We start from the raw sequence: 57,671 nt of genomic DNA, 5'->3' as shown, positions 1-57,671 counted from the left end.
TCTAAACAACTAGCCAACGGTTTTTCAGTAAAGGCTTGCTGAGTGACAGACACTTGCGCCGATTCGAACAATTGATTATTCAACTGAACCAGCACGCGACAAGTCACTGTGCTATTTAATTTGGCCTCAGTAAAGCTAAGCTTAACTTTATTGGCACGATTAATCAGTTGTTTGTAGGGGTAGCCTTGATGACTATAAACCTTCTCCAATTTACTATTGTGACTTGCAGCTAGAAGGCTAGTAGCGATAGATAACAGTATTAGTAGTGTAAAATATTTCATATTTAGCCCCAAATATTGTTGCTTATGTGAATGAATTTAAGTGAGTTAGCACTTCTCTCTTTTATTCACTGAAAAGCGTCAACTTTGTGAATTTAATGCTAGCGCTAACTAATTTGCGACGGTCAAAGTTTGGCCTGTCGAGTCTGGTAAAACAAACGATAATAAGTTAACTTGAGTTAAGTAATTCTTAAGTGCTGGCTGTTGAGTGCTGTAACTGGCAGAAAGAGTTTTTGAACGAATAGTCGCACGACAAGTCGGCTGAAAAGCCAGATTAAAAGTTGGATGAAAAGCTAGCTCAAAAGCTTGATGACGAGCAGGTTAGGAAAAAACAAAAGAGGATAAGCATGCATATTCCGCTTAAGGCACTTCGTTTTTTTATGTTGGCTGCACAGCAAGGCAGCTTTAAAGCAGCGGCAGAGTCTTTATTCGTGACGCAAGCGGCGGTAAGTCAGCAAATTAGGATTTTGGAGGGTAGTATTGGTTGTCAGTTATTTGATCGCCACGGAGGTAAAACCGTATTAACCACGCAAGGTGAGTTATTACTTCCTTATATTGTGCAGGGGTTCAATCAATTCGAGCAGGGCCTTGCAAGCCTTAGCCAATCGAGCAACCCAAATGAACTGAGATTGACAACCTTTCATTCACTGACTTCGCTTATCTTAATCCCTAATATTGATCAATTTAATGCTGCTCACCCGGATATTCATATTCAGTTTTCACCCAATAATAAATTGGATGATCTTGCGAGTCAGAATTTAGATATTGCGATCAGGCGAGGTAAAGGTAACTACGTTGGCTTAGAAAGTAGAAAGCTCGTTGATGATGATATTGTGCTTGTTGCAAGCAGCACGCTAATTGGTGAGGAACCACCAAAGGTCGAGCAGTTATTATCGATTCCACTGCTAGAAGACACCAGTGATGAATATCAAAAGGCAATCGTACAGTTTTTGGCTAAGTGCAAAATAAACCGTGAGCAACTTAACATAAGCTTACGAACAAGTGATTCCTTGCCTTTAGTACAATACGCGCTAGCGGGCAAAGGAATGGCTTTTGTAAGCCGCGCTTTAGTCAGCAACTTTTTAGCCGATGGCACATTAATTGAATTGCTAGATTATCGTTTTGAAACGGAGCACGCTTTGTATTTAGTCGCTCCTAGTCATCATTTTTCTTTTGCTAAAGTGCAACACTTTGAACGGTGGATTACTAAGCTTGTTGCTCAATAACATCAACATTTAGAAAGTAAACATGAGTATAGATCTAGCACGGCTAGCGAAATATAACATCAACCTCGCCAATTTAGGCGTAAATCTAAGGTTCAAAATTAACAAGGCAGTTCGATGTGTTTTGATTTAAAGATTTAAAAGGCATTAATAAACAAGGTCTTATAAAATTTACATCAAGAATTAATAAATTAACTTTCACTGTAATATAGTTGTCATAAAAATATGCTAGGTGGTTTTATGGTCTGTTTGATAATATAACTCCATAGATGGTTAACGGAGGTCGATTATGATCAAACATATTCTTGCAGTAGTTGCCACAGTCGCAGTGAGTCAGTCAGCAATTGCTGGTAACGACAAAATTTGGAATTGTGTTGATAATGAAACGTTAGCAGCAGACCAAGCTTGTGTTGCTGCAACAATTGCTCAAAACAGTGATAACGCTGAATTTTTTAATCAGCTAGCTAATCAAACATTCGAAACTAAACGTGATGCATTGGCAACGGTCACACATTTTCCGAAACGACAACTTATTGAAGTAAAGTCACTAGAAGACAAAGCGAGTGACGTCATCTTGGTAAGTCGCCGCTAGTATGTCGTCAGCACAGTGATGAATTCTACATAACGCCATATAAACGCTGAAAACACATAAAGCACCTGTCATTGATTTGGCTGGTGCTTTTCTTTTTCATGCGCTTGTTTACTTCCCTCAGGTGAATATAACAAACAAAAATAACGATAAAATAATCATTTATGTGCTTTGTGCCGAGTAGGTGCGTTAGGTAAGTATGCCGATAAAGCCATTAGCACACGTAAATCACCGTGAAATGGCTAGGAAATTGAAAAGCAATTACGTTATAATCGCGCCCCTGATTATTCACCTAGTTTACGCTTCATGAAGTTTCCCGGTCGCCGACAGCACAAGCATTATTTTCCTGTCGACAATAAAAACCCATTAACCAACCAAGTTAATCGTGCCTCGCAATTAGTCAGAAATTACATTGTCGGTATTGATCAAACCCTAGTCGATATTGAAGCAAAAGTAGATCAAGCGTTTTTAGATGAATTTGGTCTGCAGCGCGGTATGTCACAAGTGATATCTGATGATGTAACCGAGCGCTTATATAATCGCTTAAAAGATGAAGCCTTAGTGAATTATGAATTTGCTGGCGGTACAATTGCCAACACTATCCATAATTACTCTGTACTAGCAGATGATCGCTCTGTGTTATTGGGCGTGATGTCAAACAATATTAAAGTAGGTGATTACGCTTACCGCTTTTTAAGTAACACATCTTCTCGTGTTGATTTGAATCATTTGCAACCAGTTGATGGGCCAATCGGTCGTTGTTTCACACTCATTGATGACTCAGGCGAGCGTACATTTGGTATTAATGCCGGTCTAATTAACCATTTGCGTCCAGAATCAATTAATGAAGAGTTGATCGCTAATGCATCAGCTTTAGTGATTAGTTCATATTTAATGCGCACCCAGCCTGGCGATACAATGACCGAGGCGGCAATTAAAGCGGTAGAGTGCGCTAATGCAGCTAATGTTCCTGTGGTACTAACACTAGGCACTAAACACCTGATCGAGAAAGAGCCAGAATTCTGGCGAGAATTTGTGCAAAAGCACGTTAATGTGCTTACCATGAATGAAGAAGAAGCGCTCGCGATTACGGGGTATAGCGATCCACTGCAAGCGGCTGATTGTTGTTTAGATTGGGTTGATTTAGTTATCTGTACTGCTGGCCCTGAAGGTTTATACATGGCAGGCTATGTAGATGATAAATTCAAACGCGAAACTGAATACCCGCTAATGCCGGGTCATGTGCCAGATTTCAATCGCTATGAATATTCTCGACCAATGCGCTTAAGCGATTGCGAACAACCAATTCGCATTTACACGCATACTGCGCCTTACATGGGTGGTCCAGACTCGATTAAGAATACCAATGGCGCTGGCGATGCCGCCTTAGCGGCAATTTTGCATGATCTAAGTGCGAATGTTTATCACAAACGCAATGTTGAAAATTCAAGCAAGCATATTCAATCAGCGTTAACATATTCGTCATTATCGCAAATGAGTAAATATGCTAACCGCGCAAGTTACGAAGTACTTGTTCAGCACTCGCCACGTTTATCTCGTGGATTACCAGAGCGAGAAGATAGCCTAGAGCAAGCTTACTGGGCTAAATAAAACGTATTTTGCCACTCTAGGTTCACGCATAAATTACCGAATAGAAAACGGCAGCTAAAAAGCTGCCGTTTTTTTGTGTGCTGCGAGCGTTATTTCGTAGCGAGCAAAACGTTAGTGAAACACCTCATGGCTAAAGGTTAAGTGCATACAGCGACTTACCAATTTTTCAAAGTCACCGTGTGATATTTGAAGTAGGTGTTCGTGGTCGCCTGCCTCTAAGTAAACAAAGTCGAGCAGATCAAGCTCGTTATCACACACACTGGTCATATTAAATGCTTCAGCAACTGGCGGTATTGCGCCGTGTTCACAATCACTGAATAGTTGATAAACCTCCTGTTCTTTTAACAGTCGATAACTGCCCATTAGCTGATCATTAATCGCCGAAATACTAATTTTGCGATTGGCTGGTAACACTGCCATCACAATACGATCTTCATGATTTTTTAATAGCACGGCCTTGGCTAAATTTTGCAGCGGTATTTGTGCGCTCATAGCGCTGCCAAGCGAACTATTTGAATGGCTATGTTTGATGGTTTGGTAGTCAATTCTCTGATCTGCCATATAATCCATTAATTTTGTAGAAATAGTCATAATCACCTCCACAAGTGAACGCGGTAACCTTATTTCAAGTTATGGTCGTTTGCCACAAATGTATATCGTCAAGCTCTATCACTATGTTTTAACTTGAAAGCTAACGTGATGTTTTATGCAACATCACGTAATTGTTGTGAAGGTAAGCTTATCGATAAGCAGCAACAATACGCGATACCATACTGGCATAACTTGCTGGCATAATTTGGTTACCTAAACCGATTATAATTATAGTCCTAAATTGCTGAGTTGGGGGTATTGCGAAGGCGCAGTTATTAATCTCTTTTGAAAATGGTTTATTCATTTAGAACTAGCCTAGATAAAGGGTAGAGCACAAAAATAAGGTGCTCTATACTCGCTATGCAGTCACTGAAAATAATGGCGCTTATTTTATGAAGTTGGCTTGATGAAGTGAGCTTGATGCAAATAACGTAAAGCACAGTAAAGCAAATAAAAGGAATCGAGATGTCAGAACCCAACAGCTTAGTTATTCATTTACTGAATGGTGATGCGTTACAGCAGCGCTTTCCTGCCACTATTAATGGCGAGCAATTGGTGATGCGAGAGTGTTTGATTGATGGGCCTTCAACAGCTAAGGTTGGCGAAAAGCTCTATCAGCAACGAGCCGAATATTTGAAGCAATATGCGGTAGATAATACCTTTCCTGATTATTTTAGCTATGTGGTACCAATGTTTACAAAACTAGCAAGTGTGACTTCTGGCGATAAAATTTATTGCTGGTTTGAACATGATCTTTTTTGCCAATGCAACTTATGGTTTTGTCTGAATTTTCTCGCCACAACATCGGCTAAAGACATTTATTTGGTGACGCCTAATCAAGGGAATGAATACAGTTTTGCCAACATGTCTGATAATGAACTAACGGATGCCTTGGATAAGGCTGTTAAGTTGACGGTTGATGAAGTTCAATGTTTTGCTCAATTATGGCTTGCCTATGCGGTAAAAAATTATGCAGAAATGACTCAATTTGCCAATGCACTTGGCGAGCGTTTTTCATTCGTGCAAGCTGCCGTTAACGCTGAACTAGCACGAACACCTGATAGTCAAGGATTGGGCAAGCCAGAACGCGTTTTACGAGAGATTATCAGTGAACTGTCGGCGTCGAGCGATCATCAAACTGCAGAATTTGGCGCAGTTTTTAGAAAATTTTCTCAGCAAATGGGCATCTATGGCTTCGGCGACCTGCAAGTAAAAGCGATGTACGAAAAACTTATCGCGTAAAAGTTAGCACGTAAAAGTCAGCTGGAGCCAACTTTGTAGGTGAATTTGTAGATGAAACGGCGTGTTAATTAATGCTTGCTACAGAATGTACCCACATACGTTTAGGCACTTTATTTTTCTCCATTGCTGCTTGGTAGTAACCTTTGGCAATACTATGGGCAATGGCTTTGTTAAGTATATTTAATACTTGCGTTTTGTTCGGGTGACGTTTTGACACGGCAATATGCAAGCTTCGGGTTTCACTCTCGCTAGGATTAAACTTGATATTCGATTTAAAATCTTTGAGCTCAGTCTTTAGCAAGTACTCGCCATAGCCATACGACATCGCAAAGCGATCTACTTTACCCTGGTTTAGCAATTCTAGGCCGCGTTGGGCGGTTGGCACATAAAAGAGTTTTTCAGGTGGAATATAAGATAACACTCGGTCTTCGCCGCCTAAACGAATACCCGCATAGATTTGGGCGGGTGGCACAAAGTTTTGCCGTTCAAAAAAACCGTAAATTTCATAACCAATTGTATCGGTAAATTCTGCCCACTTATCGCGCTTTGGCAGTCGAGCAGCAATAAATAAACCGTCTAATTTGCCTGATTGAACATAAGCTTTTGCTCGCGCCCAAGGAGCGGCACTTGCTTTTAGCTCGTGTCCCATATCTTTCAAGCCCATCTTCAATGCGTCCCAATTGGCTTTGTAGATATCATAACGGTTTTCAAGCATGTTTTGATGGTCGTGGCCGACGGCAAGTGTGATGGTTTGTGCCTTGGTTTGTGTATTAGTTTGTGCCTTGGTTTCGGCGTTCTTTTGTGCGTAGCTGCGATGTGAAAATATGAGCGTAATCAATACGCATAAAACACTCGCCAATATGGTTAAGCGAGTGTTCTTAAATTTTAGGGTAAAGCCATTTTGCTGCATAGGCTGAATTATAATTTATCAACTACAATAATACTCGTTAAAAAACGTTATCAGGAGCGAATATGTCTGTTTCTGCAATTCCAGATGGTTATCACGCCATTACGCCTTACCTAGTGGCAAAGAATGCCAAAGCAGCAATAGCTTTCTACCAACAAGCCTTTAGCGCTGAGCATGTGTTGGAGCTTAATACCCCAGACGGTGGTATTGCTCATGCTGAACTTAAAATAGGCGATTCTCACTTTATGTTAGCAGATGAACACCCTGAAATGGGGTTTATTAGCCCTGAAACGTTGGGTGGAGCAGGGGTCAGTCTAATGATTTATCACCAAGATGTGGACGGATTATTTGCCCAAGCTCTGGCGGCTGGCGCTAAAGAACTGCGCCCAGTTGTCGATCAGTTTTATGGTGATAGAGCGGGCACCCTGCAAGACCCCTATGGTCACGTTTGGACAATTGCTACACATATTGAAGATGTTGACGAACAAGAGCTTAACGAGCGGATGAAAGCGCTTTTTGAATAATCGCTTTTGTGCTCATTGAAAAGTAAATATTGTTAATCCTGATTCTTCCGATTTTCTGCCATTGGAAACTCGCATCTTAGCTCGGCTTAGGTATATAATGCCGAGCTATTATCTTGTTATTTTCTTTTAGTTTAGAGGCCCTTTGGATGTCGGATACTGAACACCGTCCAACTAACTTTATTCGTCAAATTATTGATGCTGATTTAAGTGCTGGTAAGCACGATCATGTGCAAACTCGTTTTCCGCCTGAGCCAAATGGCTACTTGCATATTGGTCATGCCAAGTCTATTTGTTTGAACTTTGGTATTGCTCAGGACTATCAAGGCCTTTGTAACCTGCGTTTTGATGATACTAACCCAGAAAAAGAAGACATCGACTACGTTAATTCTATCCAAGAAGATGTGAAGTGGTTAGGATTTGAATGGGCTGGCGATATTCGTTACTCGTCAGACTATTTTGATCGCTTACATGGCTATGCAGTTGAACTAATTGAAAAAGGCTTAGCTTATGTGTGTTTCTTAAATGGTGAAGAAATGCGCGAATATCGCGGTACGTTAAAAGCGCCGGGTAAAAATAGCCCTTACCGCGACACTTCAATTGAAGAGAATTTAGCCTTATTCGATAAAATGAAAAACGGTGAATTCAAAGAAGGTGAATGTTCACTGCGTGCAAAAATCGACATGAGCTCAAGCTTTATGTGTATGCGCGATCCTGTGATTTACCGTGTTAAATTTGCTCATCACCACCAAACGGGTGATAAGTGGTGCATTTACCCAATGTACGACTTTACTCATTGTTTATCGGATGCTATCGAAGGTATTACGCACTCACTTTGTACACTTGAATTCCAAGATAACCGACGTCTATACGACTGGGTTATTGATAATGTTTCGATTGAAACACAGCCTCGTCAATATGAATTCTCGCGCTTAAACCTTGAATACACGGTAATGAGTAAGCGTAAACTCAATACGCTGGTCGAAGAAAACTTGGTGTCTGGTTGGGACGACCCACGTATGCCAACGATTGCAGGTTTCCGTCGTCGTGGTTATACGCCAGCGTCAATTCGCGAGTTTGCCAAGCGCATCGGTGTGACCAAAATGGATAACACTGTTGAAATGGGTGTGCTAGAAGCTTGTATTCGTGAAGACTTAAACGACAACGCACCTCGTGCGATGGCGGTACTTGACCCAATTAAATTGGTGATTGAGAACTACGAAGAAGGCAAGGTTGAAGAGCTGACGGTGAAAAACCACCCAAGCGATGAAAGCCAAGGCGATCGCATTGTACCGTTTTCAAAAGAAATCCTTATTGAAGCGGAAGATTTCCGTGAAGAAGCGAATAAAAAGTACAAGCGTTTAGTACTAGGCAAAGCTGTGCGTTTACGCGGTGCTTACGTGGTAACCGCAACTCGTTGTGATAAGGATGATGAAGGCAACATTACCACGGTTTACTGTACTTACGATCCAAATACCCTAGGTAAAAACCCTGAAGATGGCACTAAGCCAAAAGGTGTTATTCACTGGGTGAGCGCTGCACAAGCACTTGATGCTGAAGTTCGTTTATACGATCGATTGTTTACTGTGCCAAACCCTGGTGCCGCTGATGATTTTCATACGGTATTAAATGCCGAGTCGTTGGTGACAATCAACACAGCTAAAGTTGAACCTTCACTCGCACAGGCGCAGCCAGAAAAAGCGTTTCAATTTGAACGTCAAGGCTATTTCTGCCTAGACAACAAGGAAGCTAAGGAAGGTAAATTGGTGTTTAACCGCACTGTTGGCCTAAGAGATACTTGGGCTAAAATTGGCGACTAATAACACACCAATTGTGGGTAGCTAGTACACATCAATAATGTGCTGAATCAGCTTAAAGAAAAGAGGAACATAGTTCCTCTTTTTTTATGCCAGTTAATTGATAATTAACGACCTTTATAGTTGATATGCCGATTAAGTATTGTTAGCTTAAAGAAAAATCTAGCCCGTTGATTGCCACATGGATGTTTTACCAGCCACCAAGCTAAAGCTTCGTTTTTTTGAAGCGCAAGATGAATTACTTTTAGTTGACTACTTAAACGACCCTCAAGTTCTTCATTACCTGTCATCACGCATTCCTAATCCTTACACTGCCAAAGATGCAAAATGGTGGATTACTACAGGCAGCCGCAACGGTTTAATTCGAGCGATTACCGTTGATGGCGAGCTTGCAGGTTGTATTGGCGCTGAGCCAGGTCAACACGAGTATCAATATAGCGGTGAAGTAGGCTATTGGTTAGCCGAAAAATTTTGGGGCGAAGGCTATGCAACTAATGCGCTGTGTTTATTAATTAAAGAGCTTCAGCAGGCAACTCAGCTCGTGAGATTGCAGGCTAGCGTCTTTGAAGGGAATCAAGGCTCTGCCAAAGTACTCGAAAAGTGCGGTTTTACACAACAAGGCTACTTTCCTAAAGCTGTCTATAAAAACCAGCGTTTCTACCATGAGGTTGTTTATGGTAGGACTATTTCTTAGCCGATACTAATTCTTGACCGATAAAAATTCTTTCAATCTCTTAATTAAAACCTCTAAATTAGTAGCTTGTCATTGATTTTAAAGCCGCTATCATTTCACTAACCTTAGAAAGGTAAATCATGAACTTTCCACAATTAACTACTGAGCGACTACTGCTAACGCAATTAACTCAAGATGACGCTACCGCCATATTAGAACTATTCTCAAACTCACAAGTTATTGAATATTATGATTTGTCTGAATTCACTGAAATTTCACAAGCGACCGATCTTATTCATTTTTTCCAAAAACGTTTTACTGACGCTACCGGTATTCGCTGGGGGATCAGGTTAAAACAGTCAAACCAACTTATTGGTACTTGCGGTTTTAATTCATGGAGTCCCGCGATGAAAAACGGGGTAATAGGTTACGACTTACACCCTAAGTTTTGGCGACAAGGGTTAGCTTTCGAAGCGGTGCAAGCGATTGTCAAAGCGGCATTTGCTGGCGACCTTGCGTGTGGCGCAATTCATCGCATTCAAGCAGATACGGTACCGGGTAATTCTGCGTCTGAAACATTACTTGAAAAGCTAGGCTTTAAACTCGAAGGTATACGCAGAGAAAGTGGCTACTGGAAAGGGCAGTTTCACGATTTGAAATGCTTTGGCTTATTGGCAACAGAATACTCTATGAATTAGGTAAAAGTCTTACTATATTGATCTTCATCTGAAAATGCGTTACTTTTTCATTGGCTAGGGAAAGCGTTATTATTATCAATTAGTTAGCTTCCCAGCGTAATATATTTTTAAAGGAAGAAAAATGAGCAAATACAATGAATATAAAGTCATCCATGTCGTTGAGGGTGGCTGTGGAACACTCTTCTTAGGCGCCAGTGGCTTGCCTCTTAAAAAACTTGAATCTACCTTAAACAAAGAAGCTGCTGATGGCTGGCAGGTGGTTTTTCAAGTTATCGAAAATAAACGTTTTTGGTTATTCTGGTCACGTGAAGCTGTGATCGTAACACTTGGTCGGTAGTGCGTGATACAACGCGCTATTCTGGCTGCTATTCGGCGTTACCAATCTAAAGGTGGCGCCAAGCAACACTTTAATCTTGAATGTAATTTTAAACCTAGTTGCTCCGAATATACCCATCAAGCAATATCAAAACATGGCACATATACTGGAATCAAACTGGGACTAATGAGAATTAGGCGATGTAATGATCCTGATTGCGTTAATAAAATTCACGACCCAGTGCCCGAGAAGGTGATAAACATGAGCATGGAACAATTAAAATTAGAAGAAGACGAGCTGCGCAAAGAAATTGCAGCCTTGCCAACAGAACTAAAGAAATTATACTTCCGTACAGAAGAGCAGCGGATTAAAGACCCCGATACTTATGCCGTACTAAATTATTTCTTCCTTGCTGGTTTGCATCATTTTTACTTGGGTAAAAACCTGTTTGGTGCACTGAACTTACTGGCAATGTTACTTGGTATTATATTTTTTGAATTCGGCGGTTGGGTGCTATTTATATTAGTGATTGTTATTGAATTACCGCAGTTATTTAGAAGCCAATCGATTGTGCAAAAATATAATAACGGGGTAATGCGAAACACCCTTAGTGAACTAACCAGCGAACAACCATGAAGCTAAGTGAAAAGCAGCAACAATGGCTATTTATTGCTATTGCAGTTTTACTGGGTTTGTCAGTCGTCGGTTATCGTGCCTATACCGCGTTATTGCCCGCCGCCTCCACTTACATTGCCGAAAAAATACCTGAGTCGGTTTATCAAACCATTGGTGAATCGTCGTTGGAGAGTTTTGACGAATCAGAGTTCTTACCAAGTAAGCTAGCGGCAGAGCAACAAGAAAGGGTGCGTACAAGCTATCAGGGATTACTGAAAAATTTGTCGCTGTCGATAGAAGATTATCCACTGCATTTTCGCTATTGGAGCGATCAAATGAATGCCTTTGCGCTCATGGATGGCTCTATTATTGTTACTGATTCACTCGTTGCTAAATTAGGAAATGAGCAACAGTTAATGGCTGTTTTATTACATGAAGTCGGGCATGTACAGCATAATCACCTGATGGAAAACACGATTCGGGTATCGCTGTTTTACATAACCATGTCACTCATGTTTGGTGACGTTGGTGTTGTTAGTGATTTGCTAATCGAGGGTTCGACTTTAGGCCTTAATTTATCTTATTCCAGAGATTTTGAGAAAGAAGCGGATGCATACGCAGCTCAGAAGCTTGAAGAGCTCTATGGCAGTAATGAAGCGATGATTGAAGCGCTGAAAATTCTTTATGAGCAAAACGACCTAGAAACTTTTCATTGGGCGAGCACGCATCCAACCTTTGCAGAGCGTAAGACCAGTATTGAGAATTTGGCTAATGATTGAGTAATTTTTTCAATAGGCTTAATACCAATTTCAATAAAAACTTAGCTATTCGGATTAGTAACAAAAAGGCAACCATGGTGGTTGCCTTTTTAATGTTATCTATATGTATGAAAACTAGTGTTGTGATTTACGATATGCTTCACAAGCAGTTTCGTCTTCACACTCACCGTATAAATATAAGCTATGGTTAGTCAGCTTAATTTTGTTTTCTTTAGCGATATCTAGTTGGCGCTGTTCGATAGTATCGTCTTCAAACTCAATCACTTTGCCACACTTTAAGCACACTAAGTGGTCATGGTGTTTCTTATGTGATAATTCGAATACTGATTTACCACCTTCGAAATGATGGCGAGTAACAATACCAGCGTCATCGAATTGGTTAAGTACGCGGTAAACTGTAGCTAAGCCAATTTCTTCTTGTTGTTCCAGCAAAATTTTGTACACGTCTTCGGCACTAATATGCTGATTGTTTGGATCTTGCAGTATGGTTAAGATTTTTACACGAGGTAAGGTAATCTTTAGCCCTGCACGTTTTAGCTCTTCGTTTTGTTCTGACATACATATTTTCTATCAAATATAATTCTCAAAAATTATAGAAGTTTCTTAGTCGAGATAAAAGCCCTAGTTAACTACTCAGGTAATTTTCTTTGCTTTTTTCAACAATTAGCTGAGATAATCTACTGGTACGATGAGTTTTTAATCACAATCTTCGGAAGTAGTAAATGAATTTAATGTATTCTCGCCCTTGGCTATTTAAATTACTGATCAATATCTGGCCGCCACTGTTTTTTGCTCGAATTAAGCTCGAGTATATGAGTGATGACTTTCGCGAAGCGCGTGTCTCAATGAAATTATCTGCTTGGAATCGCAATGGTGTCGGTACTTTATTTGGCGGCGCGCTGTTTTCGATGACAGACCCATTTTACATGTTGATGTTAATGGCAAGAATGCGTCAGCAGTATTTGATTTGGGATAAATGTGCAGATATAGATTTTATCAAGCCAGGAAAAGGGCGAGTATATGCTGAATTTATCATTACTGATCAATTGCTTGAAGATATCGAAAAACACACAGCTAATGGTGATAAGTATTTACCTGAGGTGGTCACTTATATTAAAGATGAAGCAGGTGACGTTATCGCTAAGGTTAATCGCACTTTGTATATTCGTCGAAAAAAACGTTTTCGCAATGACTAGCGTTATTTCGAGAAGTAACGCTTGCTAACACAATAAAGCTTTTGATCGCGCATTAACATTTTCGCTAGCGCACTAGTATTCTCGCTAGCGGATTAGAAAGGGGGACAATAAGTCCCCCTTTTTAGTGTTTTAAACCACACCAACTGCACAATAAAACAGCTTATAGCTCGTTTGTGTGTGCGCTAGCGCCTTGAGTATGTTGATTAGACGCTAATTTAGCTTGAAGCGTTTCACTTGTTCTTCTAATTCGTAAGCAAGTTCAAGCAAGTGCACACTGACCGATTTACCGCGGATCACATCTTCACTTGATTGCTCGGCAATATCTTTAATGTTGACGATGTGCTGGTTAATTTCTTCAGCCGCTAAGTTTTGCTGTTTCGCAGCATTGTCGATCTGGCAGTTCATGTCATCAAGCGCATGAATATGCTCGGTAATTTGGACAAGTAGTTGCGACACATTATCAACATCTTCCGCTTTCAATTGCGCTTGCTCACTAGTTTTCGTCATTGAATCTACAGCTTGCGCGGCATTTGATTGTAAGCTCGTAATGGTCTCTTGAATTTGACCAATTGCGTCTTGCGTGCGCATTGCCAATGAACGGACTTCCTCGGCAACTACGGCAAAACCTCTACCTTGCTCACCGGCTCGCGCCGCTTCAATCGCAGCGTTAAGTGCCAGTAGGTTGGTTTGCTCAGCAATACCTGTGATCATGTCTAAAACTACATTAACCTCTTTGGTTTGTGCGTTTAGCTGCTCAATCATTTGCGCATTATCAGCAATTTCATTTTTGAGTTGGTTAATACCGGCGTTAGCTTGTTGCGCTAGGTTGTGACCTTGCTCTGAAATGTCTTTGGTTTCAACAGATTTGTGCGCGGTTTGGGTCGCGTTATTTTCAATTTCTGAAGCAGAAACGTCTAACTCATTAATCGCGGTGGCAACCGACTCTGTTGCACGTTTTTGTGACAATACAGCCGATTTACTGATATCTGAAATATCATCAACTTCTTTAGCTGAAGAAATCATTTTTTCTGTCGCGCTAGAAACGGTTTCAAAGCTGCTTCTAAAGTTGATTACGAGGTGGTTAAGTGCACTACTTACGGCACCTAATTCATCGTCATGATGCACTTTAATGGTGTTACTTAAGTCTAAGTTGTCAGCCACGTTATTGATGTTGTTACGCAGGCGTCGTAAACGGAAAATCACTAGTTTGTATACAACCCAGCCCAGCGCGCCAAAGCCGACAACGGAAATAAGTACTTGAATAAATGAAGCGCGATAAAGTGAACTTTTAATTTTCTTATCGAGTTTGGTTAAGTCATAGCTAATTTTAACCGCACCTAAAATTTCACCTTCTTGTGCTTGGTGACAGCCTAAACAATTGGTACCGCGATAGTTTTCGCTGGCGCTGATTGGCATGACGTATTCCATGACATGTCGGCCGTCTTTTTGCGAAATCTGTGTGATTTGCTCGCCGGCCAACCCTTGGCGATCAATGTCAGATTCTACCTGTTGGTCGGCAAAGCCTGCACCATAAACTTGGGCAACTTTGGGCGCACGAATAATCCGCGCTTCAATTATGCCGTCTTGCTCTTTCAACTTGTTTTGCACTATTTGCCTGTTGGCGGTGGTGCCGGTCAGCATCATAGTGTTCACTGAGTCGAAATAGTTTTGTGCGGTACTTGCCAAGTTCTGTTCAATTAACTCTTCTGCCAGGGCTTTTTCATCGTGATAGAAAAAGGCGATTGTCGTGGCCAGCAAAGTCACACTGGTTAAGATGATCGCGGCATAAATCTTTTGGGCGATAGTAAGTTGCATAAATACCTATTTATTTTCCACAATTTTTAGTTTGTTTGAGTTTGAGGCTGGACTCATTTGTGAGAACAAACTCTCTGCATCAGCGGGTTTGTAGTAATAAAAACCTTGATGCGTATTACAATGGTTATTCGATAAAAAGCCTTGCTGGGCTTTATTTTCAACACCTTCAGCCACAATATTAATGGAAAGGCTTTCAGCCATATTAATAATGGTTTTAACTAGCTGACAATCCTTAGGGTTTTCTGGTGTCTTTTGAATAAAGCTAGCATCTATTTTCAATGTGTCTATTGAAAGTTTGGTTAAATAGCTGAGTGAAGAGTAGCCAGTACCAAAATCATCAAGCGCAATGGTAATACCGTGTGCTTTGATTTCTTGTAACTTCTTCTTTGCTTCTTCGATGTTTTCAATGAAACAAGACTCAGTCACTTCAATTTCCAAGTACTTGGCTGGCAATTCTGACGCTTCTAGCGCCGCAATAATTGAGCTGAGCAAATTATTGTTAAAGTGAATCGCGGAAATGTTAATCGCGATGCGGCCAACATCGTGCCCGCTATCTAGCCAAGCTTTGCGTTGCTTACAAGACTCGGTTAATACCCAGCGCTCAATATCAACGATAACGCCTAGTTCTTCCGCGAGTGGAATAAACACTGAAGGGGGGATATTGCCAAGTTCCTTTTGCTGCCAACGCAATAACGTTTCAATGCCGACAATTTTTTCGGAATCGCTATTAATTTGTGGTTGGTAACTTAGGTGAAATTCATTGTCTTTTAGCGCATTTCGCAACTTGTTTTGCAGGGTGAGCTTGTTGTTTAAGTTTTCGTGCATTTGGCGTTGATAAAACGTATAGCCATTACGCCCGTGCTGTTTGGTTTGGTACATCGCGATATCGGCTTGTTTAAGCAGTTCATCAGCGGTTGTGCCATTGAAAGGGTAAATTGAGGCACCGATAGAACAAGTCGCGTAGGTTTCCTTGCCGTCAAGGTAGAAGGGCTCATTGAATTGGCGGTAGATACGGTTAATTACCCCTTCAATATCTTCCATGCAGTTCATTTCAGTGAGCAAAATAACAAACTCATCACCACCAAAGCGCGATACCGTGTCCCCTTCTTTTACCGAGCTCGCAATACGCTTAGATACAGAAACGAGCAGTTCGTCACCCACTTTGTGACCTAAACTGTCGTTAATTTGTTTAAAGCGATCTAAGTCAATAAACAATAGGGCTGCTAACTGCTTGTTTCGGTGCGCGGTTGAAATCGCGACATCAAGTCGGTCAGCAAATAGTCGTCGATTCGGTAGCTCGGTCAGCTCATCGTAAAAGGCGAGTGCCTTGATACGGGCTTCGTGTTTTTTGCGTTCAGTAATATCTGAGAAGATGCCGGTGTAATGAGTTTCTCCGGTCATTTCATCGTCAATTTTAACAATGGTGAGCCATTCAGGGTAAATTTCACCATTTTTGCGTTTATTCCAAATTTCACCTTGCCACTTACCATCATCAACAATACGACCCCATATTTTGTCGTAGAACTCACTGTCATGGCGGCCAGAGTTTAATATGCTGGCATTCTTACCAATAACTTCTCTTGGTTTATAACCTGTTACTGAGGTGAATGCCGGGTTGATTGATAAAATGGTGCCATTTTTATCGCTGATCATTATCGCATCAAGTGATGATTCAATGACCTTTTGCGCTAAGAATAGATGACGTTGCGAGGCGCTTAAGGCGTGATCACGCTCATTGATAATTTCTTTAAGCTGCTGAAAATAAGAGTGCTCAATGTCTGACAAAATATTTTGCTGCGACAATACACCTAGAATTTTGCCATGCTTATCAAGTACGCCTAAATGGCGAATACGATAGCGCTGCAGCGTCAGGTAGCCCTCAAGCAGTGATTGATCTATACCTATTGAAATAAGTGGTGATGCGGCTATTTCCCAAAGCGGCTTTTTGTTGTCACCCTTAGCTAACACTTTAAGTAAGTCACGCTCGGTAATAATGCCGTATTCACCTGTTTGGCTGTGCTGAATAATCACTGACGAATGCTTTTTATTCGCCATAATTTGTACCACATCGTTTAACGAGTCGTGCTCAGTCAGCAGCTTGATACGCGGGTTGTAGCTTTGCTCGACTTTTCTCAGTTCAAGGTAGTGCTCAATACGCTGGCGTTTAATGACATCCGATTGGCTGATAATGCCAATCATCTTGTTGTTGCTATCAGTCACCATAATATGTCTTATTTTATGGCGATGAAATTCAAGTATGATTTCTTGCAAAGGCGTATCAGTTTGTACCGATATCACTGGCGAGCTCATAAAGCGTGATATCGATTGTTCAAACATGGCAGGGCGCGTGAAATCGAGTTTGGTGCAATCAGCTTCTGTCCAAATACCGACAATATCATTTTGCTCACTTTTAACTAAAATAGAGCTGGTTTTGTGCTGACGAATAAGTGATGCGGCTTGATTAAGCGTTGCCGATGGCGGGCAGGTTAATACATCTCTTTGAACGATATCTTCTGCTGTAACCATTTTTTGCTGATTCACGCTTGTACTCCTTTGTCACGCGTAAAGGTAAGCGCAATCTTATAGCAAAGGGTTCAAACTTCCTTGTTGATCTAGGTCAAGAGAATTTGGGTAACAGTAAAGAAATTAGAGGGTTAACTTATAGTTTCATTTTGTTAACTTGAGGTTTACACATTTGTGTATAAGTAACTTCAGCTCGGGATAACTAATGCACTTCTAGTAGCTATTTTTACTGCTATCTTTGTTGAATTCACTTGCAATAGGCTTGCTATTGACGCGTAAATCCGCCTTGATATCAGTAAAAATATCTCACTAGAAGAAACCTTTAGCTGTAAGTTTTTGAATATAATAGCATTTCACTATTTCTTCTCCCGAGCTAAGGTTAAGTAGCTTTGAACTTTTTTTGTTGAAGGGGATGAGTACTTTAAAAAAGACATAAAAAAACCGGCGCTGGCCGGTTTTTCGAAAACGTGATAACACGCTATTAGTCAGCAAGTTCTGCTAAGCACATTTCGTCGTAGATTTGGTTAACCCATTTATCAACACGCTCTTCAGTTAGCTCTGGTTGGCGGTCTTCATCAATACATAAACCGATAAAGTTATTGTCATCAACAAGCGCTTTAGATGCTTCAAATTCATAACCTTCAGTAGGCCATTGACCCACTAAAATAGCACCTTTAGATTCAGCAATTTCTTTTAATGGTAACATCGCGTCACAGAAGTACTCTGCGTAATCTTCCTGGTCACCTAAACCGAAAATTGCCACTAGCTTGTCGTTGAAATCAACTTCTTCTAAGTCAGGTAGGAAATCGTCCCAGTCACATTGGTTTTCACCGTAATACCATGTAGGAATTCCTAGAATAAGCAAATCAAACTCAGCGATTTCTTCTTTGGTACTTTTGGCGATGTCTTTGACTTCAACCATTTTCTTACCCAGTTTTTTCTGGATCATTTTACTAACGGCTTCAGTGTTACCTGTATCGCTGCCGAAAAATAAACCTACAATTGCCATTTACTTATAACCTTTTAATTAACTTTCGTTTAACTTTGCTTGGCTAGCGAGTCAACGAGCATGCTTTCAATCAGCTCGCTACGACTGATCCCTTGATCTTTCGCTAGCACATCTAACTGGTCGAATAAACTTTGATGAATTTTAAATTCAACCCGTTTTAAACCTTTATTTTTGTCTCGTTTGACCTGATTTCGCTTGTTGATTTTTATTTGTACGCTGCGCGGGTGAGGGTTAGTTTTTGGCCGCCCCGGACGCTTCTCATCACTAAATAAATCAATAGTGGTTAAATCTGCTGCTTCTTTTGCCATGGTTAGCCAACGCCCTGACTTTCCCAGACAAATTGAATAATGCCTTTGGCAATAAAACCAGCACAACCTAAAAACAATACGAAATAGACAACGAATTGTCCCATTTTGGGGACATCATTTTTTTTCATGACATCGTTTATCGATAAGCCTATGAAAATAAATATAAAAGCAAAAAATAAATTGAGACCAATCGTCTCTATTAATTCGAAATGCTCTGCTAACATCTTACTACCCCAAAAAATCTGGCGGCACTATATCACAACCCAATAGGCCAATCACTTATCTGTTTAAAAAATCTTTAACAATCTTGTTAAACGCGACCGTTTTTTCGGCGTGAAGCCAGTGGCCAGCACCTGCAATAATTTTGGCTCGGCTGTTGGGGAACATGGGTTTAACCACATCACTGTGCTGCGCGGTAATATAATTAGAGGCACCACCTTTAATAAACAAGGTATCTCCACTAAAAGATTGATTTGGATCAAGCGCTTGCATAATTTGCGGGTAACAGTTGGCGATGTTTTGTAAATGGCACTTAAAGTGCAATTGGCCATCGGTCGTGGTTAGATTACGCAGTAAGAACTGACGTACACTTGGCGTTTCAACGTAGTGGCTAAGTAATTCGTCGGCTTGCTTACGCGATGTTATTTGTTGATTCGCGATCTGAACCTCTACTTGCTGCAAGCCGTTGATGATTTCTTGGTGGTGCGCAGGGTACGAAATTGGCGCAATGTCGGCGACAATCAAGCTTCTAACATAATGACTAAACGACAAGGCGATTTGCATCGCAATTTTACCGCCCATAGAGTGCCCAAGAAAATCTGCTTGTTTAATATTCAGGTGATCGAGTACCGAAATAACGTCTTGGGAAAGAGTTGTGTAATTCATGTCGTTGCGATGAAATGAGCTACCGTGATTACACACATCAATGCTGATGACCTGATAATCTTCAGCCATAGGCTTAGCAACCATTCCCAAGTTGTCGAGACTACCGAACAGTCCATGGATTAATACTAACGGTTGGCCTTCGCCGCGGATCTGAAAATTTAACAATGACATAGGCTTTCTTTTGATTGTGTTGTTATACGTTTATGTAAAGATTGGCGCTAGTTTTACGCTTATCTACACGAGATTAACTATCTGAGCTCAGCTATGTAAGCTTAATTGTGCGCACCATAGGTGAAATTCTCTCGTAAATCTGAGTGCGCTTGCAAGCATAGTTTGTTAGGTAGATCTTTTTGCTTAAATATCGAGCGAAAGGATCATATAAAACAACATTAAAGCCGATTTAGCGCTGGTGAGATTTTTTCTTCGTGAGTATAATCGGGGCGCTTGAAAAAAATATACGGATCATGAATGAAGAACATCGAAATAGACGAAGAGCTATATCAATATATTGCCAGTCAAACTCAATTTATTGGCGAAAGTGCCTCTTCTATTTTACGTCGTCTGCTTGCTATTGATACTGCTGTGCAGACCTCTCCGAAGCCAAAATCTCAGTCAAACTCGGTTGACTCAAATTCCGTTAACTCAGAGCCTGCAGCTAAAACAGTTGAGGCACCGGCTAAGAAGCCAAAAGGAACAGTTTTCGATCATATCAATAAAGAAGAGTTAGCAACACAACGTGGTGCGGTAGGTCGCTTTTTGTTGATTCTCCAAGCTCTATACCGTGTTCATCAAGACGAATTTAATGTGGTCAGCGATATTCGTGGCCGTGATCGTCTTTATTTTGCTGACAACGAGAGTGCATTGGCCGAAAGTGGCAGCAGTACGAAGCCTCGTCAAATACCAGATAGCCCATATTGGGTTATTACTAACTCAAATACGACGCGAAAGAAAATGATGCTCACTGAGGTGGCTGTCGCTCTAGGATACTCAGATAAAGATGCTGAACGCATTCGCGAATTGCTTTCGTAAAGTGTATGAGTAAGGTGAATGGGCAAAGTGAACGGATAAATTGGATAGATTAAGCAACACTTCAATTACACGTGTCAGGTTGCCAATCATTGTTTAATGTATTGAAACACCAAAACTAACGTATTTCTTAAATATCAAGAATTAAGTGCTAACTCTGAGTCACCATTAAGGGAACAATATGACGGTACATGAACGAGCAGGTCAAGTATCTTTGCCAGAAGACAGAATTAACATCGCAAAAGTAGTTTCTGATTACTTTTTCACTCAACCTGATAGCAGTATCGCTGCACAAAAGGTTAGTTTTGGTACTTCTGGTCATCGCGGTAGCTCACTAAAAGCGAGTTTTAATGAGTACCATATTTTAGCCATATGTCAGGCTGTCGTGGAGTACCGCAAGGCTCAAGGTTTTAGCGGTCCACTGTATCTTGGTAAAGACACGCATGCGTTATCTGAACCTGCTTTTAATTCAGCACTCAGTGTACTTATCGCCAATGATGTAGATGTTGTTGTTCAGCAAGATTTAGGCTTTACTCCAACGCCAGTGATTTCTCGTTTAGTTATTAGCCACAATAAAACGGAAGAGACGGTTGCTGATGGCTTGATTATTACTCCTTCACATAATCCACCTCAAGACGGTGGTATTAAGTACAACCCACCACATGGCGGACCAGCTGAGGGTGAAATTACCAAGCAAATAGAAGCTCGCGCCAACGAAATTTTGGCTGCCGATTTAGAAGATGTACTCGATTTACCACTTAGCGAGGCAATGGCTTCTGAACGTTTAATCAAACGTGACTTTGTCACTGAATATGTAGAACAACTTGACCAAGTGCTGGACATGCAAGCGATTGCGAAAGCTGGTGTGACTATTGGTGTTGACCCACTAGGTGGCTCAGGTATTGATTACTGGCCAGTCATTGCTAAGCGCTATGGCATCAATATTAAGGTGGTAAACAAGGCGGTTGATCCAAGCTTTGCGTTTATGCCACTTGATAAAGATGGCAAAATCCGCATGGACTGTTCTTCACCTTATGCCATGGCCGGCCTAATTTCGCTAAAAGACGAATTTGACGTTGCCGTGGGCAATGATCCTGACTTTGATCGCCATGGCATTGTCACTAAGTCTGGTGGTTTAATGAATCCAAACCACTATTTAGCGGTTTCTATTCATTATTTAATGACACACCGAGACTGGCCAGAAAGTGCCAAAATTGGCAAAACTCTTGTTTCAAGCTCTTTAATTGACCGAGTTGCCAAAGATTTAGATAAGCAACTGTCAGAAGTGCCAGTAGGCTTTAAATGGTTTGTTGATGGTTTGCATCAAGCAAGTTATGCCTTTGGCGGAGAAGAAAGTGCTGGTGCATCTTTTATTGCTCGCGATGGCAGCTGTTGGACAACGGATAAAGACGGCTTCATTATGGCGCTATTAGCGGCAGAAATTTTAGCGGTAACAGGCAAAGATCCCTATCAGCATTTCCTTGCGCTTGCCGAAAAATTGGGGACACCAAGTTATGGCCGCGTTGAGGCGGTTGCTAATGCCAAGCAAAAATCTGTGCTAACCCAGTTACAGCCTGAATCAATTACCGCCACTGAGCTTGCAGGCGAGCCGATCGTGAGTAAGCTCAGTCATGCACCTGGTAACAATGCGGCAATTGGTGGCCTTAAGGTAGAAACCGCCAATGGCTGGTTCGCAGCGCGCCCATCAGGGACAGAAGAAATCTATAAGATCTACGCCGAAAGCTTTATTGATGAAGCTCATTTACAGCAAATTATTGCTGATGCGCAAGTCATGGTGAGCGATATTTTTGCCAAGGCAGGGATCTAATGTCTCCCAAGCTTTCTGCCTTTGCTGAGGTGATTGCGAAAGCAAACGACGCGCTGATGGCAAAACATCAGCGCTTGGATACATTAATGGGCATTATTGACAAGGCGCTGCGACAACAAGGCATGGCTGCTGATGCGATCACCATAGATGCCCCGTCACTTGATAAGAAAATCGTGTTTTTACTGCCGGATGTCGAACCAGAGCAAGTGGAAGTCGCCTATGGCAATAAAGCTGGGGACATTCATCGCAAAGAGCGTGTAGCAATTGCCAACTTGGACATTGAGCAAGCGCAGTTAATGATGGAAAGCTATTTCTTTACTCATTAGCGCCAAGCTTAGTGCAGAAAACAGCATAAAAAAAGCCAAAAACGTAAACAATTCCGTTCAAGCTAACAGCGCGTGAGCGCTTCCATTACGCTTACTATCCTTTCGCAGCGCTTTGCTATCGAATACAATAAGCTGGCAATTATTCTCCCAACGTGGTTAGTAGTATCAACTAGCCATTGATGTCAAAATTACTAGAAAAAAAAGATAAATCGTGAGCCCATCATCTAACGTTAAGCAACCTATCTGTGAGTCTATGAAACAGCAACTACTACAAAGCGGTGACTTTTTATCACTGACACGCAACCATGAATGGTCACTTCCAGCACCTTTTAGTTTCGAAGTAACCCATCAAGCTTCAAACACTAAGTCACTTGTTTCTGTACTTGATACTGGCATTATTACTTTTGAGCCTATCGACAGAAAAACCAAAAAAGACATTGTTTTATCGAGCGCCGTTCATGGCAATGAAACAGCGCCAATCGAAATATGCGCTGACATTATTAGGCAGTTAATCAAGGGTGAGTTGGCATTAGCTGAACGTGTATTATTTTTATTTGGTAACCCTGCGGCGATCAATATTGCTGAGCGTTTTGTAGAAGAGAATCTTAATCGACTCTTTTCTGGTGCACATAGCGAAGGTGATGTGCGAAATAAAGAGCGCGATCGCGCAAAAGCACTCGAGCAAGCGGTAACCAACTTCTTTACTCAATTAGGGGAGCACAACTTGTGCGAAGAGGGCGAACGCGAGCGTTACCACTATGACTTGCACACCGCCATTCGCGGCTCTAAAAACGATAAGTTCGCGGTTTATCCGTTCCGACATGGCGAGCCTTGGAAGAAGTCGCAACTTTGCTTCTTACAAGCATGTGATGTTTCAACTATTTTATTGTCTCATTCTCCGACAACTACGTTTAGCTATTTTTCTTCAAATAACTTTGGCGCCGATGCATTTACTGTAGAGCTGGGCAAAGTTATGCCATTTGGTCAAAATGATATGGCTAAATTCACCAAAGTGAAAGAGACATTAACGAAATTTGTTTCAGGTCAGCCGCTTGAGCTAGCTGAGTTTGACGAAAGCACATTTGATATTTTTGAAATTGATCAAACCATCAACAAGCACACGGAAGGTTTTGTCTTAAACTTTGCAGATGACGCGGAAAACTTTACTGATTTTCCAGTTGGCTATGTGCTTGCCACCGATGGCAATATTGAACATAAAGTACGCACACAAGGAGAAGCTATCATCTTCCCGAATGCGAATGTGGCACTTGGCCAACGTGCATTACTGACGGTTAAACCAACGACCATTGAGTAGCCGATAACCAACCGTCAAACAGCGTTCAAAGCCCCATTTTATGGGGCTTTTTTGATTATTTTATAGCGATATATAAACTGACTTCACTTACTTAACTGTAAACATTTCTGTTCAAATTTTCTGCTCAAAAACATCTCATTCTCGTCGCTCTCTTGAATGTAAGTTTACGTAAAGGTAAATTTTTAGCGGTTACAACAAGCGATACTACAGAGCACCAATGCACTCGTATTCGTCAGCCACATAATTAAAAAATAAGGCTATAACGAGCGAGGAGTCAGGCAGTTAACACATTCAAAAATATAACTCGTTAACTCACTGAATAAGCGTCTGCAATCGAAAGTCATTAAGAACTCAAGTGCGGTCGCTATATAGCGTATTTAGGTGTAGTACGAAGCATCAAAGGCCTTGCAAAGTAATAATGAATGGCTTGGCCTTAGCTCGTGATATTTCTGGCAATTAGCTGAAGTTTCATCGAGTTAACTATACTTATTATTACGCTTGGTATAAGCCTAGTGATGAGTGCGGCAGCTCTGTAGTGAAATGCAGGCCATAACCCCAAATTGGCGGTTATGGCCTGCCTAAACAAGAGAACAATATGAACGCTAGAACACATATGCCTAAAAAGTACCCAAGCGGTGCTGAGGTTCATAGTCCGGCCTTTATCGATGGCCATTCAGTTGCTATTCCTATTTTAAAGATCCTAAAAGAAGACGGCACACTTTACCCGAGTGCCGATTTACCTGAGCTTGATCAAGCAAAAGCTGAAAAGGTTTACCGTGCATTTGCTTTTCATCGTGTGCTTGACGAGCGCATGATTGCTGCCCAGCGTCAGGGGCGCATTAGTTTTTACATGACCGCGTTAGGGGAGGAAGCAACAACTGTTGGCGGCGCGGCGGCATTAGAACCGCAAGATATGATCATGGCGCAGTATCGCGAGCAAGGCTGTTTAATTTACCGTGGTTTTTCCTTAGAAGACTTTATGAATCAGATGTTTTCAAATGAAAAAGATCTAGGTAAAGGTCGTCAAATGCCGATTCATTACGGCTCTAATGAATTAAACTACATGACGATATCATCACCGCTAGGCACACAAATTCCACAAGCGGCCGGTTATGCTTATGGTCAAAAACTGCAAGGGAAAGACGCCGTAACCTTGTGTATGTTTGGTGAAGGTGCAGCATCAGAAGGTGATTTTCATGCTGGTCTGAATATGGCAGCCGTTCATCAAGCCCCCGTAATCTTCTTTTGTCGAAACAATGGCTACGCCATTTCAACACCATCTGATGAGCAATACGTAGGTAATGGTATTGCCTCGCGTGGTGTCGGTTATGGTATGAAAACGATCCGCATAGACGGTAATGACGTTTTGGCGGTAATGAAAGCCATGCAGTTGGCACGTAGTTACGCGCTAGAGCACCAAGCACCTGTGCTTATAGAGGCGATGTCTTATCGTTTGGGCGCCCATTCAACATCAGATGACCCGTCAGGCTATCGCAGCAAAGAAGAAGAGGCGAAATGGCAAGCGCACGATCCTATTGCGCGTTTTAAAACTTGGTTAATAAACCAAAAGTGGTGGGATGATGCGCGTGACAAAACGCTATATGAATCCTTGCGCGAAGAAATTCTAGCGGCGGTAAAAGTTGCAGAAAAAGTTGCAAAACCACCGGTTGAAGACTTAGTCACCGATGTCTATGACCAAGTGCCGAAACATCTCGAAAAACAATTAACAGATCTAAAAGAGCACATTAACAAATATCCAGAAGCCTATCCGTTTACCGCAGGGAGATTTTAACCATGGCGCAAATGAATTTATTGCAAGCGATCAATAACGCGCTTGATATCGCCATGGCTGAAGACGATAGCACTTTGTGCTTTGGTGAGGACGTTGGTCACTTTGGTGGCGTTTTTCGAGCAACTTCTGGCTTGCAAGAGAAATATGGCAAAGCACGCTGTTTTAATACGCCACTTGCGGAGCAGGGGATTGTGGGGTTTGCCAATGGACTAGCTGCGCAAGGTAGCCGTCCGGTCGCGGAAATACAATTTGCTGATTATATCTTCCCAGCGTTTGATCAAATTGTGAATGAATCTGCCAAGTTTCGTTACCGCAGTGGTAATGAATTCAATGTCGGTCGGCTTACCATCCGCACCCCCTATGGCGGTGGTATTGCCGGCGGCTTGTATCACAGCCAATCACCAGAGGCATATTTTGCGCACACGCCGGGTTTAAAAATTGTTGTGCCGCGTAACCCGTATCAAGCAAAGGGACTGTTGTTGGCGTCAATTCGCGATGACAACCCAGTCATTTTCTTTGAACCTAAACGCTTGTACCGCGCCTCAGTAGGAGAGGTACCAGAAGACGATTATCAGTTGCCCATTGGCAAAGCGGAAGTGATCAGCCAAGGGAGTGATATCACCTTACTTGGTTGGGGGGCGCAAATGGAAGTCATTGAAAAAGCTGCGGAGTTGGCTGCCAATGAGGGAATTTCGTGTGAGCTAATTGACTTGCGTTCTATTCTGCCTTGGGATGTGGAAACCGTCGCTCAATCTGTGATGAAAACGGGGCGATTGTTAATCAGCCATGAAGCATCAATAACAGGTGGCTTTGCTGGTGAAGTGGCGGCGACTATTCAAGATGAGTGCTTTTTGCATTTAGAGTCACCAATAGCACGAGTTTGCGGTGTCGATACGCCGTATCCACTATCACTTGAAAAAGAACATATGGCTGATCATCTTAAGATTTTCGAAGCTATTAAACGCAGCGTGCATTACTAAAGGTAGGATAGCAAATGAGCATAGATTTTATTTTACCGGACATTGGCGAAGGCATTGTCGAATGCGAATTAGTGGAATGGTTGGTCGCAGAGGGTGAGAAGATTGAAGAAGATCAACCCATTGCGGATGTGATGACAGATAAAGCCTTAGTGCAAATTCCCGCCATGCATGCTGGCGTGGTCGACAAACTATATTATCAACAAGGCGAGATTGCCAAAGTACATGAGCCTTTGTTTGCCATGACACCTTTCGATGGTTATACAACAAGTGCTGACAATGAATCAAATGGTGTTGTTTCAATGTCTGAAACTCATCAAGGAGCCTCGCTCGCCAAGCAAAAAACAAATGAAAGCGTTAAAGGCTCGCAATTATTGGATGCTGGCTTAAACCTATTAGACTCTTTAGCGTCTGATGAGGGTACGAGCGACGAACAGCAAACAGATGAACCGTTAGATTCAGCGAATCAAGTTGCTGCCAATGAACCGCAATCTGCGGGCATCTCAGAAGACTTTATTTTGCCTGATATTGGTGAGGGCATTGTTGAGTGTGAAATTGTTGAATGGTTAGTCGCTGAAGGTGATGTGATTGAGGAAGATCAACCTGTTGCTGATGTGATGACAGATAAAGCACTTGTGCAGATCCCAGCAATTTGTGCTGGTACTGTCGTTAAGCTTTATTACGCCAAAGGTGATATTGCCAAAGTTCATGCACCACTTTTTGCTATTGCGCCAAGTGGCAATGTTGAGAGTGGTAATGGTGTGAGTGGCAATATTGCTAGCCATGACGAAAAAAAGGAAAAAGAAAAATTACTTGAAACCGCTAACGAAAATCATCAGGCAGATGTTCAGTCAGCAATTGCGACTCTAGCAGGAAAAAGTAACGTACAAATTGCCAGTACTGATGTTGCACAAAACGGTAAAAAAGCTCTGGCTAGCCCCGCCGTTAGACGAGTTGCACGCGAGTTAGACATTAATATTCATCAAGTGCAGGGCTCTGGTAAAAAAGGTCGAGTATATAAAGAAGACGTTATTCGTTTTAGCCAGGTTAAAGTGGAGCAGGAACATGCTACACAGCCCCAAACAAGTCAGCCAGAATCTACTAGCAGTAAGTCAACTACTGTTGGCGGTAAGCGTGTTGAGGCAATTCGCGGTGTTAAAGCGGCGATGGCGAAAGCCATGGTAGATTCCGTTACTAGTATTCCTCACTTTACCTATTGCGAAGAACTGGATTTGACTGAGTTAATCGCGCTACGTCAGCAACTTAAAACGCAATACGCTAAACAAAATGTCAAACTTACCTTGATGCCATTTTTTATGAAGGCGATGTCTATGGCACTTGCCGAGTATCCGCTGATGAATACTCAAGTTAATGATGATTGCAGCGAGATCACCTATTTTGAAGATCACAATATCGGCATGGCAGTAGATTCCAAAATCGGCTTGTTAGTGCCAAACGTAAAACAGGCGCAAACAAAATCAATCCTTGAGCTGGCGTTAGATATTGCAAGACTAACTGAGCAGGCGCGAGCAGGGCGCGTTAACCGAGAAGATTTGACCGGCGGAACTATCTCTATTTCCAACATTGGTGCGATAGGTGGCACTGTCGCAACTCCAATTATTAATAAACCAGAAGTCGCAATTGTCGCTTTGGGTAAAGTGCAGAAGTTACCGCGTTTCAATGAAAGTGGGGAAGTGGAAGCGCGCGAAATTATGCAAATTAGTTGGTCTGGTGATCACCGCGTTATCGATGGTGGCACGATTGCAAGGTTTACTAACGCATGGAAAGCGCTTCTCGAAAATCCAAACCGAATGCTGGTAAATCTTCGCTAGCGCGCATTATTTGCAAAATAAGATTAGGCAAAAAAAGCTCTGCTAAGTAATGCTTAGCAGAGCTAAAGGCGAGCTTTTCGTAGCGATTACAAGGAAGCGATAGCATAGAAAAGTGCGCTGGGATTAATGTCCAGAAAGAATCCGATAAAGAATAAAAGTACAACAGTTAAGCATTAAGCTTGGTAACCTTACTCTTTATTGTTGGTTGCAATGCTGACTAGCAATCACTTATCCAACGGGTCACAGGTTAGCGTAGCATTATGACAGTTATGTGACGTTGGAAATGAAATTGTAGTCACATCCTGTTATTAACAGATGCGATATTTGCGATGCTCGGCTGTTCAGCTTTGAGTTGATGGTGTTGACATTATGCACGCTGATGAACAATCTAGTTGTCTAATAATTACCTAACAATTATATAGTGCAAACAAAGCAGTGCTTAAACGCACTTAATTTATCGAAGACTAAGCATAGTCTTTGCCCGATACAATTCTATGACGACTGGCGAATGTGACAAGAAAAAAACTACAACACTTTTATATTGCCGAAGAGCAATCTATCTATTTGCTAAGTCACAAAGATGCGACCAAGTTAAAGACTTGGGTTGAATTGTGTCAGCAGCAGTTAAATCTATTGGGTTACAACAATATCAAATTGATAGGTAAAGGAGCCTACGGTTTCGTGTTTTCTGGTCAAGGAGAAGCCTTGCCAGATCATCAAAACCAAGAACACCAAAATCTAGAAGATCAAATCCCAGAAGACAAGCGTGATAAACAGGGGAGCCATCAGTTACAAGACTTTGTGTTTAAATTTTCTCGATTAACCTTACCTCAGCATGTACAAGATAGATTCGAAGAAGAAGCGCATATGCAGCGTCAAATTTGTCACCCGCAAGTGCCAAAGGTTATTGAATATCGAAAAATAAAGCGCCAATCTGTAGTGCAAATGACGCGAGCTCCAGGCATTAACCTAGAACAATATTCCCATCAGCACGGGCCAATTCCTCCTGAGCAAATAGTACGGTTCGCGATTCAACTGATTGAGCTATTAACATGTTTGCGCGGCAACAAACAAAATGGTGAGGCTAAGCCGATTGTACACGGCGATATTAAGCCATCTAATTTAGTGTTTGATGAGCATACAGGGCAACTGCATTTAGTGGACTGGGGCTCAGCCGTTTACGCACAGATAGATGCGCAGGGACAGACCACCGCAAATAATGTCATGGATTTAATGAGTGGTGATTTGCAGCATACCAATGCTCGCTTGGGTGATATTTATTTTATCGGACCAGAACAAATCAATGGGGAGCTTTCTAGTCCTCGTTTTGACGAACAAGGAGCAGCCGCTACTTTATATGCGCTCGCATCAGGCCAATCCAGCCGTTATGGCAAACTAGTGATCCCAGCCAGCAGTTTAGGCTTGCCTAAGCCGCTGGCGCAAGTGCTCGACGGCATGTTGAGTGAAGACGTGAAAACAAGGCAGCAAGCGGGTGATTACTTTCTAAAGCAAGTAGGTTTTTTTAAAAAATTAGTGCTCGCTGATATGCCTACTGAGCAAGTAATTGAACCATTAATTCCGGTTTGGGTGAGAAATAGTGAAGCGCTAATTGATACGGTTGTTTATGGCTCGCGAAAATCTTTCTTACGCGAGCAAAGCGATGACGAGTCTTTAACAGATGTCGATGATGCTCAGTTAGAAAAATATTATAAAAACTATCTGAGCGGTATGGGAGATAACGAAAAAGCCTTTGTTGCAGCAGTTAGTCGGCTGGGTAATTTTCCGGTTGTTGGTGGTTTAGCAGTGCGCTGGCAAAAAGAAGGCGTTTATATCGACTCCAATTTAACCTTGTTTGATCCATCACTGAAAAAGTCTTTTCAAAGCGCCGTCAATAACATGATTTATTTAGCGCAGGGCATATTTCGCATCGGTATGTTTAAAAGCTGTTTATTTAATGCCCGTACCACCTTGCACATTGAGCGAGAGAACGAACAAGAGCCGTTTATCGCCAATGAGGAAATGACCATTCCTTTTGATGTGAGTGTCGTACCAGAACTTGATGATGAAACTAGGCTTCACTCCTATTTTGAAGACGGTAAAGACCCTGATGAATATTTGCGCCTACCTGATGAAATTATGGCAGAGCTTGCCAAAATGAACCTTATTCATCATACCGGCTGTATTATTTTCGAAGTATTACCAACTCACCTTAAAATTCATAGCTACCTGATGCTACTGAATCACGAAAAACAAGCGGAATTCACTAAACACCTTCATAATATTCTAAAACTGTTACCAAATATTAGTGGCTTAGGCATATCTGGCTTTATGAAGCTACCCTATAAAGATACGCGGTTTTTTGAGCATATTAGTCAGTTGCCAGATAAGTTTTATCCAAAAAATCCCAAATTACGCTAGCTGATTTTGGCAGCTTCAATAATGCAACAAGGAGTACAACAGTGAGTGATGAGAATTTAGGCGCTATTGCTTGGCTTGATCTAACGGTTGAAAACGCTCAGCAAACACGAGACTTCTATCAACAAGTTGTTGGCTGGCATGCTCAATCCGTTGATATGGATGGTTATCAAGATTACGCCATGGCGCCAACAAAAACAGGTGAGCCTGTCGCTGGTATTTGTCATGCGCGAGGTGCAAACGCCGACTTACCCGCAATGTGGTTACCTTACTTTTTAGTTAACAATGTCGAACAAGCTGCGGCTGATGTAAAAGCACTGGGTGGCGTTTTGTGTACGCAAATTAAAACCATGGGTAACGACAGATTTGTGGTCATTAAAGATCCAGCAGGTGCTGCTTGTGCACTTTATCAGCAAGGCTCAAGTTGATTGATTAGCTTTGCTGTATATACTTTTTGTTACCGTTGTTAATGGCTTGTAAGCGTGGTTTATTCAAATTATTAAGAAGCCGTATAACCTAAGGGTATGGATTGATAAATTATTCTTATTAGTAAAGAAGTTGCTTGTCATCTAATTTTAAATAAGCGAATAAAAATAAAGCAATCTACTTATTGCACAGCGTTGAAAATTAATAACTAAGAACTCTGTTAGAGCGAACAAATAGTGGGAAAGTATCACATGTTTAAGTTAAAGAAAGTCTCAGAATCTTTATTGTTGGCAATAGCCAGTTACGGTATGGCAACTACGGTAAGTTACGCACAAGAAGCTCCTCAAGAAGAAGAGATTGAACGTATCTCGATTGTTGGTTCGAATATTAAGCGAGCTTCTGACATTGGTGCTTTGCCTGTCACAGCGATGACAGAGCAAGACATTGAAAATACCGCAGCTGTAACTGGTGATGAACTATTGCGTTCAATCCCACAAATTGGGGAAGTGAACTTTGGTGCTTCAACTGGTAATGGTGGTGTGAATGATGCGCGGGGTGATGTTTCATCGATTAACTTACGCGGTGTCGGCACAGGTAACACACTAACCTTGTTAAATGGCCGCCGTTTGGTTACTCACCCAGGCACTCAGTCAGAGAATTTTGTTCCTGTTTCTACAGTTAACTCGAATACCTTGCCTGTTTCAGGCCTTCGTTCACTAGAAATATTACGTGATGGTGCGGCAGCGATTTATGGTTCAGATGCCGTTGCAGGTGTTGTGAACTATGCACTACAAGATGATTATGAAGGCAATAAATTAAGCCTTTCTTACGGCCAGTCTGAAGGCACGCCGTTAGACGAGTTGACATTTAGCTACTTAACGGGCTTTGATATTGGTGATAAAACTCATGTTACAGCCTCTGTCGCTTACTACAGCCGTGACGGTATGATGGCAAGCGAGCGCAGATATTCACGCAGCCATGATCTCAGAAACTTCCCAACGTTGCCTGAAGAGTTTATTGGCGATACCCAACTCGACAATAGAACCACTGCAACTCCATGGGGTGATTTTGTGTCGGATTCACTTGGCCGTTTCCACTTGCAGCCAGCGGATATGGCACCTGGCGACTGTGTGGTTGACTTAGCAGGTGGTGTTTGTGCCGATAGTGGCAGTTTCCCTCGTGATTTACGTTTTGACCGCGGTACAACTCGTTCGTTAGTGTCAGATGTTGATCGTTTTAATTTCTACACCTATATCACTCATGATTTAGGCAATGATATGGAGTTATTTGCTGAGGCTATTTATTACGAAGCCAATGCAGAGCGAACTCGTGAACAAACACCAAACTTAACCTCTCAGCGTTTTACGGTAGCAGCAGATGCGGCATTTAACCCGTTTGGCGAAGAAGTGCTAGTGCGCAGCTATCGTCCATTAGATGCTGGCCCTCGTAATATCGAGGTTGATGACACAAGTTATCGTGCATTACTTGGCTTAAAAGGTGAGTGGGGCGATTGGTATTGGGAAACAGCAGCTTTCTACACGGCAGCGGAAACCAATGATAAAGCCAATCGCGTAAATGCTATTTTATTCCAAGAAGCAGTAAACAGTACTGACCCTTCTACTGCCTATAACATCTTTACTGGTGGCGACGTTAACAATCCTAATGAAGGTGATTCGACGCTTAACCCACAAAGTGTTATCGATTCATTTATTACCACAGTGCGTCGTGACTCTGAAACTGAACTTGCTTCAATCGATTTCAAAGCCAGTAATGAAGCGCTATTTAGCCTGCCGACAGGTGATGTGGGTGTGGCACTTGGTTTAGAATTTAGACATGAAGGCTTTGAAGACGACCGCGATCCACTACTTGATGGTAGCAGCCCGTTTACTAACCTAGTTACAGGTGCAACACGTCAAGACGCGAGTAGCGTTTTAGGTAGTAGCCCAACACCGGACTCTAAAGGTAGCCGCAATGTCACATCAGCATTTGTTGAATTTATTGCGCCGCTAATTGATAGTGACTCTCAATACCTAGAAATGCAGTTAGCTGCACGATACGAGGACTTTTCTGATGTTGGTGGCAGTGGCCTAAAACCTAAAGTGGCATTATTTTGGGTACCAGCAGATTGGATTAGCTTACGTGCATCATATGCTGAAGGCTTTAGAGCGCCAGGTCTACCGCAAGTAACGGCTGAAGGTGTACCAAGAGCCAATACCATTTATGACCCAGTTCAAGACAGAAGTTACTCAGTTGTCGATGTACGTAGTGGTACTACAGACTTAGAGCCAGAAGATGACGAAAACACATCATTCGGTATTGTGCTTGAGCCAACTGAAAGCTTAACCATTACGGCGGACTGGTGGAAAATAGAGCAAGAAGACTTGGTGGGTATTTTACCTGGAGCTTCACACCTAGCGTTAGATTTTGTGCGCCGCTCGCAAGGTTCAACCAACTCAGCGGTAGAGCGTGATCCAGTAAGCGGTGACGTAATTCGTATTAATAATGAATATTTGAATTTAGGTAAGCGTGAAATATCAGGTATTGATTTCAGTGTGATTTACGACTTTGAAACGGACTTTGGTGACTTTGAGTTTACCGTTAACGCTGCACACTTGAAGAAATTTGACCAAGAACCAAGCGATATTGATAGCGAGCTAATTGCTTTTAACGAAGCTGGTGGCTTCCCGCAGCCAATCGTTATTCAAGGTGCTGGTGACTTGCTTAAACAAAATGGTCGCCCAGAATGGCGTGGCCGTGCATCAATTAACTGGCGCTATGAGCAATGGGGTGCAGGTATTAACTCTAACTATGTAGGCTCTGTGATTGATACCTCAACTACTGCGACTGTTGATGGCGAAGTGATTGAATTACCAGTTGATAGCATGACCACAACTAATGTGTATGTTGACTACCGTATAGAAGGTAGTGATAGCCTATTAGATGGCAGTAAAATACGCTTCACGGTTCGTAACATTTCCGACCAAGAGCCACCGCTAGCGGATGAGCTTGCCCATGGTTACTTTGGTGCCTTGCACTCGAACCGTGGTCGTTACTTCAACTTGAGCTACTCAAAAGAGTTCTAGTCGACGGAAACTTTAAGTAACGAAAAATGCGACTCTAAACGGCCTAATGTGAAAACATTAGGCCGTTTTTTATTGCCAAATACTCAACACCTTATGTTGAATATCAATAGTAATTGAGTTGTGTACGTAACTGTTGTCAACAAGCCTGATATATAGACTCGTAGGTAAACTCTATGCGTTGAGATTTGATGTTTACCTGCTATACCTATAAGGGGAAATAGATTAAGCGAGAATGGTTATGGCAGCGTGCGGCGGAACAGTTCAAAGTAACGGAACGGGTCGGGCTTCAGGAAAATGGAAAGCCTATCGAAAAGCGTTAAATCACTTTATGAGTAACGGTCAGCAGCTTTGTTCGACCAAGCAATGTCAGCAAGGTAATTGCACTTTTCACCTATCAGCAGCTCAATTTGAGGCAATAGAGGTTCAAGATCCGCAGCAGATAGGTGATAAGGTTCAAATTAGTGTACGTGGTGAAGGTTCTTGTATTTGTAGCTAATTCTGCACGCTAACCTATCTTTTTCTTGCTGTTTTAGCTGTGCGCGTCGTAATTATCACCCGTGCTAATCGGTAAAAATAAGGTTTGATAAAGGCGCGTTGCGTAACCGTCAGTCATGCCGGCGACATAATCAGCGATTACACGATAGGCATTTTCACCATTGTCGCTCGCTGCTCGCCAACGCTTAGCTGTGCTTGTTGGCAGTAAACGTTCTGGGTCTGACGAAAGTGCTTCGAATAATTCCATCACCACTTGTTGGCCTCGATATTCAATACGCTGAATAGCTGGCAGCCTAACAACAAAAGTTAAAACGAAGTTTTTAAAAATATCGAGCACGTTTGCCTGCTCTTCAGGCAGTTTAGCATTATATCTTAACAGCGGCTCAGCAAACTCTTGCGCATTTGTGTTGACCGGAAGTAACTCGATAGCCGTGATTAAGTAGTTGACGAGTCCGCCGATGGCGTCCTTTTGCAAATAATGATGCTCAGAAAAGAGTTTATCGGTTAACCCATCGCAATAGTTGGCCAGCCAGCCTTCGCCACTATCGAGCAAAGGTTTAATTACGTATTCGTCAAAATCATTGCGGTTAACAACCCCAGTTACAATGGCATCTTCTAGATCATGAATTCCATAGGCAATATCGTCAGCTAGCTCCATTATCGAACAGTCCAACGATTTATAGCAGGTTCTGCTATGCATGTTGTCACGTGTCACTATGGTTTGGAATAAGTCTCTATCATTGGATGAAAGTGGCGCGAGTATCCAATCAATAATGTCACTGTCATCTTGATATAACCCTTTAGGCGGGTGCCAATGGCGCGCTTGCAATTGACGATAACTAACAGGTGCTTGGTTGGGAACTTTGTGCACTAAGTTGTCGATAAGTTGCGGGTATTTGATTAAACCCAGTAGTGTGCGACGCGATAAATTCATACCGTGACATTCGCTAAACGGCTCTAGGCGCGCCACAATACGTAATGTTTGCCCATTGCCTTCAAAGCCACCGTGCTTGCGCATCATATAATGCAGCGCCACTTCACCACCGTGACCAAAAGGCGGGTGCCCAATATCATGCGCCAAACAAAGTGCTTCAATTAAGGTGTCATCGTCGGGAAATAATTGCGCTGCTAAATCGGGATATTTCGACCTAAGCTGCGCAGTAATGCCAGAGCCAATTTGCGCGGCTTCAAGTGAGTGGGTTAGTCGGGTGCGGTAAAAGTCGCTTTGCCCAGAGCTGATCACTTGAGTTTTAGATTGCAGACGTCGAAACGCAGCAGAGTGCAGAATTCTGGCCCTGTCTCTTTGAAATGGACTGCGGTGATCTTGCTGGCGTTTTTTAGTGCTTGTTGAACGGCGTGCTAACCAATCTGAGTTCATAGCCTTCCTTTTCCTGTCGAAATCGAAGTTAATACTGTGCTAGCTTGACTTATTTTGACAGTAAAATGCAATACACAGAGAGGTTTAAAGCAGATTGAACAGTTATCGCGACGGTAAAAAAGCGCAAGGTGAATAAGAGAACAGACAGTTGAACTGAAGTTGAAATTGCCAAACCTTGGTAGCAACTCAAACAGTGCAAATACTATTGCCGATGAAGTGGACAAAGTATTTGTACTGTTTAGGCTTAGTCGATGGCTTTTCAGTAATAAACTATTTATTGGCGATAAATATCGCGCGTTTAGGGGCAGGGTAGCCTTCAATCGTCTTGCTTGGATCGTTCGGGTCGAGAAAATCTTTTAATGACTCAGTATCAATCCAATCTGTTTTGCGCTGTTCGGCAAGGTCGGTCACGTCGGTATTAACCATTCGAATATTGCTAAAGCCACAACGTTCAAGCCAAGCACACATGGCTTCGCCACTGGGTAAGAACCATACATTGCGCATTTTTGCGTAACGCTCGCCGGGCACTAATACAGTATTTTCATCACCATCAACAATTAAGGTTTCAAGCACTAGCTCACCACCTTTGACTAGCTGCGATTTAAGTTGATAAATAAAGTCGATAGGTGAGCGGCGATGATAAAGCACGCCCATGGCAAAAACTGTATCAAAGGCATTTAGTTCTGGTAGTTGCTCAACGCCTAATGGCAGCAGGTGAACACCGTTATCTTTGATAAAGTGTTGAATAGCTTTGAATTGGGTGACGAATAGCTGGGTTGGGTCAACGCCAACAACAAATTTCGCGCCAGCGCCGCGCATTCGCCATAAGTGATAGCCACTACCACAACCAATATCGAGTACATAACGGTTTCTAAGGTCGCTAATATGCGGTGCTAGGCGATCCCATTTAAAGTCGGAACGCCATTCAGTATCAATGTGTAGACCATGAATATGATAAGGCCCTTTACGCCAAGGTTTTAGCTTTTTCAGCATATGTTCTAGGCGTTTAAGTTGGCCAGGTTCAATTTCTTCTGCTAAACCAACGGTTACACTGTTTTTAATGTCAAGATGATTAGTTTGCGTAACGGGCAGTTGTGCAATCACTTTTTGCCATTGGGCATATTCACCGTGTAAATGATTTTTTTGCCAGTCTGTCAGTTGAGCAGGTAAGGTGTCTAACCAATGACTTAATCGGTTAGTGGCAATGGCTTGATAGAAAGAGTTGTATTGGCTCATTTATTTTTTCACCTTTTATTTAGCACCTTTAAAAGCCACGATGGATAAGAAATTAAAACACTGAAACCATTGGCTAACATTAATAAAGCCTGCTTTAGATAAGCGCTCGACATGATCTTCTAATGAATCTGGACGCATCACGTTTTCAAGGGCAGTGCGCTTTTGTGCAATTTCTAATTCGCTATAACCGTTGGCACGTTTGAAGTCGTGATGTAAATCAATCAATAACTCATTCGTTTGATCGTTTTGGTGAGCAATCTTTTCAGACAATACTAATAAACCACCCGGTTTTAAGCCTTGGTAAATCTTATTGATCAGGGCTTGGCGTTTATCGTTTTCGATAAACTGTAACGTGAAGTTAAGTACTATCATTGAAGCGTTTTTGATGTCTACGTTTTCAATGTTGTCATTAAATATTTCGACTGGTGTGTTGCCTTTAAACGCTGCGACATGCATTTGGCAGCGCTCAACCATCGCCTGAGAATTGTCAATGCCTATGATTTTCGCGTCACTGGCAGTAATGGCTCTGCGCATCGCTAAGGTAGCTGCGCCTAGCGAGCAACCTAGGTCGTAAACTGTTGAGTTGTCTTGCACATATTTCTGACTAAGACGCCCAATCGTATCAATGATGGTATTGTAGCCGGGCACTGAGCGACTGATCATATCAGGAAAAACTTCAACCACTTGCGCATCAAAGGTGAAGTCTTTCACTTGGCTATGTGGGTTTGAATAGATTAAGTCGGTGTCGTTTTTTTGCATATAACGCAGTCATTATCTGGAAAATGGCGGCTATTTTACCCGAATGGATTGATCTTGATAAGATAATATTGCATGGTTGATGTGATGTATTTTTAGGGTTGGTAATTGATGGATTTCAAAAAGGTAAGCACATTCATCGCAGGAGTGCTTTGGCTTATCACTATATTTTCTGGGCATGTTTTAGCAAATAATCAAACAGAGTCACCTACTAAAAGCGTTAGCCAACAAAGCTTTAAAATTGCGATTTATCAGCAGAATTACCCTTATCAATATATCAATGCTACAGGGCAACCTTCAGGAATTTTGATTGATTTTTGGCGTCTTTGGGCTGAAAAGCAAGGTGTAGATGTTTCATTTCATGGGTATTCATGGGCTGAGGGACTTGCAGCCGTTGCTAACCAGCAAGTGGACTTTCATGCCGGTTTATTACCCAGTGATACGCGTAAACATCAGTTATTGAGGTCTAACGCCTTGTACCCTCACGATAGCTTTGTTTATTTGGATAGCAAAGTGCAGGATGCGATTACGCTCAGCCAAATTGCGCCATACAAAGTTGGCGCAGTTAACGGGCTAGTTAATCTTGAAATCCTTACCGCCGACAATAATATTAGTGTTCAGCTTTTTCAGTCTCGCCCAGAGCTTTATGACGCGGTACTTAACGGAGAGCTACTCGCGTTTGTTGAACAAGGTGAGTTAGACAATAGTTACCCTCGCATTAAAGAGTTAGGCGCGATCTTCCCCCAATATAAGCGTTTAAATTACTTCACTGGCGACTATAGTGCAGCAGTCGCAAACGATAATGTTGAATTACTTAATTATATCAACCAAGGTCTAGCGAAAATAACCCTAGCTGAGCGCGTTGATATCGAGAAAAAGTTTCTGAACATGGCTCCAGAAGGCGATGTGCTCAACCTTGGTTTTGCAGGTAATTTACCGCCTTATATGGGGTATTCCGCATCTGGCCAGCCACAAGGTTTATTTATTGATATGTGGCGGCTGTGGGCAAAACACACGGGTCATCAGGTCAACTTCGTTGGTGACTCGTTAAATCGCTCCTTCACCCAGCTAGTGCGTGGTAGCCTTGATGCACATATTGCTTATACCAGTGTCTTTGACGAAAACAGCGGCTTACAAAAGTCAGCCAAGGTATATTCACTTAGTTCACAAGTTTTTGTCTCTAACCGAGTGCCTAATATTACCTCGCTTGAACAGCTTAACGGTAAAGTGGTAGGTGTTTTTAAAGCAGCGCCTTATGTCGACAGTGTCACTAGGCAGTATCCTGAGATTAGCTACCGAATGTTTTCAGAATTAGCGGAAATGATTGCCGCCGCTGAGCGCGGCGAAATTGATGCTGCCATTTCTGAAGTAGAAACCATGCAAGTCAAACTAGTTAATGCGAATTTGCAGGGGCTGTTCTATTTACTTGATCAGCCAGCTTTTCCTATCGATATTTTTGCAGTAGTTGCCAAAGGTGATACACAATTAATGCGCGATATTGAACAAGGGTTTGCTAGCATTCCGCGCAAAGACCTGCACATGCTGGAATCTATTTGGCTAAAGGAACATGCTAGTTCCCATTTTTCGTTACTTGAACCGAAAATTCCACTCACGGAGCAACAACAGCATTGGGTGCAAGAAAACCCTGTGTTGAAAGTTGGCATCACTAAAGACTGGGAACCATTAGAGTTTATTGGTGAAGACGGTCAACCACTGGGTATTAATCGCGATGTTATTGAATCTGTAACGCAAAGTGCTGGCTTTGAGCTTGAATTTGTAGCCTATGATCACTGGGCGGCGCTAGTTGCTGGATTTCGCGATAATGAAATTGATTTAATTCTGGGTGTGTCGAGTGCTAATAGCCGCGCCCCTGATTTTGATTTTACCGACAGCTACTGGCAAATGCCATGGAGTATTATTTATCGCCGTATTCTCGGGCGAATAAATAGCTTGGCTGATTTAAACGGTAAAACACTCGCTATTGTCAAAGGTTACCAATTAACAAATTGGGTAAAAGCGAATTACCCTGAGATTGATGTAGTTTTGGTCAATTCAACAACAGAAGGGGTGTTAGCGGTGCAACAAGGTTTTGTTGATGGCTTTGTTGAAGGTTTACCTGTTGCATCTAAGCTCGCGAAACAAGAGAGCATAGTCCCTTTAGAAGTTGCTGTAGTACCGGAATTTCCATCGCAAGATAGCCGCATTGGTATTCACAAAGGTAACCATGTACTGCAAGGTATTTTAAATCAGGGTTTGTCGACGATTGATGACAAAAAGCGACAAGAAATTTTTAACCGCTGGTTTGATATCAATATTCACTCGGGTTGGGATAAACGATTAGTGACTCGGGTTGCCACCCAAGTCGGTTTTGTGATTTTCGCGATTATTTTGTTTGTTGTGCTTTGGAATCGCCGACTGCACAAAGAAGTGGGTCGTCGTAAGGCACTCGAAATGCAAATGAAACACATGGCCACACATGATGAATTGACAGGGCTAGCCAATCGAACATTGATAAAAACGCAAATGGATACAGCAATTGCACTGCATCAGCGCCAAGGGCTGAAACTTGCGGTAATGTTTGTTGATCTTGATGGTTTTAAAGCCGTTAATGACAAATACGGGCATGATTTTGGCGATGTTGTGTTGCAACAAGTGGCAGAGCGATTGACTAGTTGTGTTCGAAAATCCGATACCGTTTGTCGTTTTGGCGGTGATGAATTCGTAGTGTTACTTACCAGTTTAAACAATAAAGAAGAAGCCGCATTTATCGCTGAAAAAATTATTAACTTGATTGCTAAACCATTTATAGGCAATCAAATTAAAGCGACGTTGGGGGCCAGTATTGGTATCTCAGTATTCCCTGATGATTCAGACAGCGCAGCCGATTTATTTAAAATGGCGGATAACTTAATGTATCGCGTTAAATCATCAGGCAAGAACAATTATAGTTATCTGTAAGCACTGAATTTAGAGTAATTACCCGATATCTAAAAATTAGCGAAATCAAGCTGGTTCCATCGGGTGACATTGGCGCGCTTTTCTATATAATATCCGCAATTTTATGTATTCCCCGCTAATGATGGCGGGTTTTTCATGTCAGGATATTTCTAGATGCGTACTCTTTATTGTGGTGAGGTTAATGAATCTCACGTTGGGCAAGAAGTCACTTTATGTGGTTGGGTTAATCGTCGTCGCGACTTAGGCGCTGTGATCTTTTTAGATTTGCGTGATCGCGAAGGCATTGTACAAGTGGTATTTGACCCAGATTTACCCGAAGTACTTGAAACGGCTAACACACTGCGCAACGAGTTCTGTGTACAGGTTAAAGGTAAAGTGCGTGCACGCCCTGAAAGCCAAGTTAACAAAGATATGGCAACAGGTGCCATTGAAGTTTTAGGTTTAGAGCTAAATATCTTAAACCGCGCAGCGCCATTGCCGTTAGACTTCAACCAAGACAACTCAGAAGAGCAACGCTTAAAGTACCGCTACTTAGACTTACGTCGCCCAGAAATGACTGAACGTTTACGTTTTCGTGCGAAAGTAACCGCGGCCGTTCGTGAATCGTTAGAGTCGCAAGACTTTATGGATATCGAAACGCCAATTCTTACCGCAGCTACACCAGAGGGTGCGCGTGATTACTTAGTACCAAGTCGCACGCACAAAGGCAGTTTCTTCGCATTGCCACAATCTCCGCAGTTATTTAAGCAATTGCTGATGATGTCGGGCATGGAGCGTTACTACCAAATCGTTAAGTGTTTCCGCGATGAAGACTTACGTGCTGATCGCCAACCAGAATTCACCCAAATTGATATTGAAACGTCATTTATGACGGCTGATCAAGTAATGGAAGTGACGGAAAAAATGATCCGTGATTTATTCCTTAAATTACTTGATGTTGACTTAGGTGATTTCCCACGTATGCCATACTCAGAAGCGATGACTCGTTTTGGCTCAGACAAGCCAGACTTGCGTAACCCGCTTGAGATTGTTGACGTGGCAGACATCCTAAAAGATGTTGAATTCAAAGTATTCTCAGGCCCAGCGAATGATGAAAAAGGCCGCGTTGCGGTTATTCGTGTGCGACAAGGTGCAGCACAGTTCTCTCGCAAGAACATTGACGACTTAACAAAATTTGTCGGCATTTACGGCGCGAAAGGTATGCCGTGGCTGAAAGTGAACGACAAAGCCGCTGGCATGGAAGGTATTCAATCGCCAATTCTTAAATTCTTAGACGAAACAGCGGTTAACGCGCTTCTTGAACGTACAGGCGCAGAAACTGGCGACATTATTTTCTTCGGTTCAGACAGCTACAACGTTGTTACTGAATCACTAGGCGCGCTGCGTTTAAAACTGGGTGAAGACTTAGGCTTAACCACAGATGAGTGGAAACCACTATGGGTTGTAGACTTCCCAATGTTTGAAGAAGTTGACGGTCACTTGCATGCACTTCACCACCCGTTTACTGCACCAAGCAATATGACGCCAGAAGAGTTAGAGGCGAACCCAATTGGCGCGCTTTCAAACGCTTACGATATGGTACTAAATGGTTGTGAATTAGGTGGTGGTTCAGTGCGTATCCACGACCAAGCAATGCAAGCAGCGGTATTTAGAATTCTAGGTATCAGCGATGAAGAAGCACAAGAGAAGTTTGGCTTCTTATTAGAAGCACTACAGTACGGTGCGCCACCACATGCTGGTTTAGCATTTGGTCTTGACCGTCTAGTGATGCTAATGACAGGTGCAAGCTCTATTCGTGATGTAATGGCATTCCCGAAAACAACAACAGCGGCATGCCCATTAACCAACGCACCGGGTCAAGCTAACCCTGCGCAATTAGCAGAGTTAAACATTGCCACGATTGCTAAGCAAGATGAGAAGGCAAAGCAAGACGAAAAAGCTGAACAAGAATAGTAGTGATAGGACGCAACGAGTTAAGTTGTTTCCTTAGTCTAATTTTGTAAAGTGGTAAAACGCGCTAGGATATCAATTTGCATTAATGCATTGAGCCAGCGCGTTTTTTTATGGAATTTTATAACGAATTATTAGGGTAACTCATTGGCAATTATTTTAGGTATCGATCCTGGTTCAAGATTCACCGGTTATGGCGTGATAGAGCAGCACGGGCGAAAATTTACCTATCTTGGTAGTGGTTGTATTAAAGCCATCGCCGCAGGTGAAGACTTAGGCACGCGTTTACAAACCATATTTGCGGGTGTGTCAGAGCTGATTATTCAGTTTAAGCCAGATATGTTCGCCATCGAACAAGTGTTTATGGCAACTAACCCTGATTCCGCTTTAAAGCTAGGGCAAGCACGAGGGGCAGCAATTGTCGCTGCAACCAATGCAGGTATGTCGATTGCTGAGTATTCCGCTCGCCAAATAAAGCAATCCGTGGTTGGTACAGGTGCTGCTGATAAAACCCAAGTGCAACATATGGTCAAATCCATTCTTAAATTACCTGGGACACCCCAAGCAGATGCGGCAGATGCGCTTGCGGTGGCACTTTGTCATGCACATAGCTACGATTCGATTGTAAAAATGGCGGGGCAGGCGAGTAAAACGGTACGAGGCCGCCTACGAAAATAAATGGGGAAATAAGTGTTTGTAAGGTTAAATGGGTTTACTGTATATATATCTAGTGCTAAGCTCGCACAATCAAAGAAGTTAAAATAATGAATCACTGGCGTTATTAGATAAACAACATCAAGTGAGCAAAGAGGAAGTTCCGTGATAGGACAATTACGTGGCAAATTATTAGTCAAACAGCCACCTGATATTATCATTGACTGCAACGGCGTTGGTTATGAAGTGCAAGTGCCAATGACCACGCTTTACGCATTACCTGAATTAAACCAAGAAACCACGCTTTATACCCACTTCGTTGTGCGAGAAGATGCACAGCTACTGTATGGTTTTGCCAATCAAGTGGATCGCAAACTGTTTCGTTTGTTAATTAAAGCCAGTGGTGTTGGGCCAAAACTAGCACTCGCGATTTTGTCTGGCATGTCGGCAGAGCAGTTTGTGAGTTGTGTCGCCCATGACGACGTTACAACCATAGTGAAAATTCCCGGTATTGGTAAGAAAACCGCTGAGCGCTTATTAATTGAAATGCGCGATCGCATTAAAGATTGGCAAACAGACTTAGCGACGCCTGCAACCGATGCTGCGCCATTTGAATTAGCCGCTGATAATGCACTCACAATTAGCGATGCCAAAGGCGATGCGATTAACGCACTGGTCTCGCTTGGCTATACGCAAGCACAAGCTGATAAAGCGATTAAAGCTGTGTATGATGCTAACAAATCTAGCGAGCAGCTGATCAAAGATGCGCTCAAAGCCATGCTGTAGTTGGCAAAAAATTACGCTTAAAACGTAAATAAGACACAGAACAAGTCAGAAATAGAAGAATATAGATGATAGAAGCAGATCGACTAATCCAGCCGGCAGCAACGATAGAAGATGAAGGGGTAGATCGCGCGATTCGCCCGAAAATGCTGGCGGATTACACAGGGCAAGATCACGTAAAAGCGCAAATGGAAATCTTTATCCCTGCGGCAAAAAAGCGCAATGAACCGCTTGATCATCTACTCATTTTTGGCCCACCGGGATTAGGTAAAACGACGCTTGCTAATATTGTTGCTAACGAAATGGGCGTAAGTATTCGCACTACGTCTGGGCCAGTATTGGAAAAAGCAGGGGACTTAGCGGCACTGCTGACCAATTTAGAAGAAAACGACGTTCTCTTTATTGATGAAATTCATCGCTTAAGTCCGATGGTAGAAGAAGTCTTGTATCCAGCGATGGAAGACTATCAACTGGATATTATGATTGGTGAAGGGCCAGCTGCTCGCTCGATTAAGCTCGACTTACCGCCTTTTACTTTAATTGGTGCGACAACCAGAGCAGGTGCTTTAACCTCGCCGCTTAGAGATCGTTTTGGCATTGTTCAGCGCTTAGAGTTTTACTCGGCTAAAGATTTAACGGATATCGTTTCACGGTCCGCTCATTTCCTTAATCTGACGATTGATCAAGAAGGTGCATTTGAAGTGGCTCGCCGCTCGCGCGGTACACCGCGCATTGCCAACCGTTTATTGCGCCGAGTGCGTGACTACGCAGATATTAAAACTGGCGGTATCGTTAACAAAGAAAGTGCCGCTAGTGCGCTTGATATGCTTGAAGTTGATAACGAAGGCTTCGACATTATGGACAGAAAGCTATTGCAGGCCATAATCGACAAATTTATGGGTGGGCCAGTAGGGCTTGATAACCTAGCGGCTGCCATTGGCGAAGAACGCGAAACCATTGAAGATGTGCTTGAGCCGTTTTTAATTCAGCAAGGCTTTTTACAACGTACGCCAAGAGGTCGAATTGTTACTGAACGCACTTATCAGCATTTTGGACTAACTAAACCCGCTTAGTATCAGCAGCAACGTATCCGCAGTAACAGGTAAGAGAACGGTAGAAATTAAAATGATAAAAGGATTAACGATCTAGTTAATCCTTTTTTAGCTTGTGAACTGATAACAATAGCGTTAAGAGAAATAAAACCACACTCTTCATTGCAAAGTTATTTTTGCGACACCCACATACTGTCTTTCATTTCATTCAGTGATTTGCGCTGACAAGCCGCTTTTAATTGGCAATCCCCACCAAGTCTACTGCCCGTAGAGTCATTTCTACTGCGGAAGTTGGCGAGCAACATATCAAAGCCTTGTTTCAGCGTAGAGCCTGTAACTGTTATACGTTCGTATGTTTTACCTTCCCAGTTAGTCAAATCAACGCTACCAGCATCAGTTTTTGCCAACCACATGTTGTGCTCAACCAGCTTATTGTAAAGGGAAGGGTAATTAGTTTCATTAAACACTTTTTGGTTGTTTAGCTCTTCAACAAGCTTAGGTAATTTGCTGTAGCGTTTATCAAATGCTCTGCTTAGCCACTTGTCTGAGGCCTGATAATTTGGTGCACCACTATTTTGAATATCACCTTGCGCATGCGCTTTGCCTAATAAAAACAAGGCGTGGATATGACCATTAGCCGCCGCGCGCTCTAGCCAATAAACACCTTGTTTATGATCTTGTAAGCCAGGCTCAGAGACAAAAATTAGCCCCGTCATATATTGTGCTTCTTTTGAACCATTAACTGCCGATTTTCGGTAGTATTTTAGAGCAAGCGTTTTGTCGACTTCGGTGCCATAGCCGTAGTAATAAAATTTAGCGGTGTTGTATTCAGCTGAAATGTAACCTTTACGTGCTGCACGTTTAAATTTCTTAAAATAAGAGACACACTCTGCTGTGTCACATGCTGTTATTTGTGCAGCACTTGCAGCGCCTGTGTAGGTTACAGATGCGAACACTAGAGTACTCATCATAGCCGCAACTAGTGTCGAAATACGCTTAGAAGAAGCGCGTTTGGAATTTGTATTTACTTGGTTTGTCATATAGTCCCACTCTTGACGTGTTTGATCCGTGTTCAACTCTAACGACTTACGTAATTATTGGCTTGCATAATTATTGACTTACGTAGTTATTATATTAACTAACTAAGTTTAGCCTATACAACTAGCTTCACAGTAGTGTTGTTGCGCAGCGCTACTGTTCAAGTTTAGTGATTTTATGAAGTGATTGGTAAATATACAATTACCACTAAAGCGTAATCATTACAAATCTATCGTATCAGCGAACAGCGTTAGTAATTGAAACTATTAAGTTTTAGCAAAAATAAGCCCGCATATATGTGCGGGCAATACTGTTGAGAAGATTGGAAAATCAGTGTTCAGGTGATGAGCGTTCCTATTGCTGTGATACCCACTGACTGTCTTTCATTTCATTTAACGATTTACGTGCGCAAGCTCCGGTTAGCTGACAGTCGCTACCTAATCGGCTGCCTGTGGAATTGTTTCTACCACGGAAAGTTGCCAGTAAATTATCAAACGCTTCTGTTTGGCTGTACCCTGTGACGGTTATGCGCTCATAAGTTTTACCATCCCAGTTACTCAAGGCAACTTCGCCATTGCTGTTTTTTGCTAGCCACATATTGTGCTCAACTAACTTGTTGTAAAGGGAAGGGTAGTTAGTTTCATTGAACACCTTTTTCGCATTTAACTCTTCAACGAGTGCTGGTAACTTGTTGTAGCGTTTATCAAAAGCTTTGGTAAGCCATATATCTGATGCTTGATAATTTGGTGCACCACCATTAATCGTGTCGCCTTGCGCATGCGCTTTGCCCAGTAAAAATGCTGCGTGAATGTGACCATTAGCTGCGGCTCGCTCTAGCCAGTAAATACCTTGCTCGTGATTTTGCAAGTCAGGCTCCGACACGTAAATTAGGCCTGTCATATATTGTGCTTCTTTCGAACCGTTGACAGCTGTTTTTCTGTAGTACTTTAAAGCAAGTGCTTTGTCTGCTTCCGTGCCGTAACCATAGTAATAAAACTTAGCCGTATTGTACTGTGCTGAAACATATCCTTTACGGGCTGCGCGCTTAAATTTTTTGAAATAAGAAACACACTCTTCAGTGTTGCAAGCTTCCAATTGATTTGCATTGGCAGACTGAGTAAATGTGGTAGGTATGAGTAACATGGCAGCTAAATAGCCAGCGATTAATGTTGATAAACGCTTAGTAGTGCTGCTTGCTGAGGTTATTCTTGTTGAGTTTGCCGTATTTTCCCTCTCATGATGCGTGTGATCCGATTATAACGCTAACAACTTCTATCAAAAGTACACTTCAAAAACCTATTTAGCCAGCAAAAAACCTTAATTAAGTGGCTATATTCTCAGTGTTTTATTCAGGTTTAACTAACAGGTTTAACTAACAGGTTTAATTGAATTACGAAGCAGTTAGTACATTTACGAATATCACTAACGAGTAATAATTACAAACACTTAGCAAAAAATACTCATCATCAATTTGAAAAATAAGCAAATTACAGGCAAAAAAAAGCCCGCTTATTTGAAGCGGGCCAACTTAATAAAGTTGATAGAAGGAAGTTAAAAAATTCCAGGAAACATGTCAGAGAGAAGATGGTGTATCACCACCTTTTCAAGGTATCTGTGCTTGTGAGAAGCTCTCACTGCGCTAGCTCAGAAAACAAGGGTATTTTAGGCAGGGCTAAGCGTGTTGGCAAACTAATAAAATTTTATTTAAGCATTAGAAAAACTAATCCGAAATAGGTGCGTGTGATTAGTATGTACTGCCTAATGAATAGTTATGGCGTGTTATTCGTTATTTTGTGAATTTTTATTCGCGAAATATGAATATTACGATTAGGTTAAATTAAGTAAGGAAAATGTTGGGTTTTTATTCGAGGTAGCGCTTTTTTACAATTTAATGACGAATTAAGCGCTTCAAGCCCTTGTCGGCGTAGGGCTTTGTTATTAAGATAATCGCCATAACAACTAGTGTAACTCTATTACTCAATAATTAATGACCTCTCCTTCGTTTCAATTACCTATCCGCGTGTTTTATGAAGACACGGATGCGGGTGGTATTGTCTATTACGCAAATTATTTAAAATTTTTTGAACGCGCGCGCACGGAGTGGTTAAGAGCACTAGGCATTGCTCAGTCAGATTTTCTCAAACATTCATTGGGTTTTGTTGTCAGACGAGTTGAAATGGACAACATTGCACCCGCCCGATTGGACGATCTTATTACGGTTCACTCCGAGATAACGCGACTGAAAAAAGCCAGTGTGATGTTTTCACAGTCAATAACCCATGAAAACGGCAAGGTACTTTGCCGAGTGGAAGTTACCGTGGCTTGCGTAGATTTTTCGAAAAATAAACCCTGCCCAATACCAGCATTTATCCTAGGAGCATTGCAAAGTGTCAGCTGAATTATCAATTTTTGATTTATTTCTTCAAGCTAGTTTATTAGTTAAATCGGTAATGCTGATCTTGTTAGCATTCTCAATTGCCTGTTGGGCGATGATTTTTCAGCGCAAAAAGGCGCTAGATCAGGCTGCAAATCAACTAAAACAATTTGAAGATAGGTTTTGGAGTGGGGCTGACTTAACTAAACTTTATAACGAAATCTCATCTCGCCAGCACGTTCAAGGTATTGAAAGCTTATTTGTTGCAGGATTTAAAGAATTTGCCCGATTACGCAAAAGTAATATTCAATCGCCGCAAGCAATAGTTGACGGTACTCATCGCGCAATGCGTGTTGCGCTGTCACGCGAAGTCGACAGTTTAGAAACCCACTTACCTTTTATGGCGACAGTAGGTTCTATTAGCCCGTATATCGGTTTATTCGGTACCGTTTGGGGCATTATGAATTCTTTTATTGCTCTAGGTGCAGTGCAACAAGCAACGCTAGCTATGGTAGCGCCAGGTATTGCCGAAGCACTTGTGGCAACCGCTATGGGGTTATTTGCTGCAATTCCTGCAGTAATGGCGTTTAACCGCTTTAGTCATAAAGTTGAAAAACTTGAAAATAGCTATGGCAACTTTATGGAAGAGTTCTCTTCTATTTTACATCGTCAATCTGCGATTGAGCACTAAGAGGCGGAGTACATTATGTATAACCGTGTTAGACGAAGAAAAGTTGCGGAAATCAATGTAGTTCCCTACATCGATGTCATGTTGGTGTTGCTGATCATCTTTATGGTTACTGCGCCGCTTATCACCCAAGGGGTTAAAGTCGATCTACCAAAAGCTGATTCAGAGCCGCTGGATAAAGACAGCAAAACGCCTATTGTTGCGTCAGTTGATGCGCAAGGTAATTATTATATTGCAGAAGGGGCAGGTAAGAACAAACGCGTTAGCGCACAAGAGCTGGAAATTGAAATTGCCGCCCAACTTCAACAAGACCCGAAAAAACCTGTTGTCGTTAACGGTGACGGTGCGGTTTCTTATGATGCGGTTATTCAATTGATGGTTCTACTGCAAAAAGCGGGTGTGCCTTCGGTTGGCTTGATGACAGACACGCCGGAGAAATAAGGCGTGCCCAATAAACTGACTTCTTCGAAAGTGCTACTTAGCAAGTTAACCTCACCTGTTGGTTTAAGTCTAAGTTTGCACTTTGCGCTGGGCATGGTGCTACTTTTTGGTAATTTTACTTCGCACCCTCCTAAGCCCGCGCCAATGCAAGTTAACTTAAACCCTATTCAAGCGGTTGTTGTTGACAATTCTGTGATTGAAAATCACGCGAAAAAGCTACGTGAGGAAAAAGCAAGAGCAGAAGCGGCCAAGCAAAAACGCATTCGTGAGCAAAAGGAAAAAGCCGAAGCGGCTAAACGCCGTAAAGCAAAAGAGCAAGCGCGTATTAAAAAGCTCGAACAGCAGCGCAAGCAAAAGGAAAAAAATAAGCGCATTGCAGAAGAAAAAGCCCGCCAAGCCAAACAAAAAGCAATAGCTGCAGAAAAAGCGCGTAAGAAAAAAGAGCAAGAGCGTAAGCGCAAAGAAAAAGCAGCCGCTGAAGCGAAAAAGAAACGTGAACGCGAAGAAGCTATTCGTAAAAAGAAAGAGCAAGAACGCAAGCGCAAAGCTGAAGCAGAGCGCAAACGTAAAGCACAAGAAGCGAAAGAGCGAGCAAGGCAGGAACAATTGCTAGCTGAGCAAATGGCGCAAGAAATGGCGGCAAGACAACGTGCGCGTGGTCAGCAAATGCAGTCAGAAATCAGCCGCTACACAGCGCTTATTACCCAAACGATAAAGCGACACTTGATCACCGACCGCTCTACGATGGAAGGAAAGTCTTGTAAATTGACCATAACTCTAGCACCATCTGGATTTGTGACTAATGTGCAAACTGGCCAGGGCAGTGCGGTTGTTTGTAACGCAGCTAAAAATGCGGTTTATAAAGCGGCAACTTTACCGGTATCAAAAGATCCAGAAGTGTTTGCGCAAATGCGAAGAATTAGCTTAACCGTAGTACCAGAGTTCTAAATTGGTCACTATGCAAGATAAAAATTATTAACAGAGCCACAACGAGTAAAGCAAAAATATATGTTTCAACAATTTAACGCCATGCGCCAGTCGCTAAAGCTGGTATTGTCATTTGCACTATTAATGATGTCGAGCCATGCCTCGGCAACGTTAGAAATTGTCATCACAGAAGGTGTTGACAGCGCACGCCCAATCGCTGTTCTGCCATTTCAATGGCAAGGCGCAGGCCCTATGCCTGAAAATATCAGCAAAGTCGTAAGTGATGACTTATTGCGAAGTGGCAAGTTTAGCCCAATTGCGGCGAGTCGCTATCCACAGCAAGTATATACAGATAAAGATGTAGACTACGCAGCGTGGGCAGCGGAAGGCGTTGAAGCAATCGTAGTGGGTAGCGTAAGTGAAGCGGGTATTGGGCGCTATCAAGTAAACTACCAGTTAATTGACGTAATTCGCGGCCAAATCACAGGCGGTAAATCTCAAATGTTAAGTGGCGGTCGTTTAGTTGCAGACTCAGCACACTTAATGTTAGACAGCGGCGCACAAATTGGTGCGAGTCAATTTCGTCGCTTTGCTCACCAAATTAGTAATGCTGTTTATGAAAAACTGACCGGTGAGCGCGGTGCATTCTTAACGAAAATTGCTTACGTCATAGTGCGTGACAATGGCGATTTCCCTTACCAATTGGTTTTTGCTGATTACGACGGTCACAACGAGCAAGTGCTATTAAAGTCAAAAGAACCTTTAATGTCACCAGCGTGGCACCCAAGTGCTGAGCAGTTAGCATATGTAACGTTTGAAAACCGCCAAGCGCAAGTTCATATTATTGATATCTATACAGGTAAGCGCCGTTTAATCAGTTCATTCTCTGGTATCAATGGCGCACCGCGTTTCTCACCAGATGGCAAAAAACTGGCATTAGTGCTGTCAAAAGATGGTAACCCTGAAATTTATACGTTAGACATCGCTTCTAATAAGTTACGTCGAGTGACTCGCCATCGTGCGATCGACACGGAACCAAGTTGGAGTCCTGACGGTAATTCATTGATTTTTAGTTCAGAACGGGGTGGAAAACCACAGCTTTATCGCGTAAATTTAGTCGATGGTAAAGTAAGACGCTTAACATTTGACGGCGAAATGAACTTAGGCGGTAGTTTAACCCCTGATGGTCGTCAATTAATTATGGTTAACCGAACGCGCGGTCAGTACCATTTAGCGAAACAAGAGTTAGATACTGGTGTATTCCAAGTATTAACAAAAACTCGCTTAGATGAGTCGCCGAGTGTATCACCAAATGGTGGCATGATAATCTATAGCACTATGCACAGAAGTCGCCAAGTGTTGAGTTTAGTGTCTGTTGATGGCCGCTTCAAAGCTCGCTTACCGGCATTGAATGGACAAGTAAAATCGCCAGCTTGGTCACCATTTTTATAATAATTATTAGTTAATTCTATTTACATGAATAAGGAAAATAAAATGCGCTTGAATAAAGTAATGAAGAGTGTAGCAATTGCATTACCTATGCTTGCATTAGGAGCTTGTAGCTCAAGCTCAGACACTGACGGTCAAAGCCAAGTTGACACCAACGCAAGTCAAACAGCTTCACAAACTCAAACGTCAGACAACGTACAAGTAACTGCGGCACAACGCGCAGCTGAAATTGAAGAGCAAAAGCGTCGTGAATTAGAGCAGCTTCGCTCTGAGCACATTGTCTACTTCGATTTCGATACTTCGTCATTATCAGGTTCATACTCAGCAATGCTTGATGCGCATGCTAAATACTTGAACAACAACTCAGGTGTTAAAGTACTAATTGAAGGCCACGCAGATGAGCGCGGTACACCAGAATACAACATTGCACTTGGCGAGCGTCGTGCAAAAGCGGTTGTTACTTACTTAGAAAACATGGGCGTTTCTCCGTCACAACTTAGCGTTGTAAGCTACGGTGAAGAAAAGCCAATGGTAAAAGATCGCACTGAAGCGGCTTTTGCTAAAAACCGTCGTGCTGTATTAGTTTACTAATTCGTAACTAATTACAAGTAACTAGGTAAATAGGACGGTAATGAAACTCAATAAAGTTTTATTCGGGCTTTTTGTTGCAGCTAGCACTCCTGTAGTGTTAGCTCAGCAACCGGCACCGGTGTTAGAAGTAAATGCTGGCTCTGGTTCGTTGTCAGATCGTATCGCGAATTTAGAGCGTCAATTAAGCGCACGTAATCGAGCACAAGTAAATATTCAACGTCAGCTTGATGAATTACAAACGGAAATGAGTGAATTGCGCGGTGTAACTGAGTTGCATAGCCACCAACTCACGCAAGTGCTTGAACGTCAACGCGAGCTGTATCAAGAAATTGAACGCCGTGTTTCTGAAGCGCTTAAAACGCCTGCCCAAGTGCCTGCTGCACTCGCAGCACCGCAAGGTTCAGCTCCCGCAACTAACTACAGTAGCAATTTAACTGAAAATCAAGCGTATGATCGTGCAGTTAATATGGTGCTTAAAGAAAAGCAGTACGATAAAGCCATTCCAGAGTTTCAAGCGTTCAATAAAAATTTTCCTAATTCTTCCTACGCACCTAATGCTCATTATTGGCTAGGTCAGTTGTTATTCAACAAAGGTGAGTTGGCGCAAGCTGCCGCTGAGTTCGATATTGTCGTTCAGCGTCACACCACTTCAAATAAACGCCCTGATGCTATGCTAAAACTAGGCATGGTCGCACAAAAGCAAGGTCAAAACGCTAAAGCGGTTGCTATGTATCAGCAATTGATTGCGCAGTACCCAGACTCGACTGCAGCACAATTAGCCCAGCCTAGATTGCAAAGTTTACAGTAAATTTGTCGGTAACTTATTCTATTTGTTTGCTATTTGGGCAAACAAACCTGAATTACTAAAAAACATCAAAAATGTTGTTGCACTGACAAAAATTATAAGTATCATATGCGGCGCGTTGAACGAGAGGGCAACGCAACAACAAATGTCGGTCGTTAGCTCAGTTGGTAGAGCAGTTGGCTTTTAACCAATTTGTCGAAGGTTCAAATCCTTCACGACCGACCACTTTTCTTACCAAGGAGAAGTGTGAGACAACTCATTTGTGACAACAATTTATATCGGTCGTTAGCTCAGTTGGTAGAGCAGTTGGCTTTTAACCAATTTGTCGAAGGTTCAAATCCTTCACGACCGACCACTCTTTTCGCAGCAGTGCGAATACCAAATAAGTAGTGATGTAAATTGTCGTAAAAATTCTGATATCGGTCGTTAGCTCAGTTGGTAGAGCAGTTGGCTTTTAACCAATTTGTCGAAGGTTCAAATCCTTCACGACCGACCACTTTCTTAACCTTGTTAAGTAATTGACAGTTAAATAACTGAGAGTTAAGTAATTGACAGTTAAGTAAGTAACAGAAATTAAAATCTGATATCGGTCGTTAGCTCAGTTGGTAGAGCAGTTGGCTTTTAACCAATTTGTCGAAGGTTCAAATCCTTCACGACCGACCACCTTTCTAACCTAGTTAGAGCGGTGACAAAATATCAAATCTATATCGGTCGTTAGCTCAGTTGGTAGAGCAGTTGGCTTTTAACCAATTTGTCGAAGGTTCAAATCCTTCACGACCGACCACCTTTTTCAGGTGAATGAGTTTAAGTAGAGTGAAAAGCCGAGGCTTTTAACACTTAAACCCAAAGAAAGGTCGAAGGTTTAATTACTTCACGACCTAGCACCTTTTTCAGGTGAATGAGTTTAAGTAGAGAGAAAAGCCAAGGCTTTTAACACTTAAACCCAAAGAATGGTCCAAGGTTCAAATCCTTCACGGCCTACAACCTTTCTAACCTTGTTAGAGTGGTGACAAAAATCAAATCTATATCGGTCGTTAGCTCAGTTGGTAGAGCAGTTGGCTTTTAACCAATTTGTCGAAGGTTCAAATCCTTCACGACCGACCACCTTACACTTATACCCATTACTAACAGCGAATCCCAAAGCCAAGGCTTTTAACGTTTTTACCTAAATTAAGTGTCGAAGACTCAAATCTTTTACGAGCGTCCACCTTACTTACGAATCCTAATTTACCGTAAAAATCAAAGCCAAGGCTTTTAACGTTCTTACCCAAACTACGTGTCGAAGGTTCAAAACCTTCACGACCGACCAGCTTTACTTCAAGTCTAAAGTTTACAGTGATACCCAAAGCCAAGGCGTTTAACGTTTTTACCTAAATTAAGTGTCGAAGGTTCAAATCCTTCACTACCGAGCACTTTACTCTCAAATCTCAAATAAAATAGATATTAAAGCCAAGGCTTTTAACTGTTTTACCTCAATCAAAATTCAAATCCTTTTAAGACCAACTCTTTATTCTTAAACCTTTAAAGTTAAACTCGCTATTTCTGCCATTTAACAATCAAATAAGCCCAAGCGAGCATTGGCCTGTTTATAGCGTTTTAAGAAAGCAGTCACCGTTATTCGGATTTTAACTAGGATATATGACAACGCCATGACCTTAGGTACACTTTCTAATGGCTTTGGCGTATAATCGTCACCCGATTTTGTTCCCGTCAAAAAATTAGTTTAGAGAAAGGTAATGTCACAATCGAACTTAGCAGTTGATATTGATTTTCAATTTCCTGCCAAACCTCAGCCTCTTACTGCTGAGCAAAAAGCGCAGTACAAAGAAAGTATCAAAAAGCTGTTAAAAGAAAAAAATGCAGTACTTATCGCGCATTACTACACAGATCCAGAAATCCAAGCACTAGCCGAAGAAACCGGCGGCTGTGTTGCTGACTCGTTAGAAATGGCTCGTTTTGGTAACCAGCACGAAGCTGACACCTTAATTGTTGCTGGTGTACGTTTTATGGGGGAAACCGCCAAAGTACTAACGCCAGAAAAAACAGTGGTTATGCCTACACTTGAAGCCACTTGTTCACTAGACTTAGGCTGCCCAATCGACAAGTTCGATGCTTTCTGTAACGAGCACCCAGATCGTACGGTTGTGGTTTACGCTAATACTTCTACCGCGGTAAAAGCACGTGCAGACTGGATTGTTACTTCTTCTTGTGCACTAGAAATCGTTGAGCATTTAGACGAACAAGGTGAAAAAATCCTTTGGGGCCCAGACCGCCACTTAGGTAACTATATCGAAAAGCAAACAGGTGCCGACATGCTGATGTGGCAGGGTGCTTGTATCGTTCACGACGAGTTCAAAACCAAAGCGTTAAAGGACATGAAAGGTCTGCATCCTGATGCAGCCGTTTTAGTACACCCTGAATCGCCAGCGGAAATTGTCGAATTAGCGGATGCGGTGGGTTCAACTAGCCAACTTATAAAAGCGGCACAAGAATTACCGAACAAGAAGTTTATTGTCGCGACGGACCGTGGCATTTTCTACAAAATGCAGCAGTTATGCCCAGAAAAAGAATTCTTCGAAGCACCAACAGCAGGTCAAGGCGCTGCATGTCGCAGCTGTGCACATTGTCCGTGGATGGCAATGAATGGCCTAAAAGCGATTGAGGAAGCGCTTATCGACCCGTCTGGTAAAGAAATTTTCGTCGACATGGAACTACGCGAAGGTGCATTGCGTTCAACCAATCGTATGTTGGAATTTTCTGCCTCGTTAAAGCGCTAAACTGTAAGCAAATCAGCAGCATTTGTTGCTGAAATCAGGCTAACTGATTAACGACTGAGCAGTTACCTGCAAATCATAAAGAAAGCCTTGCTAAAACAAGGCTTTTTTTCTACCATAGCGCAGCTTTTTTAAAGCGCCGTCTATTGGTGAACTTCTCACCTAAGACAAACCATTCAAAATAAGGTGACGTGTCCGAGTGGCTGAAGGAGCACGCCTGGAAAGTGTGTATACGGCAACGTATCGAGAGTTCGAATCTCTCCGTCACCGCCATCTATCTAACTATGTTTAAAGAAAATTTAGACATTTTTAAAACCACTGGATCGCTATTGGATCTTTCCGTGATAGACACGAAACTTATTTTCTTTACGTTTTAACTTTCCAGAAAGTCTCATATTTGCCAACGACTAATATTTTGTGTAGCTGATTCAATAAAACCTTATCACCTTTCTAAAGTCCGAATCATATAGGAAAACAAGATTTTCAAAAACTCTACTATCCAAAAGTGGCTGTCTGCTTAATTTCAAATGGTCGATTTCGACCCTTAATAGTTTGTAATTCATTTTGAATACACAGTTACAATTGGTTGATAAGGTTATTAAAGTAGGCTAATTTTCATGACTTCATTAACAATTTATTAGGCATTATGAATCGACCAGACTACCCTAGACGTTTTCTTGATTCATAAAATAGGTTTTATCATAGT

The 57,671-nt window shown here is 42.2% G+C and carries 52 protein-coding genes, 7 tRNA genes and 1 pseudogene (1 of these 60 running past the window's edge); 44 read left to right on the top strand and 16 right to left on the bottom strand.

Features of this window, described 5'->3' with window-relative positions:
* Nucleotides 1-281, bottom strand: the 5' portion of a protein-coding gene (locus DXX94_RS18810) for a hypothetical protein (protein ID WP_116018736.1). 43 nt of this gene lie to the left of the window's left edge; only the first 281 of its 324 coding nucleotides appear in the window; its start codon is at nt 279-281; its stop codon lies beyond the left edge, outside the window.
* 344 nt (nt 282-625) lie between these two features.
* Between DXX94_RS18810 and DXX94_RS18805 the strand changes: the two genes are divergently transcribed.
* The 3 genes from DXX94_RS18805 (at nt 626) to DXX94_RS18795 (ending at nt 3,701) form a co-directional block, all read left to right on the top strand.
* A complete protein-coding gene (locus tag DXX94_RS18805) occupies nt 626-1,504 on the top strand; it encodes a LysR substrate-binding domain-containing protein (RefSeq protein ID WP_116018734.1) in 879 nt (292 codons plus the stop codon).
* 286 nt (nt 1,505-1,790) lie between these two features.
* Nucleotides 1,791-2,093, top strand: a complete 303-nt coding sequence (locus DXX94_RS18800) for a hypothetical protein (RefSeq protein ID WP_116018732.1) — start codon at nt 1,791-1,793, stop codon at nt 2,091-2,093.
* A 303-nt stretch (nt 2,094-2,396) separates the two neighbouring features.
* Entirely contained in the window at nt 2,397-3,701 is a 1,305-nt protein-coding gene (locus DXX94_RS18795; RefSeq protein ID WP_116018730.1) for an inosine/guanosine kinase, read from the top strand.
* 111 nt (nt 3,702-3,812) lie between these two features.
* Here DXX94_RS18795 and DXX94_RS18790 read toward each other — a convergent pair whose 3' ends face one another.
* Nucleotides 3,813-4,292, bottom strand: coding sequence for an aminoacyl-tRNA deacylase (locus DXX94_RS18790; protein WP_116018728.1), 480 nt, complete (start codon nt 4,290-4,292; stop codon nt 3,813-3,815).
* A 465-nt stretch (nt 4,293-4,757) separates the two neighbouring features.
* Here DXX94_RS18790 and DXX94_RS18785 point away from each other — a divergent pair, with 465 nt between their 5' ends.
* Nucleotides 4,758-5,534: a hypothetical protein gene (locus DXX94_RS18785; RefSeq protein ID WP_116018726.1), complete on the top strand. Its 777-nt coding sequence runs from the start codon at nt 4,758-4,760 to the stop codon at nt 5,532-5,534.
* Between the two features lie 64 nt (nt 5,535-5,598).
* Here the strand turns inward: DXX94_RS18785 and DXX94_RS18780 are convergent, their stop codons facing one another.
* Nucleotides 5,599-6,444, bottom strand: a complete 846-nt coding sequence (locus tag DXX94_RS18780; RefSeq protein ID WP_116018724.1) for a substrate-binding periplasmic protein — start codon at nt 6,442-6,444, stop codon at nt 5,599-5,601.
* A gap of 62 nt (nt 6,445-6,506) precedes the next feature.
* Between DXX94_RS18780 and DXX94_RS18775 the strand changes: the two genes are divergently transcribed.
* The 8 genes and pseudogenes from DXX94_RS18775 to DXX94_RS18740 all read left to right on the top strand — a co-directional run bounded on the left by DXX94_RS18775 (nt 6,507) and on the right by DXX94_RS18740 (nt 11,860).
* Nucleotides 6,507-6,965 (top strand): VOC family protein, encoded by a 459-nt coding sequence (locus tag DXX94_RS18775; RefSeq protein ID WP_116018722.1) that lies wholly within the window; start codon nt 6,507-6,509, stop codon nt 6,963-6,965.
* 146 nt (nt 6,966-7,111) lie between these two features.
* Nucleotides 7,112-8,782 (top strand): glutamine--tRNA ligase, encoded by a 1,671-nt coding sequence (gene glnS, locus DXX94_RS18770; protein WP_116018720.1) that lies wholly within the window; start codon nt 7,112-7,114, stop codon nt 8,780-8,782.
* Nucleotides 8,783-8,960: 178 nt separating this feature from the next.
* Nucleotides 8,961-9,473 carry a GNAT family N-acetyltransferase gene (locus DXX94_RS18765; RefSeq protein ID WP_116018718.1) on the top strand — a complete coding sequence of 171 codons (513 nt, stop codon included), beginning with the start codon at nt 8,961-8,963 and terminating at the stop codon, nt 9,471-9,473.
* Nucleotides 9,474-9,592: 119 nt separating this feature from the next.
* Nucleotides 9,593-10,150: a GNAT family N-acetyltransferase gene (locus DXX94_RS18760; RefSeq protein ID WP_116018716.1), complete on the top strand. Its 558-nt coding sequence runs from the start codon at nt 9,593-9,595 to the stop codon at nt 10,148-10,150.
* Nucleotides 10,151-10,271: 121 nt separating this feature from the next.
* The gene (locus DXX94_RS18755; protein ID WP_116000591.1) at nt 10,272-10,487 is read left to right on the top strand and encodes a DUF4177 domain-containing protein; all 216 of its coding nucleotides are present in this window, start codon (nt 10,272-10,274) and stop codon (nt 10,485-10,487) included.
* Between the two features lie 3 nt (nt 10,488-10,490).
* Nucleotides 10,491-10,676 (top strand): annotated as a pseudogene (yidD, locus tag DXX94_RS18750) (membrane protein insertion efficiency factor YidD); the annotation flags it as partial.
* A gap of 51 nt (nt 10,677-10,727) precedes the next feature.
* The gene (locus DXX94_RS18745) at nt 10,728-11,102 is read left to right on the top strand and encodes a TM2 domain-containing protein (RefSeq protein WP_245961548.1); all 375 of its coding nucleotides are present in this window, start codon (nt 10,728-10,730) and stop codon (nt 11,100-11,102) included.
* Nucleotides 11,099-11,860 carry a M48 family metallopeptidase gene (locus tag DXX94_RS18740; RefSeq protein ID WP_116018714.1) on the top strand — a complete coding sequence of 254 codons (762 nt, stop codon included), beginning with the start codon at nt 11,099-11,101 and terminating at the stop codon, nt 11,858-11,860. The genes DXX94_RS18745 and DXX94_RS18740 overlap by 4 nt, the downstream gene beginning before the upstream one ends.
* 114 nt (nt 11,861-11,974) lie before the next feature.
* Here DXX94_RS18740 and fur read toward each other — a convergent pair whose 3' ends face one another.
* Nucleotides 11,975-12,418 carry a ferric iron uptake transcriptional regulator gene (gene fur, locus DXX94_RS18735; RefSeq protein WP_116000589.1) on the bottom strand — a complete coding sequence of 148 codons (444 nt, stop codon included), beginning with the start codon at nt 12,416-12,418 and terminating at the stop codon, nt 11,975-11,977.
* Nucleotides 12,419-12,582: 164 nt separating this feature from the next.
* Between fur and DXX94_RS18730 the strand changes: the two genes are divergently transcribed.
* The gene (locus tag DXX94_RS18730) at nt 12,583-13,056 is read left to right on the top strand and encodes a DUF4442 domain-containing protein (RefSeq protein WP_116018712.1); all 474 of its coding nucleotides are present in this window, start codon (nt 12,583-12,585) and stop codon (nt 13,054-13,056) included.
* 210 nt (nt 13,057-13,266) lie between these two features.
* Here the strand turns inward: DXX94_RS18730 and DXX94_RS18725 are convergent, their stop codons facing one another.
* The 6 genes from DXX94_RS18725 to DXX94_RS18700 form a co-directional block, all read right to left on the bottom strand.
* Complete coding sequence (locus DXX94_RS18725; RefSeq protein WP_116018710.1) at nt 13,267-14,871, bottom strand: methyl-accepting chemotaxis protein; 1,605 nt, start codon at nt 14,869-14,871, stop codon at nt 13,267-13,269.
* 6 nt (nt 14,872-14,877) lie between these two features.
* Nucleotides 14,878-17,412 carry an EAL domain-containing protein gene (locus tag DXX94_RS18720; protein WP_116018708.1) on the bottom strand — a complete coding sequence of 845 codons (2,535 nt, stop codon included), beginning with the start codon at nt 17,410-17,412 and terminating at the stop codon, nt 14,878-14,880.
* 463 nt (nt 17,413-17,875) lie between these two features.
* Complete coding sequence (gene fldA / locus DXX94_RS18715) at nt 17,876-18,403, bottom strand: flavodoxin FldA (RefSeq protein ID WP_116000585.1); 528 nt, start codon at nt 18,401-18,403, stop codon at nt 17,876-17,878.
* A gap of 29 nt (nt 18,404-18,432) precedes the next feature.
* On the bottom strand, nt 18,433-18,711 hold the full coding sequence (gene ybfE, locus DXX94_RS18710) for a LexA regulated protein (protein ID WP_116018706.1): 279 nt from the start codon (nt 18,709-18,711) through the stop codon (nt 18,433-18,435).
* A gap of 2 nt (nt 18,712-18,713) precedes the next feature.
* Nucleotides 18,714-18,935 (bottom strand): DUF2788 domain-containing protein, encoded by a 222-nt coding sequence (locus DXX94_RS18705; RefSeq protein WP_116000583.1) that lies wholly within the window; start codon nt 18,933-18,935, stop codon nt 18,714-18,716.
* Between the two features lie 55 nt (nt 18,936-18,990).
* The gene (locus DXX94_RS18700) at nt 18,991-19,767 is read right to left on the bottom strand and encodes an alpha/beta fold hydrolase (protein WP_116018704.1); all 777 of its coding nucleotides are present in this window, start codon (nt 19,765-19,767) and stop codon (nt 18,991-18,993) included.
* A 297-nt stretch (nt 19,768-20,064) separates the two neighbouring features.
* Here DXX94_RS18700 and seqA point away from each other — a divergent pair, with 297 nt between their 5' ends.
* From seqA to DXX94_RS19225, 11 genes are all read left to right on the top strand, one after another.
* Nucleotides 20,065-20,625, top strand: coding sequence for a replication initiation negative regulator SeqA (gene seqA, locus DXX94_RS18695; protein WP_116018702.1), 561 nt, complete (start codon nt 20,065-20,067; stop codon nt 20,623-20,625).
* A 178-nt stretch (nt 20,626-20,803) separates the two neighbouring features.
* Nucleotides 20,804-22,450: a phosphoglucomutase (alpha-D-glucose-1,6-bisphosphate-dependent) gene (pgm, locus tag DXX94_RS18690; RefSeq protein ID WP_116018700.1), complete on the top strand. Its 1,647-nt coding sequence runs from the start codon at nt 20,804-20,806 to the stop codon at nt 22,448-22,450.
* Entirely contained in the window at nt 22,450-22,776 is a 327-nt protein-coding gene (locus DXX94_RS18685) for a hypothetical protein (protein WP_116018698.1), read from the top strand. The genes pgm and DXX94_RS18685 overlap by 1 nt, the downstream gene beginning before the upstream one ends.
* 253 nt (nt 22,777-23,029) lie before the next feature.
* On the top strand, nt 23,030-24,091 hold the full coding sequence (astE, locus tag DXX94_RS18680) for a succinylglutamate desuccinylase (protein ID WP_116018696.1): 1,062 nt from the start codon (nt 23,030-23,032) through the stop codon (nt 24,089-24,091).
* A 595-nt stretch (nt 24,092-24,686) separates the two neighbouring features.
* On the top strand, nt 24,687-25,883 hold the full coding sequence (locus tag DXX94_RS18675) for a thiamine pyrophosphate-dependent dehydrogenase E1 component subunit alpha (protein ID WP_374188853.1): 1,197 nt from the start codon (nt 24,687-24,689) through the stop codon (nt 25,881-25,883).
* Between the two features lie 2 nt (nt 25,884-25,885).
* Nucleotides 25,886-26,863: an alpha-ketoacid dehydrogenase subunit beta gene (locus DXX94_RS18670; protein WP_116018694.1), complete on the top strand. Its 978-nt coding sequence runs from the start codon at nt 25,886-25,888 to the stop codon at nt 26,861-26,863.
* Between the two features lie 14 nt (nt 26,864-26,877).
* Nucleotides 26,878-28,692 (top strand): dihydrolipoyllysine-residue acetyltransferase, encoded by a 1,815-nt coding sequence (locus tag DXX94_RS18665; RefSeq protein ID WP_258872246.1) that lies wholly within the window; start codon nt 26,878-26,880, stop codon nt 28,690-28,692.
* 510 nt (nt 28,693-29,202) lie between these two features.
* Entirely contained in the window at nt 29,203-31,110 is a 1,908-nt protein-coding gene (locus DXX94_RS18660) for a serine/threonine protein kinase (protein WP_116018692.1), read from the top strand.
* Nucleotides 31,111-31,151: 41 nt separating this feature from the next.
* Nucleotides 31,152-31,535: a VOC family protein gene (locus tag DXX94_RS18655; RefSeq protein ID WP_116018690.1), complete on the top strand. Its 384-nt coding sequence runs from the start codon at nt 31,152-31,154 to the stop codon at nt 31,533-31,535.
* 249 nt (nt 31,536-31,784) lie between these two features.
* Nucleotides 31,785-34,616: a TonB-dependent receptor domain-containing protein gene (locus DXX94_RS18650; RefSeq protein WP_116018688.1), complete on the top strand. Its 2,832-nt coding sequence runs from the start codon at nt 31,785-31,787 to the stop codon at nt 34,614-34,616.
* Between the two features lie 238 nt (nt 34,617-34,854).
* Nucleotides 34,855-35,112 carry a hypothetical protein gene (locus DXX94_RS19225; RefSeq protein WP_116000574.1) on the top strand — a complete coding sequence of 86 codons (258 nt, stop codon included), beginning with the start codon at nt 34,855-34,857 and terminating at the stop codon, nt 35,110-35,112.
* 33 nt (nt 35,113-35,145) lie between these two features.
* Here the strand turns inward: DXX94_RS19225 and DXX94_RS18645 are convergent, their stop codons facing one another.
* The 3 genes from DXX94_RS18645 to cmoA all read right to left on the bottom strand — a co-directional run bounded on the left by DXX94_RS18645 (nt 35,146) and on the right by cmoA (nt 38,484).
* Nucleotides 35,146-36,489 carry an anti-phage deoxyguanosine triphosphatase gene (locus DXX94_RS18645; RefSeq protein ID WP_116018686.1) on the bottom strand — a complete coding sequence of 448 codons (1,344 nt, stop codon included), beginning with the start codon at nt 36,487-36,489 and terminating at the stop codon, nt 35,146-35,148.
* Between the two features lie 270 nt (nt 36,490-36,759).
* A complete protein-coding gene (gene cmoB / locus DXX94_RS18640) occupies nt 36,760-37,725 on the bottom strand; it encodes a tRNA 5-methoxyuridine(34)/uridine 5-oxyacetic acid(34) synthase CmoB (protein WP_116018684.1) in 966 nt (321 codons plus the stop codon).
* 15 nt (nt 37,726-37,740) lie between these two features.
* The gene (gene cmoA, locus DXX94_RS18635) at nt 37,741-38,484 is read right to left on the bottom strand and encodes a carboxy-S-adenosyl-L-methionine synthase CmoA (RefSeq protein WP_116018682.1); all 744 of its coding nucleotides are present in this window, start codon (nt 38,482-38,484) and stop codon (nt 37,741-37,743) included.
* Nucleotides 38,485-38,592: 108 nt separating this feature from the next.
* On the opposite strand from cmoA, the gene DXX94_RS18630 reads away from it, so the two are divergent.
* From DXX94_RS18630 to ruvB, 5 genes are all read left to right on the top strand, one after another.
* The gene (locus tag DXX94_RS18630) at nt 38,593-41,439 is read left to right on the top strand and encodes a transporter substrate-binding domain-containing protein (RefSeq protein ID WP_116018680.1); all 2,847 of its coding nucleotides are present in this window, start codon (nt 38,593-38,595) and stop codon (nt 41,437-41,439) included.
* A gap of 153 nt (nt 41,440-41,592) precedes the next feature.
* Nucleotides 41,593-43,392, top strand: a complete 1,800-nt coding sequence (gene aspS / locus DXX94_RS18625; RefSeq protein ID WP_116018678.1) for an aspartate--tRNA ligase — start codon at nt 41,593-41,595, stop codon at nt 43,390-43,392.
* Between the two features lie 144 nt (nt 43,393-43,536).
* On the top strand, nt 43,537-44,067 hold the full coding sequence (gene ruvC / locus DXX94_RS18620; protein ID WP_116018676.1) for a crossover junction endodeoxyribonuclease RuvC: 531 nt from the start codon (nt 43,537-43,539) through the stop codon (nt 44,065-44,067).
* A 141-nt stretch (nt 44,068-44,208) separates the two neighbouring features.
* Nucleotides 44,209-44,829: a Holliday junction branch migration protein RuvA gene (ruvA, locus tag DXX94_RS18615; RefSeq protein ID WP_116000567.1), complete on the top strand. Its 621-nt coding sequence runs from the start codon at nt 44,209-44,211 to the stop codon at nt 44,827-44,829.
* A 65-nt stretch (nt 44,830-44,894) separates the two neighbouring features.
* Entirely contained in the window at nt 44,895-45,899 is a 1,005-nt protein-coding gene (gene ruvB, locus DXX94_RS18610; RefSeq protein WP_116000566.1) for a Holliday junction branch migration DNA helicase RuvB, read from the top strand.
* Between the two features lie 149 nt (nt 45,900-46,048).
* Here the strand turns inward: ruvB and DXX94_RS18605 are convergent, their stop codons facing one another.
* Together DXX94_RS18605 and DXX94_RS18600 are read right to left on the bottom strand one after the other, a co-directional pair.
* On the bottom strand, nt 46,049-46,918 hold the full coding sequence (locus tag DXX94_RS18605) for a tetratricopeptide repeat protein (RefSeq protein WP_116018674.1): 870 nt from the start codon (nt 46,916-46,918) through the stop codon (nt 46,049-46,051).
* 352 nt (nt 46,919-47,270) lie between these two features.
* On the bottom strand, nt 47,271-48,059 hold the full coding sequence (locus tag DXX94_RS18600; protein ID WP_116018672.1) for a tetratricopeptide repeat protein: 789 nt from the start codon (nt 48,057-48,059) through the stop codon (nt 47,271-47,273).
* An 844-nt stretch (nt 48,060-48,903) separates the two neighbouring features.
* Here DXX94_RS18600 and ybgC point away from each other — a divergent pair.
* The 13 genes from ybgC to DXX94_RS18535 all read left to right on the top strand — a co-directional run bounded on the left by ybgC (nt 48,904) and on the right by DXX94_RS18535 (nt 55,295).
* Nucleotides 48,904-49,314 carry a tol-pal system-associated acyl-CoA thioesterase gene (gene ybgC / locus DXX94_RS18595; protein WP_116018670.1) on the top strand — a complete coding sequence of 137 codons (411 nt, stop codon included), beginning with the start codon at nt 48,904-48,906 and terminating at the stop codon, nt 49,312-49,314.
* The gene (gene tolQ, locus DXX94_RS18590) at nt 49,304-49,981 is read left to right on the top strand and encodes a protein TolQ (RefSeq protein WP_116000562.1); all 678 of its coding nucleotides are present in this window, start codon (nt 49,304-49,306) and stop codon (nt 49,979-49,981) included. The genes ybgC and tolQ overlap by 11 nt, the downstream gene beginning before the upstream one ends.
* 15 nt (nt 49,982-49,996) lie before the next feature.
* Entirely contained in the window at nt 49,997-50,419 is a 423-nt protein-coding gene (gene tolR, locus DXX94_RS18585) for a protein TolR (protein ID WP_116018668.1), read from the top strand.
* Between the two features lie 3 nt (nt 50,420-50,422).
* Complete coding sequence (tolA, locus tag DXX94_RS18580) at nt 50,423-51,367, top strand: cell envelope integrity protein TolA (protein ID WP_258872245.1); 945 nt, start codon at nt 50,423-50,425, stop codon at nt 51,365-51,367.
* A gap of 81 nt (nt 51,368-51,448) precedes the next feature.
* A complete protein-coding gene (gene tolB, locus DXX94_RS18575; protein ID WP_258872251.1) occupies nt 51,449-52,798 on the top strand; it encodes a Tol-Pal system beta propeller repeat protein TolB in 1,350 nt (449 codons plus the stop codon).
* A gap of 42 nt (nt 52,799-52,840) precedes the next feature.
* Nucleotides 52,841-53,386 carry a peptidoglycan-associated lipoprotein Pal gene (gene pal, locus DXX94_RS18570; RefSeq protein WP_116000559.1) on the top strand — a complete coding sequence of 182 codons (546 nt, stop codon included), beginning with the start codon at nt 52,841-52,843 and terminating at the stop codon, nt 53,384-53,386.
* A gap of 40 nt (nt 53,387-53,426) precedes the next feature.
* Nucleotides 53,427-54,194, top strand: a complete 768-nt coding sequence (gene ybgF / locus DXX94_RS18565; protein ID WP_116000558.1) for a tol-pal system protein YbgF — start codon at nt 53,427-53,429, stop codon at nt 54,192-54,194.
* Nucleotides 54,195-54,340: 146 nt separating this feature from the next.
* Nucleotides 54,341-54,416, top strand: a tRNA-Lys gene (locus tag DXX94_RS18560).
* Between the two features lie 54 nt (nt 54,417-54,470).
* Nucleotides 54,471-54,546: transfer RNA gene (locus DXX94_RS18555), tRNA-Lys, on the top strand.
* 65 nt (nt 54,547-54,611) lie between these two features.
* A tRNA-Lys gene (locus DXX94_RS18550) sits at nt 54,612-54,687 on the top strand.
* Between the two features lie 91 nt (nt 54,688-54,778).
* A tRNA-Lys gene (locus DXX94_RS18545) sits at nt 54,779-54,854 on the top strand.
* Nucleotides 54,855-54,899: 45 nt separating this feature from the next.
* Nucleotides 54,900-54,975: transfer RNA gene (locus DXX94_RS18540), tRNA-Lys, on the top strand.
* A 244-nt stretch (nt 54,976-55,219) separates the two neighbouring features.
* Nucleotides 55,220-55,295 (top strand) — tRNA-Lys (locus DXX94_RS18535).
* A 20-nt stretch (nt 55,296-55,315) separates the two neighbouring features.
* Here DXX94_RS18535 and DXX94_RS19360 read toward each other — a convergent pair.
* Nucleotides 55,316-55,543 carry a hypothetical protein gene (locus DXX94_RS19360; protein WP_116018664.1) on the bottom strand — a complete coding sequence of 76 codons (228 nt, stop codon included), beginning with the start codon at nt 55,541-55,543 and terminating at the stop codon, nt 55,316-55,318.
* A 384-nt stretch (nt 55,544-55,927) separates the two neighbouring features.
* Between DXX94_RS19360 and nadA the strand changes: the two genes are divergently transcribed.
* Both nadA and DXX94_RS18520 read left to right on the top strand, forming a co-directional pair.
* On the top strand, nt 55,928-56,968 hold the full coding sequence (nadA, locus tag DXX94_RS18525) for a quinolinate synthase NadA (protein ID WP_116000554.1): 1,041 nt from the start codon (nt 55,928-55,930) through the stop codon (nt 56,966-56,968).
* A 182-nt stretch (nt 56,969-57,150) separates the two neighbouring features.
* Nucleotides 57,151-57,238 (top strand) — tRNA-Ser (locus DXX94_RS18520).
* Nucleotides 57,239-57,671 lie beyond the last annotated feature (433 nt).

This window comes from Thalassotalea euphylliae (assembly GCF_003390375.1).
GTDB classification, from domain to species: domain Bacteria; phylum Pseudomonadota; class Gammaproteobacteria; order Enterobacterales; family Alteromonadaceae; genus Thalassotalea_F; species Thalassotalea_F euphylliae_A.
This window is presented reverse-complemented; position numbering and strand designations above follow the sequence as displayed.

Coding starts and splice junctions, on each gene's coding strand:
- DXX94_RS18805 (WP_116018734.1), top strand. CDS start 626: ATGCATATTCCGCTTAAGGCACTTCGTTTTTTTATGTTGGCTGCACAG.
- DXX94_RS18800 (WP_116018732.1), top strand. CDS start 1,791: ATGATCAAACATATTCTTGCAGTAGTTGCCACAGTCGCAGTGAGTCAG.
- DXX94_RS18795 (WP_116018730.1), top strand. CDS start 2,397: ATGAAGTTTCCCGGTCGCCGACAGCACAAGCATTATTTTCCTGTCGAC.
- DXX94_RS18790 (WP_116018728.1), bottom strand. CDS start 4,292: ATGACTATTTCTACAAAATTAATGGATTATATGGCAGATCAGAGAATT.
- DXX94_RS18785 (WP_116018726.1), top strand. CDS start 4,758: ATGTCAGAACCCAACAGCTTAGTTATTCATTTACTGAATGGTGATGCG.
- DXX94_RS18780 (WP_116018724.1), bottom strand. CDS start 6,444: ATGCAGCAAAATGGCTTTACCCTAAAATTTAAGAACACTCGCTTAACC.
- DXX94_RS18775 (WP_116018722.1), top strand. CDS start 6,507: ATGTCTGTTTCTGCAATTCCAGATGGTTATCACGCCATTACGCCTTAC.
- glnS (WP_116018720.1), top strand. CDS start 7,112: ATGTCGGATACTGAACACCGTCCAACTAACTTTATTCGTCAAATTATT.
- DXX94_RS18765 (WP_116018718.1), top strand. CDS start 8,961: ATGGATGTTTTACCAGCCACCAAGCTAAAGCTTCGTTTTTTTGAAGCG.
- DXX94_RS18760 (WP_116018716.1), top strand. CDS start 9,593: ATGAACTTTCCACAATTAACTACTGAGCGACTACTGCTAACGCAATTA.
- DXX94_RS18755 (WP_116000591.1), top strand. CDS start 10,272: ATGAGCAAATACAATGAATATAAAGTCATCCATGTCGTTGAGGGTGGC.
- DXX94_RS18745 (WP_245961548.1), top strand. CDS start 10,728: ATGAGCATGGAACAATTAAAATTAGAAGAAGACGAGCTGCGCAAAGAA.
- DXX94_RS18740 (WP_116018714.1), top strand. CDS start 11,099: ATGAAGCTAAGTGAAAAGCAGCAACAATGGCTATTTATTGCTATTGCA.
- fur (WP_116000589.1), bottom strand. CDS start 12,418: ATGTCAGAACAAAACGAAGAGCTAAAACGTGCAGGGCTAAAGATTACC.
- DXX94_RS18730 (WP_116018712.1), top strand. CDS start 12,583: ATGAATTTAATGTATTCTCGCCCTTGGCTATTTAAATTACTGATCAAT.
- DXX94_RS18725 (WP_116018710.1), bottom strand. CDS start 14,871: ATGCAACTTACTATCGCCCAAAAGATTTATGCCGCGATCATCTTAACC.
- fldA (WP_116000585.1), bottom strand. CDS start 18,403: ATGGCAATTGTAGGTTTATTTTTCGGCAGCGATACAGGTAACACTGAA.
- ybfE (WP_116018706.1), bottom strand. CDS start 18,711: ATGGCAAAAGAAGCAGCAGATTTAACCACTATTGATTTATTTAGTGAT.
- DXX94_RS18705 (WP_116000583.1), bottom strand. CDS start 18,935: ATGTTAGCAGAGCATTTCGAATTAATAGAGACGATTGGTCTCAATTTA.
- DXX94_RS18700 (WP_116018704.1), bottom strand. CDS start 19,767: ATGTCATTGTTAAATTTTCAGATCCGCGGCGAAGGCCAACCGTTAGTA.
- seqA (WP_116018702.1), top strand. CDS start 20,065: ATGAAGAACATCGAAATAGACGAAGAGCTATATCAATATATTGCCAGT.
- pgm (WP_116018700.1), top strand. CDS start 20,804: ATGACGGTACATGAACGAGCAGGTCAAGTATCTTTGCCAGAAGACAGA.
- DXX94_RS18685 (WP_116018698.1), top strand. CDS start 22,450: ATGTCTCCCAAGCTTTCTGCCTTTGCTGAGGTGATTGCGAAAGCAAAC.
- astE (WP_116018696.1), top strand. CDS start 23,030: ATGAAACAGCAACTACTACAAAGCGGTGACTTTTTATCACTGACACGC.
- DXX94_RS18675 (WP_374188853.1), top strand. CDS start 24,687: ATGAACGCTAGAACACATATGCCTAAAAAGTACCCAAGCGGTGCTGAG.
- DXX94_RS18670 (WP_116018694.1), top strand. CDS start 25,886: ATGGCGCAAATGAATTTATTGCAAGCGATCAATAACGCGCTTGATATC.
- DXX94_RS18665 (WP_258872246.1), top strand. CDS start 26,878: ATGAGCATAGATTTTATTTTACCGGACATTGGCGAAGGCATTGTCGAA.
- DXX94_RS18650 (WP_116018688.1), top strand. CDS start 31,785: ATGTTTAAGTTAAAGAAAGTCTCAGAATCTTTATTGTTGGCAATAGCC.
- DXX94_RS19225 (WP_116000574.1), top strand. CDS start 34,855: ATGGCAGCGTGCGGCGGAACAGTTCAAAGTAACGGAACGGGTCGGGCT.
- DXX94_RS18645 (WP_116018686.1), bottom strand. CDS start 36,489: ATGAACTCAGATTGGTTAGCACGCCGTTCAACAAGCACTAAAAAACGC.
- cmoB (WP_116018684.1), bottom strand. CDS start 37,725: ATGAGCCAATACAACTCTTTCTATCAAGCCATTGCCACTAACCGATTA.
- cmoA (WP_116018682.1), bottom strand. CDS start 38,484: ATGCAAAAAAACGACACCGACTTAATCTATTCAAACCCACATAGCCAA.
- DXX94_RS18630 (WP_116018680.1), top strand. CDS start 38,593: ATGGATTTCAAAAAGGTAAGCACATTCATCGCAGGAGTGCTTTGGCTT.
- aspS (WP_116018678.1), top strand. CDS start 41,593: ATGCGTACTCTTTATTGTGGTGAGGTTAATGAATCTCACGTTGGGCAA.
- ruvB (WP_116000566.1), top strand. CDS start 44,895: ATGATAGAAGCAGATCGACTAATCCAGCCGGCAGCAACGATAGAAGAT.
- DXX94_RS18605 (WP_116018674.1), bottom strand. CDS start 46,918: ATGACAAACCAAGTAAATACAAATTCCAAACGCGCTTCTTCTAAGCGT.
- DXX94_RS18600 (WP_116018672.1), bottom strand. CDS start 48,059: ATGTTACTCATACCTACCACATTTACTCAGTCTGCCAATGCAAATCAA.
- ybgC (WP_116018670.1), top strand. CDS start 48,904: ATGACCTCTCCTTCGTTTCAATTACCTATCCGCGTGTTTTATGAAGAC.
- tolR (WP_116018668.1), top strand. CDS start 49,997: ATGTATAACCGTGTTAGACGAAGAAAAGTTGCGGAAATCAATGTAGTT.
- tolB (WP_258872251.1), top strand. CDS start 51,449: ATGCGCCAGTCGCTAAAGCTGGTATTGTCATTTGCACTATTAATGATG.
- pal (WP_116000559.1), top strand. CDS start 52,841: ATGCGCTTGAATAAAGTAATGAAGAGTGTAGCAATTGCATTACCTATG.
- ybgF (WP_116000558.1), top strand. CDS start 53,427: ATGAAACTCAATAAAGTTTTATTCGGGCTTTTTGTTGCAGCTAGCACT.
- nadA (WP_116000554.1), top strand. CDS start 55,928: ATGTCACAATCGAACTTAGCAGTTGATATTGATTTTCAATTTCCTGCC.